The sequence below is a fragment of the Streptomyces sp. 840.1 genome (assembly GCF_003751445.1).
Classification (GTDB): Bacteria; Actinomycetota; Actinomycetes; order Streptomycetales; family Streptomycetaceae; genus Streptomyces.
On sequence record NZ_RJUU01000001.1, the window covers coordinates 1369225 to 1425662 of the forward strand.

General features: G+C 71.0%; 53 protein-coding genes and 1 tRNA gene (2 of these 54 only partly in view). 23 read left to right on the top strand and 31 right to left on the bottom strand.

Annotation, left to right across the window (positions count from 1 at the left end):
- The 3 genes from EDD93_RS06285 to EDD93_RS06295 form a co-directional block, all read right to left on the bottom strand.
- On the bottom strand, positions 1-3 hold the 5' end (the start) of the coding sequence (locus EDD93_RS06285) for a DUF523 domain-containing protein (RefSeq protein ID WP_123524209.1). It extends 456 nt beyond the left edge of the window; only the first 3 of its 459 coding nucleotides appear in the window; it begins with the start codon at positions 1-3; the stop codon falls past the left edge of the window.
- A 140-nt stretch (positions 4-143) separates the two neighbouring features.
- Positions 144-818, bottom strand: coding sequence for a hypothetical protein (locus EDD93_RS06290; RefSeq protein WP_260255636.1), 675 nt, complete (start codon positions 816-818; stop codon positions 144-146).
- Between the two features lie 215 nt (positions 819-1033).
- A tRNA-Tyr gene (locus tag EDD93_RS06295) sits at positions 1034-1115 on the bottom strand.
- 215 nt (positions 1116-1330) lie between these two features.
- Between EDD93_RS06295 and EDD93_RS06300 the strand changes: the two genes are divergently transcribed.
- The 3 genes from EDD93_RS06300 to EDD93_RS06310 all read left to right on the top strand — a co-directional run bounded on the left by EDD93_RS06300 (position 1331) and on the right by EDD93_RS06310 (position 3141).
- Positions 1331-1819, top strand: coding sequence for a YajQ family cyclic di-GMP-binding protein (locus tag EDD93_RS06300; RefSeq protein WP_123524210.1), 489 nt, complete (start codon positions 1331-1333; stop codon positions 1817-1819).
- Between the two features lie 150 nt (positions 1820-1969).
- The gene (locus tag EDD93_RS06305) at positions 1970-2482 is read left to right on the top strand and encodes a methylated-DNA--[protein]-cysteine S-methyltransferase (protein ID WP_123524211.1); all 513 of its coding nucleotides are present in this window, start codon (positions 1970-1972) and stop codon (positions 2480-2482) included.
- Positions 2482-3141, top strand: a complete 660-nt coding sequence (locus EDD93_RS06310) for an alpha-ketoglutarate-dependent dioxygenase AlkB (RefSeq protein WP_123524212.1) — start codon at positions 2482-2484, stop codon at positions 3139-3141. The genes EDD93_RS06305 and EDD93_RS06310 overlap by 1 nt, the downstream gene beginning before the upstream one ends.
- 12 nt (positions 3142-3153) lie before the next feature.
- On the opposite strand, the gene EDD93_RS06315 is transcribed toward EDD93_RS06310, so the two are convergent.
- The 14 genes from EDD93_RS06315 to EDD93_RS06380 all read right to left on the bottom strand — a co-directional run bounded on the left by EDD93_RS06315 (position 3154) and on the right by EDD93_RS06380 (position 15709).
- Positions 3154-3429 (bottom strand): GlsB/YeaQ/YmgE family stress response membrane protein, encoded by a 276-nt coding sequence (locus tag EDD93_RS06315; RefSeq protein WP_123524213.1) that lies wholly within the window; start codon positions 3427-3429, stop codon positions 3154-3156.
- A 137-nt stretch (positions 3430-3566) separates the two neighbouring features.
- On the bottom strand, positions 3567-3959 hold the full coding sequence (locus EDD93_RS06320; RefSeq protein ID WP_123524214.1) for a YccF domain-containing protein: 393 nt from the start codon (positions 3957-3959) through the stop codon (positions 3567-3569).
- Entirely contained in the window at positions 3956-4819 is an 864-nt protein-coding gene (gene htpX / locus EDD93_RS06325) for a zinc metalloprotease HtpX (protein ID WP_123524215.1), read from the bottom strand. Before htpX ends, EDD93_RS06320 begins: the two co-directional genes overlap by 4 nt.
- Positions 4820-5014: 195 nt before the next feature.
- The gene (mscL, locus tag EDD93_RS06330) at positions 5015-5479 is read right to left on the bottom strand and encodes a large conductance mechanosensitive channel protein MscL (RefSeq protein ID WP_123527608.1); all 465 of its coding nucleotides are present in this window, start codon (positions 5477-5479) and stop codon (positions 5015-5017) included.
- 101 nt (positions 5480-5580) lie between these two features.
- Entirely contained in the window at positions 5581-7158 is a 1578-nt protein-coding gene (locus EDD93_RS06335) for an NADH-quinone oxidoreductase subunit N (RefSeq protein WP_123524216.1), read from the bottom strand.
- Positions 7155-8705 carry a NuoM family protein gene (locus EDD93_RS06340; RefSeq protein ID WP_123524217.1) on the bottom strand — a complete coding sequence of 517 codons (1551 nt, stop codon included), beginning with the start codon at positions 8703-8705 and terminating at the stop codon, positions 7155-7157. The genes EDD93_RS06335 and EDD93_RS06340 overlap by 4 nt, the downstream gene beginning before the upstream one ends.
- Before the next feature lie 27 nt (positions 8706-8732).
- On the bottom strand, positions 8733-10733 hold the full coding sequence (locus EDD93_RS06345) for an NADH-quinone oxidoreductase subunit L (RefSeq protein WP_123524218.1): 2001 nt from the start codon (positions 10731-10733) through the stop codon (positions 8733-8735).
- Positions 10730-11140 carry an NADH-quinone oxidoreductase subunit NuoK gene (gene nuoK / locus EDD93_RS06350; protein ID WP_123524219.1) on the bottom strand — a complete coding sequence of 137 codons (411 nt, stop codon included), beginning with the start codon at positions 11138-11140 and terminating at the stop codon, positions 10730-10732. The genes EDD93_RS06345 and nuoK (EDD93_RS06350) overlap by 4 nt, the downstream gene beginning before the upstream one ends.
- A complete protein-coding gene (locus EDD93_RS06355; RefSeq protein ID WP_260255887.1) occupies positions 11140-11838 on the bottom strand; it encodes an NADH-quinone oxidoreductase subunit J in 699 nt (232 codons plus the stop codon). The genes nuoK (EDD93_RS06350) and EDD93_RS06355 overlap by 1 nt, the downstream gene beginning before the upstream one ends.
- A complete protein-coding gene (locus EDD93_RS06360) occupies positions 11838-12455 on the bottom strand; it encodes an NADH-quinone oxidoreductase subunit I (protein ID WP_123524220.1) in 618 nt (205 codons plus the stop codon). Before EDD93_RS06360 ends, EDD93_RS06355 begins: the two co-directional genes overlap by 1 nt.
- The gene (locus EDD93_RS06365) at positions 12455-13423 is read right to left on the bottom strand and encodes a complex I subunit 1 family protein (RefSeq protein ID WP_123524221.1); all 969 of its coding nucleotides are present in this window, start codon (positions 13421-13423) and stop codon (positions 12455-12457) included. Before EDD93_RS06365 ends, EDD93_RS06360 begins: the two co-directional genes overlap by 1 nt.
- A complete protein-coding gene (locus tag EDD93_RS06370; RefSeq protein ID WP_123524222.1) occupies positions 13420-14601 on the bottom strand; it encodes an NADH-quinone oxidoreductase subunit C in 1182 nt (393 codons plus the stop codon). Before EDD93_RS06370 ends, EDD93_RS06365 begins: the two co-directional genes overlap by 4 nt.
- Positions 14598-15308 carry an NADH-quinone oxidoreductase subunit B gene (locus EDD93_RS06375; RefSeq protein WP_311318303.1) on the bottom strand — a complete coding sequence of 237 codons (711 nt, stop codon included), beginning with the start codon at positions 15306-15308 and terminating at the stop codon, positions 14598-14600. The genes EDD93_RS06370 and EDD93_RS06375 overlap by 4 nt, the downstream gene beginning before the upstream one ends.
- Positions 15299-15709: an NADH-quinone oxidoreductase subunit A gene (locus EDD93_RS06380; RefSeq protein WP_123524223.1), complete on the bottom strand. Its 411-nt coding sequence runs from the start codon at positions 15707-15709 to the stop codon at positions 15299-15301. Before EDD93_RS06380 ends, EDD93_RS06375 begins: the two co-directional genes overlap by 10 nt.
- Before the next feature lie 169 nt (positions 15710-15878).
- Between EDD93_RS06380 and EDD93_RS06385 the strand changes: the two genes are divergently transcribed.
- From EDD93_RS06385 to EDD93_RS06410, 6 genes are all read left to right on the top strand, one after another.
- Positions 15879-17090, top strand: coding sequence for a sensor histidine kinase (locus tag EDD93_RS06385; protein WP_123524224.1), 1212 nt, complete (start codon positions 15879-15881; stop codon positions 17088-17090).
- 280 nt (positions 17091-17370) lie between these two features.
- On the top strand, positions 17371-18759 hold the full coding sequence (locus tag EDD93_RS06390) for a sensor histidine kinase (protein WP_123527610.1): 1389 nt from the start codon (positions 17371-17373) through the stop codon (positions 18757-18759).
- 231 nt (positions 18760-18990) lie between these two features.
- Complete coding sequence (locus EDD93_RS06395; protein WP_123527611.1) at positions 18991-19650, top strand: response regulator transcription factor; 660 nt, start codon at positions 18991-18993, stop codon at positions 19648-19650.
- 242 nt (positions 19651-19892) lie between these two features.
- Positions 19893-21845, top strand: coding sequence for a 2-oxoacid:acceptor oxidoreductase subunit alpha (locus EDD93_RS06400; protein WP_123524225.1), 1953 nt, complete (start codon positions 19893-19895; stop codon positions 21843-21845).
- Positions 21838-22950 carry a 2-oxoacid:ferredoxin oxidoreductase subunit beta gene (locus tag EDD93_RS06405; protein WP_398902985.1) on the top strand — a complete coding sequence of 371 codons (1113 nt, stop codon included), beginning with the start codon at positions 21838-21840 and terminating at the stop codon, positions 22948-22950. The genes EDD93_RS06400 and EDD93_RS06405 overlap by 8 nt, the downstream gene beginning before the upstream one ends.
- A 155-nt stretch (positions 22951-23105) precedes the next feature.
- A complete protein-coding gene (locus EDD93_RS06410; RefSeq protein ID WP_123524226.1) occupies positions 23106-25061 on the top strand; it encodes an APC family permease in 1956 nt (651 codons plus the stop codon).
- 16 nt (positions 25062-25077) lie between these two features.
- On the opposite strand, the gene EDD93_RS06415 is transcribed toward EDD93_RS06410, so the two are convergent.
- Positions 25078-25422, bottom strand: a complete 345-nt coding sequence (locus EDD93_RS06415) for a winged helix-turn-helix transcriptional regulator (RefSeq protein ID WP_398904999.1) — start codon at positions 25420-25422, stop codon at positions 25078-25080.
- A gap of 195 nt (positions 25423-25617) precedes the next feature.
- Here EDD93_RS06415 and EDD93_RS06420 point away from each other — a divergent pair, with 195 nt between their 5' ends.
- From EDD93_RS06420 to EDD93_RS06445, 6 genes are all read left to right on the top strand, one after another.
- Positions 25618-26478, top strand: coding sequence for an SDR family oxidoreductase (locus EDD93_RS06420; RefSeq protein WP_123524228.1), 861 nt, complete (start codon positions 25618-25620; stop codon positions 26476-26478).
- 139 nt (positions 26479-26617) lie between these two features.
- The gene (gene rarD, locus EDD93_RS06425) at positions 26618-27604 is read left to right on the top strand and encodes an EamA family transporter RarD (protein ID WP_123524229.1); all 987 of its coding nucleotides are present in this window, start codon (positions 26618-26620) and stop codon (positions 27602-27604) included.
- Between the two features lie 105 nt (positions 27605-27709).
- A complete protein-coding gene (locus EDD93_RS06430) occupies positions 27710-29263 on the top strand; it encodes an FAD-dependent monooxygenase (RefSeq protein WP_123524230.1) in 1554 nt (517 codons plus the stop codon).
- Between the two features lie 58 nt (positions 29264-29321).
- Positions 29322-30782 carry a hypothetical protein gene (locus EDD93_RS06435; RefSeq protein ID WP_123524231.1) on the top strand — a complete coding sequence of 487 codons (1461 nt, stop codon included), beginning with the start codon at positions 29322-29324 and terminating at the stop codon, positions 30780-30782.
- Positions 30779-31438 carry a class F sortase gene (locus tag EDD93_RS06440; protein ID WP_260255637.1) on the top strand — a complete coding sequence of 220 codons (660 nt, stop codon included), beginning with the start codon at positions 30779-30781 and terminating at the stop codon, positions 31436-31438. Before EDD93_RS06435 ends, EDD93_RS06440 begins: the two co-directional genes overlap by 4 nt.
- Positions 31439-31504: 66 nt before the next feature.
- Positions 31505-31954, top strand: a complete 450-nt coding sequence (locus tag EDD93_RS06445) for a VOC family protein (protein WP_123524232.1) — start codon at positions 31505-31507, stop codon at positions 31952-31954.
- Between the two features lie 89 nt (positions 31955-32043).
- On the opposite strand, the gene EDD93_RS06450 is transcribed toward EDD93_RS06445, so the two are convergent.
- A complete protein-coding gene (locus EDD93_RS06450) occupies positions 32044-32640 on the bottom strand; it encodes a TetR/AcrR family transcriptional regulator (RefSeq protein ID WP_123524233.1) in 597 nt (198 codons plus the stop codon).
- A gap of 144 nt (positions 32641-32784) precedes the next feature.
- Between EDD93_RS06450 and EDD93_RS06455 the strand changes: the two genes are divergently transcribed.
- On the top strand, positions 32785-33210 hold the full coding sequence (locus tag EDD93_RS06455) for a RidA family protein (RefSeq protein WP_123524234.1): 426 nt from the start codon (positions 32785-32787) through the stop codon (positions 33208-33210).
- A 166-nt stretch (positions 33211-33376) separates the two neighbouring features.
- Entirely contained in the window at positions 33377-34576 is a 1200-nt protein-coding gene (locus tag EDD93_RS06460; RefSeq protein ID WP_123527614.1) for a serine hydrolase, read from the top strand.
- A gap of 305 nt (positions 34577-34881) precedes the next feature.
- Here the strand turns inward: EDD93_RS06460 and EDD93_RS06465 are convergent, their stop codons facing one another.
- On the bottom strand, positions 34882-35322 hold the full coding sequence (locus EDD93_RS06465; protein WP_123524235.1) for a MarR family winged helix-turn-helix transcriptional regulator: 441 nt from the start codon (positions 35320-35322) through the stop codon (positions 34882-34884).
- Between the two features lie 98 nt (positions 35323-35420).
- On the opposite strand from EDD93_RS06465, the gene EDD93_RS06470 reads away from it, so the two are divergent.
- Positions 35421-36347, top strand: coding sequence for a zinc-binding dehydrogenase (locus EDD93_RS06470; protein ID WP_123524236.1), 927 nt, complete (start codon positions 35421-35423; stop codon positions 36345-36347).
- A gap of 85 nt (positions 36348-36432) precedes the next feature.
- Positions 36433-37239, top strand: coding sequence for an HAD family hydrolase (locus EDD93_RS06475; protein ID WP_123524237.1), 807 nt, complete (start codon positions 36433-36435; stop codon positions 37237-37239).
- Positions 37240-37245: 6 nt separating this feature from the next.
- Here EDD93_RS06475 and EDD93_RS06480 read toward each other — a convergent pair whose 3' ends face one another.
- The 5 genes from EDD93_RS06480 to EDD93_RS06500 form a co-directional block, all read right to left on the bottom strand.
- Complete coding sequence (locus tag EDD93_RS06480; protein WP_123524238.1) at positions 37246-37836, bottom strand: TetR/AcrR family transcriptional regulator; 591 nt, start codon at positions 37834-37836, stop codon at positions 37246-37248.
- 197 nt (positions 37837-38033) lie between these two features.
- Positions 38034-38924, bottom strand: a complete 891-nt coding sequence (locus tag EDD93_RS06485; RefSeq protein WP_123524239.1) for an ABC transporter permease — start codon at positions 38922-38924, stop codon at positions 38034-38036.
- A complete protein-coding gene (locus tag EDD93_RS06490; protein ID WP_123524240.1) occupies positions 38911-39876 on the bottom strand; it encodes an ABC transporter ATP-binding protein in 966 nt (321 codons plus the stop codon). The genes EDD93_RS06485 and EDD93_RS06490 overlap by 14 nt, the downstream gene beginning before the upstream one ends.
- Before the next feature lie 184 nt (positions 39877-40060).
- Positions 40061-41314: an outer membrane lipoprotein carrier protein LolA gene (locus EDD93_RS06495; RefSeq protein WP_123524241.1), complete on the bottom strand. Its 1254-nt coding sequence runs from the start codon at positions 41312-41314 to the stop codon at positions 40061-40063.
- A gap of 218 nt (positions 41315-41532) precedes the next feature.
- A complete protein-coding gene (locus tag EDD93_RS06500; RefSeq protein WP_123524242.1) occupies positions 41533-42543 on the bottom strand; it encodes a polyprenyl synthetase family protein in 1011 nt (336 codons plus the stop codon).
- Between the two features lie 156 nt (positions 42544-42699).
- Here EDD93_RS06500 and EDD93_RS06505 point away from each other — a divergent pair, with 156 nt between their 5' ends.
- The 4 genes from EDD93_RS06505 (at position 42700) to EDD93_RS06520 (ending at position 48253) form a co-directional block, all read left to right on the top strand.
- Positions 42700-44199 carry a peptide MFS transporter gene (locus EDD93_RS06505; RefSeq protein ID WP_123524243.1) on the top strand — a complete coding sequence of 500 codons (1500 nt, stop codon included), beginning with the start codon at positions 42700-42702 and terminating at the stop codon, positions 44197-44199.
- A 9-nt stretch (positions 44200-44208) separates the two neighbouring features.
- A complete protein-coding gene (locus tag EDD93_RS06510) occupies positions 44209-46203 on the top strand; it encodes a CocE/NonD family hydrolase (RefSeq protein WP_123524244.1) in 1995 nt (664 codons plus the stop codon).
- 161 nt (positions 46204-46364) lie between these two features.
- Positions 46365-47594, top strand: coding sequence for a fumarylacetoacetase (fahA, locus tag EDD93_RS06515; RefSeq protein WP_123524245.1), 1230 nt, complete (start codon positions 46365-46367; stop codon positions 47592-47594).
- Positions 47591-48253 (top strand): GPP34 family phosphoprotein, encoded by a 663-nt coding sequence (locus tag EDD93_RS06520; RefSeq protein ID WP_123524246.1) that lies wholly within the window; start codon positions 47591-47593, stop codon positions 48251-48253. The genes fahA and EDD93_RS06520 overlap by 4 nt, the downstream gene beginning before the upstream one ends.
- A 132-nt stretch (positions 48254-48385) precedes the next feature.
- On the opposite strand, the gene recQ is transcribed toward EDD93_RS06520, so the two are convergent.
- The 6 genes from recQ to EDD93_RS06550 form a co-directional block, all read right to left on the bottom strand.
- Positions 48386-50464, bottom strand: coding sequence for a DNA helicase RecQ (recQ, locus tag EDD93_RS06525; RefSeq protein WP_398902993.1), 2079 nt, complete (start codon positions 50462-50464; stop codon positions 48386-48388).
- A 117-nt stretch (positions 50465-50581) separates the two neighbouring features.
- A complete protein-coding gene (gene nuoN, locus EDD93_RS06530; protein WP_185092226.1) occupies positions 50582-52246 on the bottom strand; it encodes an NADH-quinone oxidoreductase subunit NuoN in 1665 nt (554 codons plus the stop codon).
- Positions 52243-53814, bottom strand: coding sequence for an NADH-quinone oxidoreductase subunit M (locus EDD93_RS06535; protein WP_123524247.1), 1572 nt, complete (start codon positions 53812-53814; stop codon positions 52243-52245). Before EDD93_RS06535 ends, nuoN begins: the two co-directional genes overlap by 4 nt.
- A gap of 4 nt (positions 53815-53818) precedes the next feature.
- Positions 53819-55714 (bottom strand): NADH-quinone oxidoreductase subunit L, encoded by a 1896-nt coding sequence (gene nuoL / locus EDD93_RS06540; protein WP_123524248.1) that lies wholly within the window; start codon positions 55712-55714, stop codon positions 53819-53821.
- A 15-nt stretch (positions 55715-55729) separates the two neighbouring features.
- The gene (gene nuoK, locus EDD93_RS06545; RefSeq protein WP_024493678.1) at positions 55730-56029 is read right to left on the bottom strand and encodes an NADH-quinone oxidoreductase subunit NuoK; all 300 of its coding nucleotides are present in this window, start codon (positions 56027-56029) and stop codon (positions 55730-55732) included.
- Positions 56026-56438, bottom strand: the 3' portion of a protein-coding gene (locus tag EDD93_RS06550; protein WP_123524249.1) for an NADH-quinone oxidoreductase subunit J. 418 nt of this gene lie beyond the right edge of the window; the window shows 413 of its 831 coding nt (coding positions 419-831); its start codon lies off the right edge, out of view; its stop codon occupies positions 56026-56028. Before EDD93_RS06550 ends, nuoK (EDD93_RS06545) begins: the two co-directional genes overlap by 4 nt.

The window sequence follows — 56438 nt, forward strand, 5'->3', positions numbered from 1 at the left end:
CATGGGTTCCACAGGTTCCACGGTTACGCCCTTCGCGACGAGATGACGGGACGACGAGAACACCCCTCCCGGGACGAGGGGCCTGTTGTGCGGCGGCACCAGGGCCGGGCCTGGCAGCCTGCGCCGGAGCCCGGCCGTGCACCTCAGCCGACGGCCGGCTCATGCAGTGCAGCAGGGAACACCACTCGGCCGACCCCGGTGTCGACGACTGCCGAGTGCTCCGGTTTTCCCCTCTCCGAAAGGTCTTCCCAAGCTGCGAGGACCAGCCGGCTCAGACCCGGCAGGGACTGCGCATGAACCGCACCGCGCGAACGGCTGCGCGCGAGGTCCCGTGGCCGCCAGTCGCCGTCAGTACGCCGTCGGCTGTTGAGCGGCGGGGCGGTCCTGACCTGCAGCATGTGTTCCAAGGCGAGCCCACAGACACCGAGCCCCAGCTCAGCGGCTACAGCCTGTTCGTCCTCGGGAGCCTCGGAGAGCAACAGAGGCCAGCGGATCACCACCACCCTCTCCCAGAGCTCGGGCGGCACGGTGTTGGCCAGGTGATGGCTCTCCCCCACTGGCAGATCTCTGAGGCGGCGTTCAGCAGCCTGCGTCTGCCCCACGTAGCAGAGCCCCGCACCGGAGGCGAAGACTCCATAGAGCACCGGCCCGGTCGTGGCGGGCTCATCATCGTTCGTCCCAGTCAGAAGAGCTCCGAGCCGGTGCGCGAACCGGTACCGCCGCTCCTGCCAACGGGCAAGCAGCGAGGCGTCGGCGAGCAGGGTTGTCAGCGACGTTGTCCAACTGCGGTATGCGTCTTCGTACGACTGGTCGTCCACGGACACCAGTCTGAGGCAGTCGCTACCGGCCGTTCGACCACCAGCGTGGAGCCGACACCGAGCGCCGCCCCGCTCAAGGCCCCCACCAGGGTCAGCCACTCCATGCGGTCAACCTACGGATCTGTGCCCCATGGCAACAGGCCGCATCGAGCCGATCACGAGAAAACCCCTCCCGACCAGCTGAAACAGCAGGTCGGAAGGGGTTTCACTTCCAGTGGCGGCGCCAGGGTTCGAACCTGGGTAGGCTGAGCCGGCAGATTTACAGTCTGCTCCCTTTGGCCACTCGGGCACACCGCCAAGGGATGCTGCCGTGGGGCCCGCCTCTCGGCGGCGCTCTGTGGCAACGACGTAAACGATACCTGATGCCCAGGGGTGCTACGCCACTGGATTGATCAGCAGCCCGCGCGGGCCCGGGTGGCTAGGCTTTGGTGGGCGGCGTGGTGCCAGTGGGCCCCGCTGCCGCCCCGTAGACATTCCGTTTCCAGCACCCCAGATACAAGGAGCCACACGTCATGGCCGACTCCAGTTTCGACATCGTCTCGAAGGTCGAGCGGCAGGAGGTCGACAACGCCCTCAACCAGGCCGCCAAGGAAATCTCGCAGCGTTACGACTTCAAGGGCACCGGCGCCTCGATCTCCTGGTCGGGCGAGAAGATCCTTATGGAGGCGAGCGGCGAGGAGCGGGTCAAGGCGATCCTCGACATCTTCCAGTCCAAGCTGATCAAGCGCGGCATCTCGCTGAAGTCGCTGGACGTGGGCGAGCCGCAGCTGTCCGGCAAGGAGTACAAGCTCTTCGCCACCATCGAGGAGGGCATCTCCCAGGAGAACGCCAAGAAGGTCGCGAAGGTCATCCGCGACGAGGGCCCCAAGGGCGTCAAGGCGCAGGTCCAGGGTGACGAGCTGCGGGTCAGCTCGAAGAGCCGGGACGACCTGCAGGCCGTCCAGGCGCTGATCAAGGGCCAGGACTTCGACTTCGATGTGCAGTTCGCCAACTACCGGTAGTACGCGGCGGTCCGGGCGTGGGGCGGAGTGTGTGGTTCCGCGCCCGGACGTCATGTCCGAATACCGCCGGTAGCGGCGGTTGGGGCGACGCAGACTGGTCCGTGGCAGCCGATGATCCCGCTGCCCGACGGACGAGACGAGGGACGAGTCATGACCATGTACGCGACGGTCGACAGCCCGCTGGGCGAACTGCTGCTGGTCGGCGAGAAGGCCGCGGGGCCGGCCGGCGACGAGGTCGCGCTCGTCTCGCTCTCCCTGCCGGGACAGAAGGGCGCGGCGGTCGTCCAGGACGGCTGGATCCGTGAGCCCGGGGCGTTCGAGGGGGTCGCCGGGCAGCTGCGGGAGTACTTCGAGGGGCGGCGGACCCGCTTCGGCGTCGCTCTCGCCGGCGGCCGGGGCACCGAGTTCCAGCGCCGGGTGTGGGCCGCGCTCGACGAGGTCCCCTACGGGGAGACCGTGTCGTACGGGCAGATCGCCGAGCGGGTCGGCGCGTCCGGGGCGGGGGTGCGTGCCGTGGGCACGGCGATCGGGCGCAATCCCCTGCTGGTCGTACGGCCGTGTCACCGGGTGATCGGTGCCGACGGGGCGCTGCGCGGCTACGCGGGCGGCCTGGAGTGCAAGGAGCGACTTCTGGGGCTTGAGGGCGCCCTGGCGGTGCGCTGATGGCCGGGCTCTTCCCCCGGCCGCCGCTGGAGATCGCGCCGGGCGCGGTGCACGTACCCGACTGGCTCTCCGAGGAGCGGCAGCGGGAGCTGGTGGCGGCCTGCCGGGAGTGGGCGCGCGGGCCGGTGCCGTTGCGGCACACGGCGCTGCCGGGCGGCGGGGTGATGTCCGTACGGACCGTGTGCCTGGGATGGCACTGGCAGCCGTACCGGTACACGCGTACGGCGGACGACGTGAACGGCGCACCCGTCGCCCCGTTTCCCGGCTGGCTCGGGGAGTTGGGGCGGGCCGCACTGGTGGCGGCGTACGGGCCGCAGAGCCCGGTGAAGGCGTACGCGCCGGACACCGCCCTGATCAACTTCTATGACGACGCGGCACGGATGGGCATGCACCAGGACAAGGAGGAGCGCTCCGGTGCCCCTGTGGTGTCGCTGAGCATCGGTGACAGCTGCGTCTTCCGCTTCGGGAACACCGAGAGCCGGGGAAGGCCCTACACCGACGTGGAGTTGGCCTCGGGCGATCTGTTCGTCTTCGGCGGCCCCTCGCGGTTCGCGTTCCACGGAGTGCCGAGGATCCGTCCGGGGACAGCCGGTCCCGCGACAGGCATGAGCGGTGGGCGGCTCAATCTGACCCTTCGCGAGACCGGGTTGGGCATCTGAGGGCGGACGGGTTCAGCGGCGTTCGCGGGAGTTCCCGAACAGCAGCCGGTAGACGATCAGCAGGACCAGTGAGCCGCCGATGGCCGAGATCCAGGTCGCCGCGTCGAAGAAGTCGTCCTTGGAGATCGGCCGGTCCAGGAAGCGCGCGGATATCCAGCCGCCCACGAAGGCACCGACGATCCCTATGAGCGTGGTGCCCACGAGGCCGCCGGGGTCGCGTCCCGGCAAAAGGATCTTGGCGATGACGCCTGCGACAAGTCCAAGAATGATCCAGCCAACAATCGTCATGCGTGCGAACCTACCCCTCACTCGGTCTTGGAATCCAAGACGTCCATGAGGGGCGGGTGGTTGCGGGATATGGGCTGTGAGCTGGCTGTACGTCTCGCGGCGCCGCCCGTCGGCAGACGCTCGTCAGCAGTGGACGGTCACCAGCCGGCGAACTGTTCGTCGGTGCTGACGATCTCCTTGCCGAAGGGCATCAGGGACACCGGGATCAGCTTGAAGTTGGCGATGCCCAGGGGGATGCCGATGATCGTGAGGCACAGGGCGATACCGGTGGTGATGTGGCCGAGCGCCAGCCACCAGCCGGCGAGGACCAGCCACAGCACGTTGCCGACGCAGGAGGGCCCGCCCGCGTCCCGGCGGTCGACGACGCGGTGGCCGAAGGGCCACAGGGCGTAGACGCCGATACGGAAGGCCGCGAGGCCGAACGGGATACCGATGATCGTGATGCACAGCAGGAGTCCCGCGAGCAGGTAGCCCAGGAACATCCAGAAGCCGCACAGGACCAGCCAAATGACGTTCAGAATTGTCTTCACGGGCGATGACCTGCCATCTGCTCGAGTCGGGCGATGCGCTCCGCCATCGGCGGGTGGGTCGAGAACATCCTGGACATGCCCCGGCCGGGGCGGAACGGGTTGGCGATCATCATGTGGCTCGCTGTCTCGATCCGCGGTTCGGGGGGCAGCGGAAGCTGCTTGGTTCCGGCATCAAGCTTACGCAGGGCGTCGGCGAGGGCCAACGGATCACCGGTCAGCTGGGCTCCCGAGGCGTCCGCCTCGTACTCACGGGAGCGGCTGACGGCCAGTTGGATGACGGAGGCGGCGAGCGGCCCCAGGATCATGATCAGCAGCATGCCGAGGATGCCGGGGCCCTCGTCGTCGTTGGAGCGGCCGACCGGGATCAGCCAGGCGAAGTTGACCAGGAACATGACGACGGAGGCGAGGGCCCCGGCGACGGACGAGATCAGGATGTCCCGGTTGTAGACATGGCTGAGCTCATGGCCGAGGACGCCGCGCAGCTCCCGCTCGTCCAGGATCTGGAGGATGCCCTCGGTGCAGCAGACCGCGGCGCTGCGCGGGTTGCGGCCGGTCGCGAAGGCGTTGGGGGCCTGCGTCGGGGAGATGTAGAGCCGCGGCATGGGCTGCCGGGCGGCCGTGGAGAGCTCGCGGACCATGCGGTACAGCTGGGGCGCCTCGAACTCGCTCACCGGGCGGGCGCGCATGGCGCGCAGCGCCAGCTTGTCGCTGTTCCAGTACGCGTAGGCGTTGGTGCCGACGGCTACCAGGAGCGCGACGATCAGGCCCGTACGTCCGAAGAAGCTGCCGATGAGAATGATGAGTGCGGACAGGCCCCCGAGGAGTACGGCGGTTCTCAGCCCGTTGTGCCGGCGGTGCACGGTACGCCCTCCAAATGGTGCAGCAGGGGAACCCTTGCTTGGTGGTGCTCCACTCCCCAGTGGAGCCTCCCGTACTGGTCAACGCCAGGCGAGGAGAGCTAGTTCCCTTGTGCTCACTGCCGCGGGGCCCGGCTCGCTCCGGGTGTCCGCTCCGGAGCGAGCCGTAGGCCGTACGGGTGGAGAGGTGCCGCGGGGTCAGCGCTGGACGGGGAGTTTGACGAGCGCCAGGGCCTCGGGGTCGGGCTCGACCTCGCTGGTGCAGTAAGCGCAGCGGGAGGCGACGGCGGGGATCGCCGTGTAGCAGCGGGGGCAGTCGCGCAGGGCGGCCTTGATGTCGACCTCCTCCTGGTCCTTCTTGGCGGTGAAGCGGTCCTGGACCTTGGCCATGGGCACGACGACGCAGAAGTAGAGGACCGCGGCGGTGATGAGGAAGGCGATCGCGGCGGCGACGAAGAGGCCGTAGGGGAACGTCACGCCGTCGAACTTGAACTCGGCCTTGCTGAAGTCACCGGTGCCTCGGGTGATGAGGCCGATCAGCGGCACGATGAACGCGTTGCTGAACCCGGTGACGACCGCGGTGAACGCGGCTCCGACGGCGAGACCGATCGCCATGGAGATGACGTTTCCGCGCAGGATGAATTCCTTGAACCCGTTCAGCACTGCCTGTGGCTCCTCGGTTGTGATGTGCAGTTCGTATGCGCCGTGCGCGGGCATGACCTTGCCCTGCGGGGGCCGCTCCGGGCAAACCGATCTTGCCGGGGTCAGAACAGGTTGACGTCGGCGAACCTGAGGACCGCCTGGGGTGCGCCGGAGAGGGCGATGCCGGCGACGGCGGTGATGACGATCGCGGCGGTGAGCGGTGCCGGGGCGCGGTGGTGGGTGGCGGGGCGCTGCTCCGTACCGTCCTGCGCGCCGTCCCGGGCTTCGTCCTCGGCGGGGCCGCGGAACAGGGCGGCGGTCCACTGGAGGTAGTAGTACAGCGCGATCACGACGTTGACGGCCATGACGACGGCGAGCCAGCCGAGTCCGGCGTCGACGGCCGCGGAGAAGACGGTGACCTTGGCGAAGAGGCCGATGATGCCCGGCGGCAGTCCGGCCAGGCAGAGCAGGAAGAAGCCCAGGGTGAGGGCCGCCAGGGGGCGGGTGGCGTAGAGGTTGCGGTAGTCGGCCAGCCGGTTGCCGGGGCTGGTGCGGGCGACCAGGGCGGCGACCGCGAAGGCGCCGAGATTCACGACGGCGTACATCAGCGCGTACGCGACGGTGGAGCCGATCTGCCGGTCGCCGGCGTACGCGGCGGCGGCGATCGGCACCAGGAGGTAGCCGGCCTGGGCGACGGACGACCAGGCCAGGAGGCGTACGGCGCTGCGCGCGCGGGTTGCGCTCTGGCGCAGGGCCGCGACGTTGCCGACGGTCATGGTGATCGCGGCGAGGACGGCGAGGGCGGGGCCCCAGACGTCCGCGTAGGAGGGGAACGCGACCACGGTGACGAGGATGAGGCCGGAGAAGCCGACCGCCTTGCCGACGACCGAGAGGTAGGCGGCGATCGGCAGCGGGGCGCCGACATAGGTGTCGGGGACCCAGAAGTGGAAGGGGGCGGCGGCCGTCTTGAAGGCGAAGCCGACGAGGGTGAGGGCGACGCCCGCCTCGGCGAGGGTGGAGAGCTGCCCGGGTACGTCGTCGAGGCGGGCGGCGATCTCCGTGAGGTGCAGGGTGCCGGTCGCCGCGTAGACGAAGCTCACGCCGAGCAGCATCACGGCGGTCGCGACGACGGAGGACAGGAAGAACTTCAGCGCGGCCTCGGAGGATCGCCGGTCTCCGCGCTTGATGCCGACGAGGGCGAACGCGGGCAGCGAGGCGACTTCGAGGGCGACGACGAGGGTGGCGAGGTCGCGGGCGGCGGGCAGCAGCGCGGCACCGGCGGCGGAGGACAGCAGCAGGAACCAGAACTCGCCGGCCGGCAGTTTGCGGGTGTCCCCGATCGACAGCAGCGCGGTCAGCAGGGCGCCGCCGAGCACCAGGAGCTGGATGACCAGGGTGAAGTGATCGGCGGTGTAGCTGCAGGCGTGGGTGCCGGCGCTGAGGCAGAAGGTGGAGCGGTCGCCGTCGCGCAGCGGGAGGAGGAACAGGAGGGCGGCCACGAGGCCGGCGACGGCGCCGTAGCCGAGGAGCGGCTTGCGTTCCCTGGGTACGAAGAGGTCGGCGACCAGGACGACGAGGGCGACGGCGGCGACGGTGACCGGGGGCGCGATGGCGAGCCAGTCGACGGACTGGACGAGGCTGGTGGTGCTCTCGGCCGCGGTGTGGACGAGGTCGGTGGTGCTCTCGGCCGCTGTGGTCACGACTTGCCTCCTGCGAGGAGCTTCTGCACGGCCGGGTCGGTGAGGCCGAGGAGGACGGCGGGCCACAGCCCGGCCAGGACGGTGAGGGCGGCGAGGGGGGTCCAGGCGGCGAACTCGTGGTGCTGGATGTCGGGGATCCGGTGCGGTTCCTCGCGCTTGGCGCCCATGCAGACGCGGCGCACCAGGATGAGCATGTACGCGGCGGTGAGCAGGGTGCCGAACGCGGCGACCGACATGAAGGTCAGGAAGGCGGGGCGGCTCAGGCCGTCGGCCGGGTCGAAGGCGCCGAACAGCGTGAGCATCTCGCCCCAGAACCCGGCGAGGCCGGGCAGGCCCAGGGAGGCGATCGCGGTGAACGCGAGGAGGCCGCCGAGGCGGGGCGCGCTGCCGTAGAGCGCGGCGCCGGTGGCGCCGGAGAGGGTGTCGAGGTCGGCGGTGCCGTAGCGGTCCTTGACCGCGCCGACCAGGAAGAACAGCAGGCCGGTGATGAGCCCGTGGGCGATGTTGGCGAAGAGCGCGCCGTTGACGCCGGTGGGAGTCATGCTCGCGATGCCGAGGAGTACGAAGCCCATGTGGCCGACGGAGGAGTACGCGATCAGGCGCTTCAGGTCGCCCTTGGCGCCGGGCCGGACGAGGGCCAGGCAGGCGAGCGATCCGTAGATGATGCCGGCGACCGCGAAGGCGGCGAGGTAGGGCGCGAAGGTGTGCATGCCGTCGGGGGCGATCGGGAGCAGGATCCGGACGAATCCGTACGTGCCCATCTTCAGCAGGACGCCCGCGAGGAGGACCGAGCCGACGGTCGGGGCGGCGGTGTGGGCGTCCGGGAGCCAGCTGTGCAGCGGCCACATCGGGGTCTTGACGGCGAGTCCGACGCCGATCGCGAGAACGGCGATGACCTGCACGGACGAGGTGAGGCCTCGGCCGTTGTCAGTGGCGAGTGCCACCATGTCGAAGGTGCCGCTCTTCAGTCCGATGAGGAGCAGCCCGAGCAGCATGACGACCGAGCCGAGCAGTGTGTAGAGGATGAACTTCCAGGCGGCCGCCTGCCTCTGCGCACCGCCCCAGCGGGCGATGAGGAAGTACATCGGGATGAGCACCATCTCGAACGCCAGGAAGAACAGCAGCAGATCGAGGACGGCGAAGGTCGCGAGGGTGCCGGACTCCAGGACCAGGATCAGGGCGACGAAGGCCTTCGGGGAGGGGCCCGCAGGCAGCTTGAAGTAGCTGTGGAGCGCGCAGAGGAAGGTCAGCAGCGCGGTCAGTACGAGAAGGGGGAGCGAGATGCCGTCGATGCCGAGATGGATGCGGACGTCGAGCGCCGGGATCCAGCTGATGTCGGTGGTGGCCTGCATCTTCGACGGGTGGTCGTGGTCGAAGCCCAGGGCGAGCACGATCGCGGCGATGAGGATCACGCCGGTCACGGTCACGCCGTGGCGGAGCACCGCCTGGTCGGGGTTGCGGCCCTTGAGTCCGGGCGGGGCCGGGAGCAGGGCCGCGACGGCTCCGAGGAGCGGGGCGACGACGATGAACGCCAGAAGGAACTGCATCACGGATGCGCTGATATCGATCACGGCTCACGACCCGGCGTTGACGTTGGCGAAGACGACGGCGGCGACCGCCAGGACCAGGGAACCGGCGAGCAGCGCGCTGAGGTAGGTCTGCACGTTGCCGGTCTGGGCACGGCGGACGGCGGTGCCGAGCCAGCGTGCGCCGGTGGCGGAGCCGCGTACGTAGGTGTCGACGACCTCGCGGTCCAGGAAGCGGACGAGGCTCGCCGCCGCCTGGACGGGGCGGACGAACAGTGCCGCGTAGAGGGCGTCCAGGTGGAAGCCGGCGGCCGCGTGGCGGTGGAGCGGGCCGAGCAGCAGCCGGCCGGGGTCGGCCGGGTCGGGGGCGTCGCCGGTGTCCCCGTAGGCGGCGGTGCGGCTCTCCATGGCCTCGATCTCGATGAGGGCGGGTTCGGCGTCGGGGTGGGCGACGACGGAGCCCATGGGGGTGCGGGCGGCGAGCGCCGTGGTGTGGCGCCAGGCCCCGTAGGTGACGAGTCCGCCGACGAGGCCGACGCCGGTGGACAGGACGGCGGTCGTCAGCGACGGGGTGAGGCTGTGGCCGTCGAACCAGTCGGTGATCACGCCGACGGTCAGTCCGAACGCCATGGTGGGGACGGCCAGGACCCACAGGACCGAGGTCATGGCGACGGGCTGCCTGCCGTGGTCGGGGGCCTCGGCGCCCCGGCCGCGGAAGGCGAGGAGCCAGAGGCGGGTGGCGTACGCGGCGGTGAGCACGGCGGCCAGCAGCCCGGCGACCAGGACGGTCCAGCCGGCGGCGGCCGGGGCGACGTGGCGGTCGCCGAGGGCGGTGTGTTCGGCGGCGACGAGGACGGCTTCCTTGGAGAAGAAGCCGGCGAACGGCGGGACGGCGGCCAGCGCGAGGAGCGCGACGCTCATCGTCCAGTACGCGTCCGGGATGCGCTTGGCCAGGCCGCCCATGCGGGACATGGCGGCCAGTGAGTTGGTGCCCGCAGCGTGGATGACGACGCCCGCGGCGAGGAAGAGGACGGCCTTGAACGCGCCGTGCGAGAGGAGGTGGAAGACGGCGGCGCCCCGGTCGCCGACGGCCAGGGCGCCGGACATGTAGCCGAGTTGCCCGATCGTGGAGTAGGCGAGGACGCGTTTGATGTCGTCCTGGGCGAGTGCGGCGAGTCCGGAGCCGATCATCGTGACGGCGGCCATCACGGCGAGGACGACGAGCGCCGCGCCCGAGGCGGCGAAGACGGGGAGCAGCCGGGCCACGAAGTAGATGCCGGCGGCGACCATCGTCGCGGCGTGGATCAGCGCGGAGACGGGGGTGGGACCGGCCATGGCGTCGGGCAGCCAGGTGTGCAGCGGGAACTGCGCGGACTTGCCCGCGACACCGGCCAGGAGCAGCAGGGCGATCACGGTGGGGTGGTCGAGGCCGCCGTGGGCGACGGATCCCAGGATGCCGGTGATGCGGAAGGTGCCCGTGTCGGCGGCGAGGGCGAACAGGCCGATGAGGAAGGGGACGTCACCGAGCTTGGTGACCAGGAACGCCTTGAGGGAGGCGGCGCGGGCCTCGGGCGTCTCCCAGTAGTGGCCGACCAGGAAGTACGAGCAGATGCCCATGACCTCCCAGCCGACCAGGAGCACCATCAGGTCGCCGGAGTAGACGACGAGCAGCATCGCGGAGGTGAAGAGGGAGACGAGGGCCGCGTACGAGGAGTAGCGGGGGTCGTCGCGCAGGTACGCGGTCGAGTAGATCTGCACGCAGCTCGCGACGAGGGCGACCAGCACGGCGACGAGGACCGCGAAGCCGTCGAGGTGCAGCGCCAGGTCGATCGGGACCGAGCCGGTGGGCGTGAGCTGGGTCGCGGCGTCGATGGCCCGGCCGCCGCCCTGGCGGGCCGCGACGACGGCGGCGATGACGAGGGTGGCGAGGGAGGGCAGTACGGCGAGGGGGCGGACGTAGCCGGGGGCCGTGCGCCCGAGGAGCAGGCCGGCCGCGGCTCCCAGGAACGGGAGGAGGGGGACGAGAACGGCGAGGGTCGTGGTGGTCACGGGGTGGCCTCTGCCTTCTTTGCCTTCCCTGCCGGAGCAGTGGCCTGGTCTTCGGGGACTTCGGTGTCCCTGGCGTCGTCCGGGAGTTCCTCGGCCTCGTCGGTCTCGGCGGTGTCGCGGAGGCGGTCGATGTCGGAGCTGCCCCGGTTGCGGTACACGGCGAGGACGATGGCCAGGCCGATGCCGATCTCCGCCGCCGCGATGGCGATGGTGAACAGGGTGAGGGCCTGGCCGGAGTGCAGGGCGTCGCGCAGCCATACGTCGAACGCGACCAGGTTGAGGTTGACCGCGTTGAGCATCAGCTCGACGGACATCAGGACCAGGATCGCGTTGCGGCGCGCGAGGACCCCGTAGAGGCCGGTACAGAAGAGGAGGACGGCGAGCACGGCGGGATAGGCGAGGTGCATCAGCTGTTGTCCTCTCGGCTCTCGGCGGCCTGGCTCTTGGCTGCCTGGGACTTGGCTGCCTGGCTCTTGGCTCCCTGGGGCTTCGGGCCCTTGACCGCTTGCCCCTTGGCTGCCTGGGCCTTGGCTTCCTGGGCCTTGCGGGACAGGACGACCGCGCCGACGAGCGCTGCGAGCAGGAGGACGGAGAGCGCTTCGAAGGGCAGTACCCAGTGGCGGAAGAGGAAGGCGCCGGTGGCCTCGGTGGAGCCCTGGGCCGGTCCGTCCAGTTCGATCCAGGTGGTGCGGAAGGCGTCGACGACGACCCATACGAGGGTGCCGGCGGCGGCGACCGCCACCGCGAGGGCGGCCCAGCGGTTCTCCGAATCGGCGTCCGGGGAGCGGCCGATGGGGGCCCTGGTGAGCATCAGGCCGAACAGCAGGAGGACGACGACGGAACCGACGTAGATCAGTACCTGCACCCAGGCGATGAACTCGGCCGTGAGCAGCAGGTATTCGACGGCGAGCCCGCCGAGCGCGACGATCAGCCAGAGGGCCGCGTGCACCAGTTGTCTGGTCGTGACGGTGACGAGGGCCGCGCCGAGGGTGGCGATCCCGACCAGCACGAAAGCGATCTCGATGCCTGCCGGGGAGAGGAAGCCCGGGTGGCTCCCGGCGGCGAGGACGTGGGCGGGGCCGTCGGCGAGGACGTGGACGGCGATCACGCCTGGCCCTCCTGGTCCGTCGGGGCGGGATCCGTCGGGGCGGGATCCGTCGGAGTGGGCGGGGCGGCCTCGGCGGCGGCCTCCTGCTCACGCTTGGTCCGGAGCTTGTCCGCCGTCTTGCGTGCGGCGGCGATCTCCTTCGGCTCCTCGGCCCCCGGATCGAGCGCCGGCGGCTCCGGCACCGTCCACATCCACTCGCGGAGCTTGTCGCGCTCGTGGGTGAGTTCGAGGATGTCCGTCTCCGCGTACTCGAACTCCGGCGACCAGAACAGCGCGTCGAACGGGCACACCTCGATGCAGATACCGCAGTACATGCAGAGCGAGAAGTCGATGGCGAAGCGGTCCAGGACGTTACGGCTGCGCTCGCGCCCGCCCGGGGCGGCGGCGGGCACCGTCTCCTTGTGGGAGTCGATGTAGATGCACCAGTCCGGGCACTCACGGGCGCAGAGCATGCAGACCGTGCAGTTCTCCTCGAAGAGGGCGATGACGCCTCGGGAGCGGGGCGGCAGTTCGGGCTGCGCGTCCGGGTACTGGGCGGTGACGGTCTTCTTCGTCATCGTCCGCAGGGTGACGGCGAGACCCTTGGCCAGGCCTGCGCCGGGGATCGGGGGCACTAGTTGATCGCCACCTTCACGATGCCGGTGAGCGCGATCTGCGCGAGAGCGAGCGGGATGAGCGTGGTCCAGGCGAGCTTCTGCAGCTGGTCCTCGCGGAGACGGGGATAGCTCACGCGCAGCCAGATGACGACGAAGGCGAGGACGGCGACCTTCAGGAGGGTCCAGACCCAGCCCAGTCCGTCGGCGCCCAGCGGACCGTGCCAGCCGCCCAGGAAGAGGACGGTGGTCAGCGCGCACAAGACGACGATGCCCGCATACTCGGCGAGCAGGAACAGGGCGAACCGTAGGCCGGTGTACTCGGTGTACGCGCCGAAGATGATCTCCGAGTCCGCGATCGGCATGTCGAACGGCGGGCGCTGGAGTTCGGCGAGCCCTGCCACGAAGAAGACCAGGGCCCCGACGATCTGCCACGGCAGCCACCACCACTCGAAGGCGTCGAGGATGCCGGGGAGCGAGACCGTGCCGGCCGCCATCGCCACCGAGGCGGCGGCGAGCAGCATCGGCAGCTCGTACGCGAGCAGCTGGGCGGCGGTGCGGATCCCGCCGAGCAGCGAGAACTTGTTGGCCGATGCCCAGCCCGCCATGAGCGAGCCGAGCACGCCGATGCCCATCACCGCGAGCACGAAGAAGATGCCCGCGTCGACCACCTGGCCGACCGCGCCCTCGCCGGGGCCGATCGGGATGGCCACGAGTACGAGCAGGTACGGGAGCAGCGCGACGGCGGGGGCCAGCTGGAAGACGCGGCGGTCGGCCTCGGCCGGGACGATGTCTTCCTTCTGTACGAACTTCACGCCGTCCGCGACGAGCTGGGCCCAGCCGTGGAAACCGCCGGCGTACATGGGTCCCAGGCGGCCCTGCATGTGGGCCATCACCTTGTGTTCGGCCTGGCCGACGACGAGGGGGACGACCATGAACACCGCGAACACGATGACGAGGCGGAGGGCGACGTCCAGTACGTCGTTCACTCGGTATCGCCTCCGGCGGGGGTGTTGGGTGTGTCGGGGGCTTCAGGTGTGTCGGGTGTCTTGGGTGTGTCTGCGGCGTCGGCTGTGTCTGTCGTGTTGGCCGCGTCTGCCGCGTTGGGGGGTTGCTCGGTGGGGGTGCCGCTGCGCGGGGGCTCTCCCCTGCCCGCCCCTTCCCGAACCGGGGGCTCCGCCCCCGGGCCCCCGCTCCTCAAACGCCGGAGGGGCTGGGGCGGTGCCGAATCAGCGGCATCGGCAGCGGCATCGGCGTCAGCCGGAGCCCCGGCATCCCGGTCCGCTGCGTCGTCGAAGGCCGGGCGGGCGTTGTGCCAGGGTGCGTCCGTCGCCGGAGCGGGCGCAGGGGCCGGTGCGTCCGTGTTCGGAGCAGTCGCATCCGTACCCGGGGCCGGGCCCGAAGCCCGTGTGGCCCGGGGCGCCGTCCCCGGGGCCGGGCTCGGCGCGGTGTCGGGGGCTACGGCCGGCCGCTGGCCCGCCGAGCCGTCGCTCGCGCTGCGGGTGCGGCGGGCCGGGCGGTCGCCCGCCGGCCTCGCCGCGCGGGCGGGGCGGGCGGGGGCAGGCGGGAGCTGGCCCTTCAGCGGGCCCCATTCGTTCGGGTCGGGGACGCCGGGCGGCAGCATCGTGCGGCGCTTCGGGCCGCCGTGCTCCGACTCGCCCGGCTCCTTGGCGCCCGGCCAGGCCTTCGCCACGCGGGCCGCCAGGACGAAGTCCTTGCGCAGCGGGTGGCCCTCGAAGCCCTCGGGCAGCAGCAGGGGAACCAGGTGCGGGTGGCCGTCGAAGCCGATGCCGAACATCTCGTGGGTCTCGCGCTCGTGCCAGGCGGCGCCCGCGTAGACGCCGATCGCGCTGGGCAGCACCGCGGCCTCGTGCGGAACGGTCGTGCGGACCAGCAGCCGGCGGACCGCAGGGCCGGGGCCGGCACGGTCGGGCAGCGCGACGAGATGGGCGCAGACCCGGAAGCCCGTGCCCGGTTCGTCGACGGCGCTCAGCCAGTCGAAGTAGGTGCAGCCGAGGCGGTCGCGGGCCGTTTCGAGCGCGGCGATCCAGGACGCGGGTGGCACGTCGACGGTCAGCAGTTCGTACGACTGCTCCGCCGTGGCGTCCTCGCCGAAGATCTCGGCGACGGCGTCCGGCAGCCGGTCGTAGCTCTCGGCGGCGATCACTTCCCCTCCTCCTTCGGGGAGTCGGGGGCGGAACCGGTCACGGACGGCGCGGCGACCAGTCCGCTGCGCAGCGCGGCGGTGGACGGACGGGCCGCGCCGCCCGTCCCGTAGCGCTCGCTGAGCGACTCGCGGGCGATCTTCTCCTGGAGTTTGAGGATCCCCTGGAGCAGGGCCTCCGGCCGGGGCGGGCAGCCGGGGACGTAGACGTCGACCGGGATGATCTGGTCGACCCCCTTCGTCACCGAGTACGAATCCCAGTACGGGCCGCCGCAGTTGGAGCAGGCGCCGAAGGAGATGACGTACTTGGGCTCGGGCATCTGCTCGTACAGGCGCTTCACCGCCGGGGCCATCTTGTCCGTCACCGTGCCGGAGACGATCATGAGGTCGGCCTGGCGGGGGCCCGGCGCGAACGGGATCACGCCGAGCCGGATGAAGTCGTGGCGCGCCATGGAAGCGGCGATGAACTCGATCGCGCAGCAGGCGAGTCCGAAGTTGAAGACCCAGAGGCTGTAGCGGCGTCCCCAGTTGAGGACCACCTTCATCGGCTCGGGCGCGAGCCGGGACAGCACTCCGAGCCGCTTCGGCTCGGGAAGGAACGTGGGCACGGGTTCGGGCCCGGGTACGGGTACGGGTGCGGGACCCGATTCCGGTCCCGACTGCGGCTGGGGCTGCGGCTGACCGGCTGACGACGGGCTCGTCACGTCCATTCGAGGACGCCCTTCTTCCATGCGTAGAGCAGTCCCACGGCCAGGAAACCGAGGAAGATGAACATTTCCACCAGCGTCGTCGCGCCGTATCCGGGCGCGGCGAAGACGGTCGCCCAGGGGAACAGGAAGATCGAGTCGACGGCGAAGATCACGTACAGGAAGGCGTACACGTAATAACGGACCTGGGTGTGGGCCCAGCCCTCCCCCACGGGGTCCACGCCGCACTCGTACGTGAGGAGTTTCTCCGGCGTCGGGACCACCGGGCGCATCAGCCGGCCGGCTCCGAAGGCGACGGCGACGAACAGCACCCCGACCACGGCGAGCAGTCCGACGACCGAGTAGCTGTGGAAGTACTCCGACGCGAGAACGGCCGGTCCCGACAGGTCCGCAACGTCCGTCACGTCCGCCCCCTCGCTCCCTCAAACCTGTTCGACGATCTGTACGCACGGGAGTCTAGGCCCTGTAAAGGAACAGTAAGCAGTCGCGTCGTGCAACGGGTGGGGTTATCCCCACTTCACGTCACCCACGAGCCCCATGGCGTCCGGATGCCCCACCCGGCAGGCTGGGTATATGACCATGAGCCCGCAGGTACCCGGCAACGACCGGCCGCCGCCCGTCCGCATCGCCTTCGACACGTACACGTGGAAGGAGATCGCGCATCTCCTCGCCAACCTCCCGATGGCGATCCTCGGGTTCATCTACTCGGTGCTCATGATCGGCATCGGCGTCGGGCTCGCGGTCACGGTGATCGGGCTGCCCCTGCTGGCCGCCGGTCTCCAGGGTTCGCGGCTGATCGGCCGGATGGAGCGCGGCCGGGCCCGGGGGCTGCTCGGGGTACGGATCGACGAGCCGAGCCCGATGGCCCGGGTCCGCCGCGAGGAGGGGTTCTTCGCCTGGCTGTGGTCGAGCCTCAAGGACCCGGTGGGCTGGCGCGCGGTGCTGTACTCCTTCATCCGGCTGCCGTGGGGCGTGCTCACCTTCGCGGTGACGCTCGTGAGCCTCTTCGTCCTGTGGCCGGTACTCCCCTATACGGCGCGGTTCATGGCCAACGCCGACCGGGGCATGGTGCGCGGGCTGCTGTCGCCCTCCGACGAGCTGGAACGCCGCATCGCGGAGCTGGAGTCGGACCGGGGCGTGGTCGTCGACACCGCCGCCGCCGACCTGCGCCGCATCGAACGCGACCTCCACGACGGCGCCCAGGCCCGCCTCGTCGCCCTCGCGATGGGGCTCGGTCTCGCAAAGGAGAAGCTGACCGACGATCCGGAGGCCGCGGCCAGGATGGTCGACGAGGCGCACGGCGAGGTCAAGGTCGCCCTCCAGGAACTCCGTGATCTCGCCCGGGGCATCCACCCCGCCGTCCTCACCGACCGCGGCCTGGACGCCGCACTCTCCGCCATCGCCTCCCGCTGCACCGTGCCCGTCACGGTGGGGGTGGATCTGCCGGGCCGGCCCGCGCAGGCCATCGAGGGCATCGCGTACTTCACCGTCTCCGAGCTGCTCCAGAACGTCAGCAAGCACAGCGGGGCGCGCACGGCCTCCGTCGACGTGTGGCGGACGGCGGACCGGCTGCTGATCCAGGTCACCGACGACGGACGCGGCGGCGCCTCGATGGACGGCGGTACGGGGATGTCGGGGCTGGCCGAGCGGCTGGGCGCCGTCGACGGGCTGTTCGTCCTCGACTCGCCGCCCGGCGGCCCGACCACCGTGACGGCGGAGCTGCCCTGGCGCGACCGGGAGAACGAGCATGCCGCCGCCACCCGCGGCCGCCTGGAGAAGGCGTAAGCCATAGGGCCGCAGCACCGCAGCACCCGGGGTGGCGGAGCCGCGCCACCGCACGACCGGCCCGGACGCCTCCCATGGTGGGGAAAACCCCCGGCCGAAGAGGGAGACCGGCCTCATGGTGCGCCGCCGCCCGGCACAGCACCCTTGAAGCAGTACGGCACGCGTGACCCACCGCCTCCGCCACCACCGCCTCCGCACCTGCGGAGACGCGTACGGAACGCGTGGCAGCGGCACCCCGGCACAATCAGAAGAGCAGACGCGGAAGAAACGGATGGACGCCATGGCCATGGCATACGGACCGGACACACGGGACCAGCAGCGCTCCGGCACCGGCTTCGACACCGGCTTCGGCACCGGTCCGGGAGCCGGGAACGACCGTCCCGAGCCCAGGCACGTGGTCCCCGCCGTACTGCGCGCCCCCTTCGAGGGCCGGACCTGGCGCGAGACCACGTATCTGCTGCTCAGCATGCCCCTCAGCATCGTGTTCTTCTGCTTCGCGATCACCATGACGACGCTGGGTGCCGGCCTGCTCATCACCTTCCTGGGGGTTCCGGTGCTGGCCGCCGCACTGGCGATGTGCCGCGGGTTCGGCGCGCTGGAGCGGGCCAGGGCCCGGGGGCTGCTGCGGCTCGACGTGGCGTCGCCCGCACCGGTGCGGGGGCGGACCGGCGGGCTGATGTCGTGGGTCGGGGCGGTCCTGAAGAGCGGGGTGTCCTGGCGGCACCTGCTCTACTCCCTGCTGCACCTGCCGTGGGCGGTCTTCGGCTTCGTCGTCACGACGGCCCTGTGGTCCTGGGGCCTGGCGGCCTTCACCTACCCGGCGTGGCACTGGATCTTCCCGGCGTACACGGGCGTCGAGGGGGTCCAGCTGTACGGGGACGACGGCCACCAGATCTATCTGGACTCCCCCGCCGAGCTGGCCCTGACCAGCGCGGTCGGGCTGCTGTTCGTGCTGCTCACCCCGTGGATCGTGCGCGCTCTGACCTCGGTGGACCGGCTGATGGTGACCGGGCTGCTCAGCCCGTCCCGGCTGGCGACGCGGGTCACCGAGCTGGAGTCGGACCGGGGCGTGGTCGTCGACACCGCCGCCGCCGACCTGCGCCGCATCGAACGCGACCTCCACGACGGCGCCCAGGCCCGCCTCGTCGCCCTCGCCATGGATCTGGGGCTGGCCAAGGAGAAGCTGACGGCCGACCCGGAGGCCGCGGCCAAGATGGTCGACGAGGCGCACGGCGAGGTCAAGGTCGCCCTCCAGGAACTCCGCGACCTGGCCCGGGGCATCCACCCGGCAGTCCTCACCGACCGCGGCCTGGACGCCGCGCTCTCCGCCATCGCCTCCCGCTGCACCGTCCCCGTCACGGTCGAGGTCGACCTGACGTCCCGGCCCGCGCAGGCCATCGAGGGCATCGCGTACTTCACCGTCTCGGAACTGCTCCAGAACGTCAGCAAGCACGCCCACGCCACCCGCGCCTCCGTCGACGTATGGCGGACGGCGGACCGCCTGATGCTCCAGGTCACCGACGACGGACGCGGCGGCGCCGGCCTGACGTCGGGCAGCGGCCTGGCCGGTCTGACGGAGCGGCTGGACGCGGTGGACGGCATCCTGGTCGTCGAGTCCCCGGTGGGCGGCCCGACCAAGATCACGGCCGAACTCCCCTGGCGCGGCTGACCACCACCCCCACCGAGCCCCCTCCACCCCGGCGAGCCCGGCTTCCCCGGCTTCCCCGGCTTCCCCGGCTTCCCCGGCTTCCCCGGCTTCCCCGGCTTCCCCGGCTTCCCCGGCGGCGCAACCCTTCGAACGCTCGCGGCGTCACCGCCGATACTGGGATGCTGGATGCTGATCGGCATACGGGCGGGAACAGCTAGCGGTGGGGGAACAGACGTCGTGGTGGAGGACAGGGTGCGCGTAGTCATCGCCGAGGATTCGGTACTGCTCCGGGAGGGACTCACCCGGCTGCTGACCGATCTCGGTCATGACGTCGTGGCAGGGGTCGGGGACGCAGAGGCGCTGATCAAGACAGTGAGCGACCTCGCCGCCCAGGACGCGCTGCCCGACGTGGTGGTCGCGGACGTGCGGATGCCGCCGACCCACACGGACGAGGGCGTGCGGGCCGCGGTGCGGCTCCGAAAGGAGTACCCGGGCATCGGGGTACTGGTCCTTTCGCAGTACGTCGAGGAGCAGTACGCCACCGAGTTGCTGGCCGGATCCAGCCGCGGCGTGGGGTACCTGCTGAAGGACCGGGTCGCCGAGGTCCGGGAGTTCGTGGACGCGGTGGTCCGGGTGGCGCAGGGCGGTACGGCGCTGGACCCCGAGGTGGTGGCGCAGCTGCTGGGCCGGAGCCGTAAGCAGGACGTACTGGCCGGGCTGACGCCCCGTGAGCGCGAGGTCCTGGGCCTGATGGCGGAGGGGCGGACCAACTCCGCGGTGGCAAAACAGCTGGTGGTGAGCGATGGCGCGGTGGAGAAGCACGTCAGCAACATCTTCCAGAAACTGGGGCTGTCCCCCAGTGACGGCGACCACCGGCGGGTGCTGGCCGTGCTGACCTACCTGAACTCCTGACGCCCCGGGACGGCTGTCGGACGGGGCTTCCGCGACTCGCTCCACCCCCTCTTCCAGTGAGGGTCCAACGAGGATCAGGGTGGCTGATGAATCATGGCGGGACGGCGTCCGACAGGCGTCTCAAAATGCCGTCCAACTTATGATCGGCCAGAGGAAGGCGACCCTTACAGACGTAGGGTGGGGCCTGGGACCGCCGGCGGGCCGGAAGGTTCCGAGCCACCGCGCCGAGGGAGGTCCAGTAAGTGACCAGCCAGGTCAGTAGCCCAGCCGAGCAGGCCGATGAGGCCAGTGACGCGCTCGTAGGGGGACAGCGTGCCCCCCAGTCCGCACCGGACAACGGTGACAAGGAGATCCGCCGTCTGGATCGGGTGATCATCCGTTTCGCGGGTGACTCCGGTGACGGTATGCAGCTCACGGGTGACCGGTTCACCTCGGAGACCGCTTCCTTCGGGAACGACCTCTCCACCCTGCCGAACTTCCCCGCCGAGATCCGCGCCCCCGCAGGCACCCTGCCCGGCGTCTCCTCGTTCCAGCTCCACTTCGCCGACCACGACATCCTCACCCCCGGCGACGCACCCAACGTCCTCGTCGCGATGAACCCGGCCGCACTCAAAGCCAACATCGCCGACGTCCCACGCGGCGCCGAAATCATCGTCAACACCGACGAGTTCACCAAACGCCCGATGGCCAAGGTCGGATACCAGACAAATCCCTTGGAAGACGGCTCACTGGAGGCGTACAACGTCCACCCGGTGCCCCTGACCACCCTCACCATCGAGGCGCTGAAGGACTTCGGGCTCCCCCGCAAGGAAGCCGAGCGCTCGAAGAACATGTTCGCGCTCGGGCTGCTCTCGTGGATGTACCACCGCCCGACCGAGGGAACCGAGACCTTCCTGCGGACCAAATTCGCGAAGAAACCACAGATCGCCGAAGCGAACGTCGCCGCGTTCCGGGCGGGCTGGAACTTCGGCGAGACCACCGAGGACTTCGCGGTCAGCTACGAGGTCGCCCCCGCCACCCAGGCCTTCCCCACCGGCACCTACCGCAACATCTCCGGGAACCTCGCCCTGTCCTACGGCCTCATCGCCGCAGGCCGCCAGGCCGATCTGCCCATCTACCTGGGCTCCTACCCCATCACCCCGGCCTCCGACATCCTGCACGAACTCTCCAAGCACAAGAACTTCGGCGTACGCACCTTCCAGGCCGAGGACGAGATCGCCGGCATCGGCGCCGCACTCGGCGCCGCCTTCGGCGGAGCACTCGGAGTCACCACGACATCGGGTCCGGGCGTGGCGCTGAAGTCGGAGACCATCGGGCTCGCGGTCTCCCTCGAACTGCCCCTGCTGATCATTGATATCCAGCGGGGTGGTCCCTCGACCGGGCTGCCCACCAAGACCGAGCAGGCCGACCTGCTCCAGGCCATGTACGGGCGCAACGGCGAGGCCCCCGTACCGATCGTCGCCCCGAAGACCCCGGCGGACTGCTTCGACGCCGCACTCGACGCCGCCCGGATCGCCCTGACCTACCGCACCCCGGTCTTCCTGCTCTCCGACGGCTACCTCGCCAACGGCTCCGAGCCCTGGCGCATCCCCGAAACGGACAGCCTCCCCGACCTGCGCGTCCAGTTCGCCCACGCACCCAACCACGAACTGGCCGACGGCACCGAAGTGTTCTGGCCCTACAAACGCGACCCGCAGACCCTGGCCCGCCCCTGGGCCGTCCCCGGCACCCCCGGCCTCGAACACCGCATCGGCGGCATCGAGAAACAGGACGGCACCGGCAACATCTCCTACGACCCCGCCAACCACGACTTCATGGTCCGCACCCGCCAAGCCAAGATCGACGGCATCGAGGTCCCGGACGTGGAGGTCGACGACCCCGCCGAGGCCCGGACGCTGGTCCTGGGCTGGGGCTCCACCTACGGGCCCATCACCGCCGCCGTCCGCCGGCTGCGCGCCGCCGGGCAGCCCATCGCCCAGGCACACCTGCGCCACATCAACCCGTTCCCGCGGAATCTCGGCGAGGTGCTGAAGCGTTACGACAAGGTGGTCGTCCCGGAGATGAACCTGGGGCAGCTGGCCACTCTCATCCGGGCCAAGTACCTGGTGGACGCGCACAGTTACAACCAGGTCAACGGCATGCCGTTCAAGGCCGAGCAGCTCGCGACGGCCCTCAAGGAGGCCATCGATGCCTGAGACCAACGAGCTCCTGCAGCCCAGGACCGCGACCGGCACCGGCACCGGGGGTGAGGCCAACGAACTCCTCCAGCTGGTGCCGAAGTCCGAGGCCAAGCAGTCGATGAAGGACTTCAAGTCGGACCAGGAAGTGCGCTGGTGCCCCGGCTGCGGCGACTACGCCGTCCTCGCCGCCGTACAGGGCTTCATGCCCGAACTCGGACTCGCCAAAGAGAACATCGTCTTCGTCTCCGGCATCGGCTGCTCCTCCCGCTTCCCGTACTACATGAACACCTACGGGATGCACTCCATCCACGGCCGCGCACCCTCCATCGCCACCGGACTCGCCACCTCCCGACGCGACCTCAGCGTCTGGGTCGTCACCGGCGACGGCGACGCACTCTCCATCGGCGGCAACCACCTCATCCACGCCCTCCGCCGCAACGTCAACCTCAAAATCCTCCTCTTCAACAACCGCATCTACGGCCTCACCAAAGGCCAGTACTCCCCCACCTCCGAAATCGGCAAAATCACCAAGTCCACCCCCATGGGCTCACTCGACGCCCCCTTCAACCCGCTGTCGCTCGCCATCGGCGCCGAGGCATCCTTCGTCGCCCGCACCGTCGACTCCGACCGCAAACACCTCACCAGCGTCCTGCGCGCCGCCGCCGACCACCCCGGCACCGCACTCGTCGAGATCTACCAGAACTGCAACATCTTCAACGACGGCGCCTTCGAAGTCCTCAAGGACCGGGAACAAGCCCAGGAAGCCGTCATCCGCCTCGAACACGGACAACCGATCCTCTTCGGCAGCGACAACACCAAGGGCGTCGTACGCGACACACTCACCGGCGACCTGACCGTGGTCACCGTCACCGAGGACAACAAGTCACAGATCCTCGTCCACGACGCACACGCCACCAGCCCCACCACCGCCTTCGCACTCACCCGACTCGCAGACGCCGACACCCTCCACCACACCCCCATCGGAGTACTCCGCAGCGTCGAACGACCGGTCTACGACACGCTGATGTCGGAGCAGCTGGACACCGCCGTGGAGCGGAACGGCAAGGGCGACCTGGGCGCGCTGCTCGCGGGGACCGACAACTGGACCGTGATCGGCTAGCAGTCACCGCCGGCCGCACGGCCGGCAGTACAGCGCGGCTCCCGGAGGAACGGCTCATCCTCCGGGAGCCGTGTCGCGTCGCCGAACGGGCTGACTTTCCGGGTGTCCGGCGATTGCGGACCGGGCCCCGGCCGGTGCCCGCGCACCATGTGGCCATGACCCTGGACCGTCCGGCGTACCGCATCAAACGGCGACTGCTCGGCAGGCCGCTGACCACGGAACACATCAGCGAGGAGAAGCTGAACAACCGGACGGCGCTCGGGGTGCTCGCCTCCGACTGCATCAGCTCGTCCGCGTACGGCTCCGAGGAGATGCTCCGGGTCCTGGTGCCGGTCGTCGGCGCCGCCGCGTTCACGCTGCTCATGCCGGTGACGTTCGCGATCCTGCTGGTCCTGCTGCTGCTGACGCTCTGTTACAGCGATGTGGTGACGATCTACACCCGGGCGGGTGGCTCGTACGTCGTCGCCCGGGAGAACTTCGGGCCGAACGTCGCGCAGGTCGCCGCCGTGGCGCTGCTCGTCGACTACATCGTCACCGTCGCCGTACAGGTCTCGGCCGGCACCAACGCCCTGATCTCACTCGCGCATCTGGCCGGCAACGAGTTCACCGGCCTGGACCACCTCCAGCTGCCGGTCTCCGTCGGCGTGATCGTGCTCCTCGCATACGGGAACCTGCGCGGGGTCCGGGAGGCGGGCCGGCTCTTCGCGCTGCCCGCGTACCTGTTCATGGCCGCCGTCGGGCTGGTCCTGGCCGTCTCCGCAGTGCGCGGGCTGACCGGCGGGCTGCCGCACGCCGATCTGCACGCCGCCGGGGTCGTGCCGCTCGGCACCCCGGGCGACGGCTGGCTCTACGGGGCCTCGCTCTTCATCGTGCTGCGCGCGTTCGCCAACGGCGGCTCGTCCCTCACCGGGCTCGAAGCGATCTCCAACGGGATCTCCGCGTTCCGTGAGCCCCAGGGCCGCAACGCGCGCCGCACCCTCATCACCATGAGCGTGATCCTCGGCGTCCTCGTGCTCGGTGTCTCCACGCTGGCGCACTTCACCCACGCCGTCCCGTACACGGACGGCACGCCGACCGTCATCGCGCAGGAGGCCCATCTCGCCTTCGGCGGCGGGATCGTGGGCACGGTCGGGCTGGTCTTCGTGCAGCTGGCGACCGCGCTGGTCCTCTACACGGGTGCCAACACCCCGTTCACCGGATTCCCCTATCTGGCCAGCTTCGTCGCCGAGGACCGGTTCCTGCCCCGGGTGCTGACCCGGCGCGGGCACCGCCTCGCGTTCTCCAACGGCATCATCGCGCTGACCGTCGTCTCGCTGGCGCTGCTGCTGGTGACCGGTGCCAGTGTCGACAAGCTGGTGGCGCTCTACGCGATCGGCGTGTTCACCGCGTTCACCATGGCGGGGGCCGGGCTCACCGTCTACCACCTGCGGCGCCGGGACCGGTACCGCAGGGCGAAGATCACGCTCAACGCGCTCGCGGCGGTCACCTCGGCCGCCGTCGTGCTGATCTTCGCGGTCACCAAGTTCACCGAGGGCGCCTGGCTGGTCGTGGTGATCTTCCCGCTCGGGGTGTGGACGCTGACCCGGATCAACCGCGAGTACCGGCGTGAGGCCGCCGCGCTCCAGGGCATCCAGGCCCCCGGCGCGGACCGGGCGGTGTACCGGCGCCATCTGGTCCTGGTGCTGGTCGAGACGCTGGACCTGGCGACGCTGATGGCCCTGCGGTACGCGCATGAGCTGCGGCCCGACGAGATCCGGGCGGTGCACTTCTCGATCGACGAGGCGTACGCCGGGCGGCTGGCCGCCCGCTGGGAGGCGACGTCCGCAACCGCCGTACCGCTGGAGCTGGTGGCCTGCCCGGACCGGCGGCTGCGTCACGCGATGAGGGAGCTCGCGTACCGCAGCACCGAGGACGGCGAGACCTGGCTGACGGTCCTGGTGCCCCGGCGGATGTACGGCAACGCGCTCGGGAAGCTGCTGCACCGGGGCACGGGCGAGAAGATGGGGAAGACGCTGACGCAGCTGCCCCACGTGGTGGTGACGATCCTGCCGTTCGACGTCTCACGGGAGCTGCGGGCGAGGGACGAGCGGCACCGGCCGCGTGCGGGCTGACCGCCCGGCGCACGGTTCAGCCGGAGCCCCGCTCGCTCGCGTCGTACGCGGCGCGCGCCGCGTCCACGGCGTCGAGCTGCCGCTCCGACCAGCGGGCCAGGCCCCACACCTGCTCGGCGGCCTCCCGGCCCATCGCGGTGAGCGTGTAGTCCACCCGGGGCGGGATGACGGGCTTGGCGTCCCGGTCCACGAAGCCGTCGCGCTCCAGCGTCCGGAGCGTCTGCGACAGCATCTTCTCGCTGACCCCGCCGACCTCGCGGCGCAGCTCGCTGAAGCGGTACGAGCGCTCCAGCAGGGCGGCGAGCACCAGGACACCCCAGCGGCTGGTGACGTGTTCGAGCACCACCCGGGAGGGGCACATCGGCTCCCGCACATCCCGCCGCCCCACGTCCGGCCGCCGCGCCGCGCCGGCCCCCTCACTCACGCTGCTCACGGTACTTACGCTCATACCAGTACCTTACTTCAAAGTGCGTACTTTCTTTTAGTTAGCGCTGTACCTAAGGTGAGTAACAGAACGAACGAACGGAACATGAGCACCTAAAGAGGAGCAAATCCCATGAGCATCGTCGTCACCGGAGCCACCGGAGAGCTCGGCCGACTCGTCATCGACCAGCTGCTGGCCACCACGCCCGCCGCCGGGATCGCCGCCGTGGTCCGGAACAAGGAGAAGGCCGCCGGCCTCGCCGCCCGTGGCGTCGAGCTCCGGATAGCCGACTACGACCGGCCGGAGACCCTGGCCGGCGCCTTCCGGGCCGGTGACCGGGTCCTGCTGATCTCCGGCAGCGAGGTCGGCAGCCGGGTCGCGCAGCACGCCTCGGTGATCGACGCGGCCAAGGCGGCAGGTGTCGCGCAGCTCGCGTACACCGGCATCCTGGGCGGCCCCGACGCGGACTTCCTGCTGGCCGACGAGCACAAGGCGACCGAGCAGCTGATCCTCGACTCCGGCCTGCCGTACACCTTCCTGCGCAACGGCTGGTACACCGAGAACCACACGGCGAACCTGGCCCCCGTCCTGGCCCACGGCGCCGTCGTGGCCAACGCGGGCGACGGCAGGATCGCCTCCGCCACCCGTGCGGACTACGCCGCCGCGGCCGTCGCCGTGCTGACCGGCGAGGGCCACCTGGGCCGGGCCTACGAGCTGAGCGGCGATGTCGCCTGGTCGTTCGACGAGTACGCCGCCGAGGTGGCGCGGGCGTCCGGCAAGGAGATCGTCCACAACGACGTACCGGCCGCCGTGCACCAGGAGATCCTGGTCGGCGCCGGCCTGCCGGCCGACTTCGCCGCGATCCTGGTGGACGTGGACGAGGCGGCGCGGCGCGGGCGCCTCGCCGGTACCAGCGGGGACCTGGCCCGGCTGATCGGCCGCCCGACGACCCCGCTCGCGGACACCGTCGCGGCAGCGGTCGCCGCCCAGTAGAGGCCCCGGCGGGGGCGGGCGACAGCGCCCCCGGGCCCGGTGTCATGACCGTCTGGCGATACGGCAATGACACCGGGCCCGGTCGGCGCTACCTTCGTCTGGCTGACGAAGCGTCGACGCACATCTGCCGGGAGGGCCCGTGAAGGGGACAAACGAACAGCGGGCCGGACTGCTGGCCGGATTCGCCGCCTACGGGCTGTGGGGCATCGTCCCGCTGTTCTGGCCGCTGCTGAAGCCGTCCGGTGCGGTCGAGATCCTCGCCCACCGGATGGTCTGGTCCCTCGGCGTCGTCGGCATCGCACTCCTCGTGCTGCGCCGCTGGGCCTGGATCGGGGAGCTGCTGCGGCAGCCCCGGAAGCTGGCGCTGATAACGGTCGCCGCGGTCGTGATCAGCATCAACTGGGGCCTGTACATCTGGTCCGTGAACCACGGGCACGTCGTCGAGGCCTCGCTCGGCTACTTCATCAACCCGCTGGTCACCATTGCGATGGGCGTGCTGCTCCTGGGCGAGCGGCTGCGCCCCGTGCAGTGGGTGGCGGTCGGCACGGGCGTGGCGTCGGTGCTCGTCCTGGCGATCGGCTACGGGCAGCCGCCGTGGATCTCACTGGTGCTGGCGTTCTCCTTCGCGACGTACGGCCTGATGAAGAAGAAGGTGAACATGGGCGGCCTGGAGTCGCTCGCGGCCGAGACCGCGGTGGTGTTCGTGCCCGCGCTCGGCTATCTGCTGTGGCTGGGCGCGCGGGGCGAGTCGACGTTCACCTCCGGGGGCGCCGGTCACGCCGCGCTGCTCGCCTCGACGGGGGTAGTGACCGCGGTGCCGCTGATCCTGTTCGGGGCGGCGGCGATCCGCGTGCCCCTCTCGACGCTCGGCCTGCTGCAGTATCTGGCGCCGGTCTTCCAGTTCATCCTGGGCATCGTGTACTTCCACGAGGCGATGCCGCCCGAGCGATGGGCCGGTTTCGGCCTGGTCTGGCTGGCGCTCACACTGCTGACCTGGGACGCGTTGCGGACGTCGCGGCGCACGCGGATGCAGGCGCTGGCCGCGCGGCAGGCGGCCGCGAAACACGCCGAGCCCACCGCAGACGGTTCCGCCTCCTCCTCCGCGATGACGACCCCGACCCCCTGAGCCGCACCACACACCACGCGTCACACATAAACAATGACTCGGTTGCTTTTTTAACTCGGTTACGTTTCTATGGATCCCGACGGACCCGGCAACCGAGGAGCAGGCATGCCCGAGACCCAGACCACCACCGTGCTGATCGTGGGAGCCGGGCCGACCGGTCTGACCCTGGCCGTCGACCTGGCCCGGCGGGGCATCGGGGTGCGGATCATCGACAAGTCCCCTCATTTTCCGCGCAGTTCCCGGGCCAAGGGCCCCAACCCGCGTTCACTGGAGGTCCTGGAGGACCTCGGCGTCGTCGAGCGGGTGCTGTCCGCCGGGTCGGCGCCACTGCCCATGCGCAAGTACCGCTCCGGAGAGGTGATCGCGCAGACCGATCCGTTCGCGGCGGCGCGCCCGGCACCGGACGCCCCCTACGACCGGCCCTGGCTGATCGCCCAGTGGCGGCTGGAGGAGATCCTGCGCGCCCGGCTCGCGGAGTACGGCGTACGGGTCGAGCTCGGCGCCGAACTCGTGGGGCTGGCCCAGGACGACGACTGTGTGACGGCCTCCCTGGCGGGCGGCGGGGAGATCGGGGCCCGGTACGCGGTCGGCTGCGACGGCGGCCACAGCGCGGTGCGCAAGCTGCTCGGCGTCCCGTTCGAGGGCAGCACGGACGAGTCGCAGGCGATGGTCTGCGGCGACGTCGAGGCGGAGGGGCCCGAGCGCGGCGTCTGGCACCAGTGGTTCGACGAGGACGGCGGTGTGATGCTCTGCCCGATCCCCGGCACCCGGTCGGGCTGGTGGTTCCAGGCCGCCCCCGAGACGGACGTCGAGGGCCGCCACGTGCCCCCGTCGCTGGAGAGCTTCCAGCGGCTCTTCGCCAAGCACACCCGGCTGCCCGGCGACCGGCTCTCCCGGGCCACCCTGCTCTCCGCCTACCGGGTCAACGAGCGCCTGGCGGACCGCTACCGGGTGGGCCGGGTGTTCCTGGCCGGAGACGCCGCGCACGTGCACGCCATCGCGGGCGGCCTGGGCATGAACACCGGCATCCAGGACGCGTACAACCTGGGCTGGAAGCTCGCCAGGACCGCCACCGGGCGGGCGGCGCCGGAGCTGCTCGACACGTACCAGGAGGAGCGGCTGCCGATCGCGGCCCGGACCCTGGACATCACGTCGGAGCGGCTGCGGGCCACGCTGGAGGCGATCAAGGAGCCGGGCGGCGGCCTGGACTCGGCGGTCACCCCGCAGACCTACGGCCTGGGTGACGGCTACCGCTGGAGCTCCCTGGCGCCCGCCGGCGCCACCGCCCGGCTGCGCGCGGGCGACCGCGCACCGGACGCACCCTGCGCCGACGCGGCCACCGGGGCGCCCCGCCGGCTGTTCGAGGCCTTCGCCGGACCGCACTTCACCCTGCTCGGCTTCGGTACGGGAACGGCCCCGGCCCTGCGCGGGGCGGCCGCCGCGCACGCCGGTGAACTGCGGGCCCACGGAGTGGACGCGGGCGACGCCGGGGGGCTGGCCGACCACCGGGGCCACGCCCGCTCGGCGTACGGCATCGGGCCGGACGAGGACGTCCTCGTACTGATCCGCCCGGACAACCACGTGGGGCTCATCGCGCCGGGCGGGGGCCACCGGGCCGTGGCCGCGTACCTGAAGGGTGCGGCATTGGAGCGAGCTTGAGCGAGTCACAGGGGCTCGTCCCCCTGCCGACCCGCTGCTTATATTTTCCTCACATCTTATGACCCGACCCCTGCGCCCGTCCGGGACCTCCCGCACGCTCCTGCGCACCGCGACCGCCACCGCCGCCCTGTCCGCCGTGTCCGTCCTCGCCTGCGGAATCGCTCCCACCGCAGTCGCGGACGACACCGTGCGGACCGTCCACCAGGACGGGCTCGGCCCCGGCGGCCCCTGGCTCCGCCTCCAGGAAACGACCCCCGACCGGGACCCTGGGGTCCACCAGGTCTCCCCCAAGCCCGACCCGGTCCATCTGAACGGCAGCCTGCGCCTCGCCATCGCGGCCGGGCAACAGGCCCAGGTCGCGCACTACTTCAACACGACGTGGACGCCGGAACCGATGCGGCCGCTGCTGGACGCGGGCCTGTCGTACTGGGCGTACACGGCGTCCGAGGGCTCCAGCGTCACCGACATCGGCGCCAACCTCCAGCTCCCGGCGTCCTGCGGGGGCTTCACCACCCTGTCGTTCGAACCCGGCGCCAACACGGACGTGCAGGGCGCCGCCCTGAAGCCGGACGCCTGGCAGAAGTACCGGCTCACCGGCGACTCCGTGATGCGGACCTCGCGGGCCGTCGCGGGCATCCCGGCGGGCGGGGACGCCCCGCTGTCGCACTTCGTCACCGCGTGCGAGGGGGCGTACGGGGTGATCGCCAACATCGGCCGGCTCGGGGACGCGAACGGCACGCTGAACACCTACGTCGACAACATCACGGCCAAGGGCACCACCTGGGACTTCGCCGTCACCGGCCGGGCGTCGGCGGCGCTCACCGTCCCGGAGCGGATCAAGGCGGGCGACGGCCCCCGCCCGGCCGACGCCTCCTACACCGACCCGGCGGACGGCCCCGAATACCAGGGCATCGGCACGCGCCTGACGCTCAAGGGCCCGGCCGGGCTGACGCCTGAGCAGCTGACCGTCGTGTCCGAGGGCTCGGCGGTCCCGCTGACCCGGGAACCGGACGGCTCGCTCACCGGCGAACTGCGCACCAACCTGCGGGCCGGCGCCACGCTGGAGCCGGGCGGGAGGGCCGGAGCCGCCTTCACACTGGCAGCCGCCGAGGACGCGCCGGCCGGGCGGCTCGACGTGACGACCGAACTGACGGTCACCGTCGACGGCACCGACGGGCCGGTGCGCACGGGCGTGACGGCCACGGACCACAGCCGGATCACCTCCGCCGGCACACGGCCCAGCCCCTCGCCGTCCCCCACCCGCCCCCACCACCCCAAGCCCCATCCGCCCGGCGGCGGCCACGGCAACGGTCACGGAAACGGCCACTGGGGCGGCGGCCACGGCGGCGCACCCCTGCCCAGCGGCCCGGTCGACGCGGGTGACGGGTCCACCGCCCTGACCGGCTCCGGCGCCGACGGCCTCTCCGGTCCCGGTATGGCGATCGGCGCGGCCGGGCTGCTGGCAGCGGTCGCCGCCTCGGCCGGCGCGCTCCGCGCGGCACGGCGCCGACGCGGTTGAGCTCCCGCACCGTGCGGGAACGGCTGCCCCGAGCACCGTTCCCGCGCCACACCCTGGCGGCCGGGCTGATCCCGGCCGCCGCGGCGGCGTTCGTCCTGCTGCTGGGCTCCCCCCTCGCGGAGCCCGGCGGCGGGACCGCGTCCCGCTCCGGCCCCCCGGCCACGGCGGCGGCGCCCCTGCCGGCCGCGCTCCCCGCCGCCCGCCCCGTCCGCATCGACATCCCCGGACTCCGGGTCAGCGCGCCCCTGGTGGACCTGGCCCTGGACAGCCGGGGCAAGCTCGGCGTGCCCGACCCGGCGGACCGCAATCTGGCCGGCTGGTACCGGGACGGGGTGACACCGGGCTCCCCGGGCAACGCGATCGTGGTGGCCCACGTCGACACCGCGACCGGGCCGGCCGCCTTCGCCGGGCTCGACGCGCTGCTGCCCGGCGCCACCGTGGAGGTCCGCCGCGCGGACCGGCGGATCGCGACCTTCCGGATCTACGCGGTCCGGGAGTTCGAGAAGCGCGACTTCCCCAGCGACCGTGTCTACGGTCCGACGAAGGACGCCCAACTCCGCCTGCTCACCTGCGGCGGAGCCTACGACCGCGACGAGGGGGGCTATCAGTCCAACGTGGTGGCCTTCGCCCGGCTGACGTCGGTCCGGCCCGCCTGACGAATCCGCCACGCCCGACCCCGGTTCAACCGCCGGAGCGGGGTCCGTCCGGACCAGAATGCAGCCATGCCCCTTGACTGGAAGATCGTCATCGACTCCGCAGACCCGCACGCCCAGGCCGCTTTCTGGGCCGCCGCCCTCGGCTACGAGATCGAGGACAACAGCCCCCTGGTGGAACGCCTCCTGGGCCTCGGAGCCGTCCCGGAGGCGGTCACGACGACCGCGCACGGCCGGAAGGCCTGGCTCGACCTGGCGGCGGCCCGGCACCCGGACGACCCGCACGAGCCGGAGAGCGGTACCGGCCTCGGGCGCCGCCTGCTGTTCCAGCGCGTCCCCGAGCCCAAGTCGGTGAAGAACCGCCTCCACCTGGACGTGCACGCCGGACCGGACCGCCGCGACGCCGAGGCGGCCCGGCTGGAGGGGCTGGGCGCGAAGGTGCTGCGCGAGGTCGCGGAGCCGGGCGGGACGTGGACCGTAATGGCCGACCCGGAGGAGAACGAGTTCTGCCTGCAGTAGACGGGCCCGGGGCAGCGGGGCGCGGCTCGGGGCAGCGGCAGCCGCCCCCGGGCAACGGTTTCCTCAACGAACGTCCGGGCAGCGGCCGTTCACTCCGCGTCCGGCCGGGGACGCAGGCCGAGCAGGACGTCCTGGACGAGATCGGCGCTGTGCCTGACCGCTTCGTCGCCGAAGCCCAGGAAGTGCCGGTAGTGGATCGGCGCGTAGAAGAGGTCGACCATCACGTCGGTGGGCACGTCGGAGCGGAGCTGCCCGGCGGCGACGGCGGAGTCCAGCCGGGCCCGGCACTCCGCGATGCTGGGCTCCAGGACCGTCTCGCGGAACGCCTTCATCAGCTCGGGGTCGTTCTGGGCCTCACCCAGAACACCTCTGAAGGACTCACTGATCCTGCCGGTGATCAGCCGCCGGCTCACCGCGGTGATCTGGGCCCCGAGGTCGGCGGCGATGTCGCCGGTATCGGGGAACGCGAAGTCGTCGCCGAGCTCCTCGTTCATGGCCTCCAGCACCACCGCGCCCTTGGAGCGCCACCACCGGTAGATCGTCGGCTTGCCCACCCCGGCCTGGGCCGCGATGGCCTCGATGGTCACCTTCGCGAAGCCCTTGCGGCTCACCAGGTCGAACGCCGCGTCGAGGATCGCCCGCCGGGCTCGCTCGCTGCGCCGTTCGCGGTTCGGGTCGGGGGTCATGCGCCTCACCCTACCGCTCACGTGACGTTACGTTTCGTTTCGAAAAGACCTCCGGGATGACCTGGCTTCCCGTAACGTTACGGAACGTTTCGTCACGCGGCTGTTCCGGGTCCGGTACCCGGACCGCCGAGACAGGGGAGAGAGATGTCCAGCAACGAGAACGCGGCCGGCGCGGCGCGCATCCAGAAGATCGCCACCACCCCCGACTGGTACGAGCCGTACCGGATATCGCAGGCCGTCCGGGCCGGCAACTTCGTGTACGTGTCCGGGCAGGCGGGTTTCGAGGAGGACGGGACGACCGTCGAGGGCGGGTTCCTGGCGCAGGGACGGCAGGCGTTCGGGAACGTCGCACGGGTACTGGAGGCGGCCGGGCTGACCTTCGCGGACGTGGTCAAGGTCGGCATCTTCGTCCGGGACATGGCGGCGAACCTCCCCCACGTGATCACGCTGCGCGGCGAGTTCCTGGCCGAGCCCTACCCGGCCGACACGCTCATCGAGGTCGTCTCGCTGGCCCAACCGGACTGGCAGATCGAGGTCGAGGTGATCGCACTGGACCGCGACGCCGCATGAGCACGGGGACGTGACGGCGCGAAACGGGACGCGACAGCGTAGGACGGACCGTTCGGGCGCCAAATGAGTGGACTCCTCGGCGCCCGGACGGGAAAGGACGCCTGAGGCGCGGGCCCGGGTGGTGATGTTCATGCCGTCCACCCCCCTCACGAAGAGGTGCCCCCGCATGCGTCGTACCCCCTCCCGCCGTCTGCTCGCCGCAGCGCTGCTCGTGGCGTCCGCGCTGGCCTCGACGGCGGCGTTCCCCGCGCCCGCCGTCCAGGCCGCGGGCACCGCCGCGCACCACAGGGCCGACTGGCCGCCGCACGGCCTCGGATCCGCGCTCACCGCACGGCTGGACAGCACCATCGCGGACGTCCGCGAGCAGGCGGGCATCCCCGGCGTGGTCGTCGGGCTGTGGATGCCGGGCAGGGGCAGCTACGTCCGCGCGACCGGCGTGGCCGACACCGCCACCGGCCGGCCGATGGCCGCCGACTCCTTCGTCCGGATCGGCAGCGAGACCAAGACCTTCACCGTCACCGCCCTGCTCAAGCTCGTCGACGAGCACCGGATCGGGCTGGACGACCCCATCTCCCGCTACGTCCGCGGCGTGCCTAACGGCCGCCGGATCACCCTGCGCCACCTCGCGGAGATGCGCAGCGGCCTGTTCCCGTACACGTCCGACCCCGGCTTCATCCAGGCCCTGCTGAGCGACCCGCAGCGCTACTTCAGCCCGCGCCAGTCACTCGCGTACGGCTTCAGGCACGCGAACACCTCCGCGCCGGGCAAGCAGTTCCAGTACTCCAACACCAACCTCGTCCTGCTCGGCCTGGTGATCGAGAGGGTCAGCGGTCACAAGCTCGCCGACTTCATCCACCAGCGGGTGCTGCGCCCGGCCCACCTGCACCGCACGCTGTTCCCGAGGGGGGCCGAGTTCCCCGAGCCGCACCCGCACGGCTACACCGACCAGACGCTCAGCGGCGACACCGCGGACGCCACGGACTGGAATCCCAGCTGGGCCTGGGCGGCCGGGGCGATGATCTCGGACCTGCACGACCTGCGCCGCTGGGCGAAGACCGTCGCCACCGGCACCCTGCTCAGCCCCGGCACCCAGGCACAGCGGCTCAGGACGCTGCCGACGGGCTTTCCCGGTACGCGTTACGGCCTCGGGATCTTCGAGACCAACGGATGGATCGGGCACAACGGATCGATCCCGGGGTACGAGACCGTGACCGTCTACCTGCCCTCGCAGAAGGCCACCCTGGTCATCATGATCAACACGGACAGCCAGCGGAACGGCCAGGAGCCGTCCACCGTCCTGGCCCGCGCGATCACCGGGATCGTCACGCCGGACAACGTCTACGACGGCTCGGTCGTCACGCGCTAAAGGTTGTTGCACAAGGCCCGAACGATCTCCAGGGCCAGCATGCGGTCGCCGCCCAGGCCGGTGGAAAACGGTGCACAAACGGGCAGTTGATCATGCCCGAGATGGCCGAATCCGGGCGTGATCGCCGTTGTGCAACAACCTTTAGGGCCTGTCTTCAAACTGCCGTATCGACCCGCAGCCGGCGGAGTGCGGCGACGGGGCGGGCACCGGCTGCCGGTGCCCGCCCCGTCGCCGTCTCGGACGCGGTGAAGCCGAGCATGTCGCGCAGGATCAGCGCACCGTGCGGGTTCGCGGCCGACGGGGGATCACCCCACCCCGCTGACCCTGCGGAGCATGTCGAGGAACTGGTCCCGCTCGGCCGCCGAGAGCGGGGCCAGCAGCTCGTCGTTGGCCCGCTCCCCCGCCTTCGAGCACTCCTCCAGTCGCCGCGCCCCGTCGGCGGTGAGGCTCACCGCGTTCTTGCGGCGGTCGGCGGGGTCGGGGGCGCGGACGACGAGGCCCGCCGCCTGGAGGTCGTTGAGGATGACGACCACATCCTTCGGGTCGAGCGAGACCGTCCGGCCGAGCTCGGCCTGGGCCACCGGTGCGAGGTCCGCGACAGCAGCGAGGACCACGTGATGCCACATCCGCATGTCGTGCCGCGCGAGCGCCTCCGCGACCAGCCCGCGCCCCCGGGCCGCCGCCCGGCCCAGGAGCCAGCTCGGGAGGGTGCGGATGCGGCTGGGCGCCGGCGGGTTGTCTGCCATGCGGATCAGCCTATCGAAATACCGTTGGACTTCCCAACGATCTACTCGATACCGTTGGGACTACCAATGGATTCGCGGGCGTCAGGAGGACATCGCTCATGCGACGCGTCCGGTACGAACACAGCGGCGGACCCGAGGTGCTGTTCCACGAGGAGGTCCCCGTACCTGAGCCCGGCGAGGGTAAACTGCTGGTCAGGGCCGAGGCGGTGGGCATCACGCTGCCCGTCGTGCGCAAGGTGCGCGAGAGCGGGCGGCCCGTTCCGCTCGGCGGCGAGGTGGCCGGCGAGGTGGTCCGGGCCGGCAAGGGGGTGCACGGGTACGCGCCGGGCGACCGGGTCACCGGGCTGTGCTTCGGTCACGGGTACGCGCAGTACGCGCTACTGCGGGCCGCGATGGCCTCGCGGATCCCGGCGGACGCCACCGCCAGGGACGCCGTGGCGCTGGTCCGCAGCGGCGTCGTGGCGCTGGGCGCCCTGGAGGCCGCACGGCCGGAACGGGGCGAGTCGGTCCTGGTCACCGCCGCGGCCAGCGGGGTCGGCCATCTCGCCCTGCAGCTGGCCCGGTTGCGGGGCGCGTCCCGTGTCGTCGCCGCGGTGGGCGATCCGGCCAAGGCCGGCTTCGTGCGCTCGCTGGGCGCCGATGCCGTGGTGACGTACGGGCAGGAAAGCTGGGGAGAGCCCGTCGACATCGTGCTGGACGCGGTCGGCGGCGCGCTGCTCACACCCGCGGTCAAGGCGCTCGCCCCGGGCGGCCGGCTGGTCGCGTACAGCTCGGGCGGCGGCACCATCGAGGCGTACGACCTCCTCGTGGGAGGCAGATCGGCCATCGGGTTCCAGGTGGCGATGGTCGCCAGGAACCGGCCGAGGCGGTACGCGGCCTGGATCGAGGACCTGTGGAGGCTCTTCGGCGAGGGCGCCCTGCGGCCCGCCGTGCACGCGGAGTTCGCGCTGGAGGACGCGGCACGCGCACACGCGACGATCGAGGACCGGGCCAACCGGGGAAAGGTGGTCCTGATGGTTCGATGAACCCTCGGCACCCTTCCCCGGGGCAGCACTGCCGGACGCCGGCCAGCGCGCCGGACCCCGGACGCGGACCGCATACGCTCGCCCCATGCCTCTCCCGCCCGCATACGCCCTCGTCGCCACGGACCTGGACGGCACCCTGCTGCGCCACGACGACACCGTGAGCCCCCGCACCCGCGCCGCGCTCGGCCTCGCCGCCGCAGCCGGGGCCCGCCACCTCGTGGCCACCGGCCGACCGGTGCCCGCCGTAAGGGAGTTGTTCGCCGCGCTGGGGTACCGGGGGCTCGCCGTCTGCGGGCAGGGCACTCAGGTGTACGACGCCGGGGCCGGGCGCATGATCCGCGCGGTCGTCCTGGACCGGGAGGCGGCCGCCGCCGCGCTCGGCAAGATAGAGGCCCAGGTGGGGCAGGTGTTCGCCGCGGTGGACCAGGACGGCGCCGACGGCCGGACCCTGATCGAGCCGGGCTACCTCATGCCGCACCCGGCGCTGGCCTCCCAGCGCGCCTCCCACCGCGACGAGTTGTGGGCCGCCCCCGTCATCAAGGTGCTGATCCGCCACCCGGAGCTCGACGACGACGAACTGGCGGCCGCCGCGCACGCCGCCGTCGGAGATCTGGCGACCGTCACCCTGTCCGGGCCGGGCACGGTCGAGCTCCAGCCGTACGGCATCGACAAGGGCGCCGGAATCGCGCTCGCCGCCGAACACCTCGGACTGGACCCGGCCACCGCGATCGCCTTCGGCGACATGCCGAACGACCTGCCGATGTTCCGCAGTTGCGGATACGGGGTGGCGATGGCCAACGCCCACCCGCTCCTGCGGGCCGAGGCGGACGAGGTGACCCTGTCCCATCAGGACGACGGGGTCGCGGTGGTCCTGGAGCGGGTCTTCGGCTGACCCGCCTCAGCCCACCCCCGCCCCCAGCGACCGCAGTACGTGGTCGACCAGGGACGCCACCGCATCCGGGTCCTGCATCGGCTTGCGCAGTACGTGGCGGTAGTAGACCGGGCCGTACAGCATCTCCACCGCCAGCCGCAGATCGGCGCCCGGCGGGATCTGGCCCTGCGCCTGCGCGGCGCGCAGCCGGTTGACCACCTCTTCGAAACGGGGTTCGATCAGCTGGGTGCGTACGATTTCGGCCAATTCGTCGTCGTGGTGGACCTCGGAGAGTATGCCGGCGTACGCGGGGCCGAAGGGCGGGACGGAGAGCACGGCGACCGCGCCGTTCACATGGGTGCGCAGGTCTGCGGCGATGTCATCGGTCTCGACGGGCGGGTTGGACTGGACCAGGGCCTCCGTGAACGCCTCCAGAAGCACCGCGCTCTTCGATGGCCACCAGCGGTAGATCGTCTTCTTGCTGACACCCGCCCGTGCAGCGATGGCCTCGACGGTGACGCGGCCGTAGCCCTTCTCCGTACACAGGTCGAGGGCTGCTTCCAGGGTCGCCCTGCGTGAGCTCTCGCTGCGGCGCAGTGACCTCGGCGATGTGATCATTCGGTGAGCATAGGGCTGTTTGAGCCAATCCTTGTTGACAGTCCGTCGTCAGAAGTCGAACAATACTCAAGCGGAAACGGAACGTACCGTGTCGGCTCGTTCCAGTCCTTCGCACCGTTCGTGCCGTTCGTGCCGCGACGAGCCGATCGGGGGACGGCTCGCCCGGCCGACGGTACGGGTGAGGGTCCCGGCCGAGGTCAGGCGGTGATGTCCTTCGCCGTGAAACGCGCCCAGGCCGCCGAGCCGAACACCGCCGCGTACAGCGCCTGCAGCTCCAAGTTCTTCACCAGGTCGTCCCAGTACACCGGGGCGCGCAGCAGGTCCGCGAAGGACAGCCAGTAGTGCGGGAAGAGGTACGGGTGGATCCCGTGCAGCTGCGGAATGGTGTCCAGGATCTGCACCGTGATGAGGATCCCGACCGTCGCCGCCATGGCCGCGATGCCGCTGTTGGTGAGGGTCGAGACGAACAGTCCGAGCACCGCGAAGCCGATCAGTGATGCCGCGACCGCCACCGCGATGACCGCCGCTCTCAACAGGCCCTCGCCGAAACCGATCCGGGTGCCGGAGATCGTCGTGACGTCCCCGACGGGGAACAGCAGCGCGCCCACGGCCAGCGCGGACGCCGCCACCACCAGGGTGGCGAGCAGGCAGAAGGCCAGCGTGGTGGCGTATTTGGCGAGCAGCAGCCTGGTCCGGCCGGCCGGTGCGACCAGCAGGTAGCGCAGCGTTCCCGCGTTGGCCTCGCCCGCGACGGAGTCGCCCGCGATGACGCCGACCGCCATCGGGAGGAAGACCGGGAGCGTGGCGGCGAGGGAGGCGAAGACCAGGAAGAGGCCGTTGTTGGTCACCTGGGAGAGGAACGCGGGCCCTGCCCCGCTCTCGCCGGGACCGGCCGGTGAGCCGTTCGACGTCTCGATCCGCACCGCGATCCCGATCAGTACGGGTACGGCGGCCAGCACCCCGAGCAGGGCCAGGGTGCGCCAGCGGCGCAGCGTGGTGGTGAGTTCGGAGCGCAGGATGCCGAGCGTCCACAGCGGGTTGCGCGGGAGTGGGGCGGCCTCCTCGCGTGCCTGTTCAGCCTGCGACATCGAATCCCTCTCCGGTGAGCGCGACGAAGGCGTCCTCCAGGGAGGCCCGTTCGACGCCGAAGGACCGCACCCGGACGCCGGAGCGCACCAGGGCGGCGTTCAGGTCGGACAGTTCGACGGAGCCCGGCGGCGCGTCGCCGCGTACCCGGTCGCCGTCGAGGACCAGACCGGTGACCCCGTGTTCCTCCAGTACGCGGGCGGCGTCGGCCGGGTCCGGGGTGGTGACGGCGAGCCGGCCCCGGGTGCCCGCCGCGAGGTCGGTGACCGGGCCCTGGGTGAGCAGCCGGCCGCGTGCCATGACCGCCGCGTGGGTGCAGACCTGCTCGATCTCGTCCAGCAGGTGGGAGGAGAGGAAGACCGTGGTGCCCTCGGCGGCCAGTTCCCGGACCAGGGTGCGGATCTCCCGCATGCCCTGCGGGTCCAGGCCGTTGGTCGGCTCGTCCAGCACGAGCAGCCGCCGGGGCCGGAGCAGGGCGGCGGCCAGGCCGAGGCGCTGCTTCATGCCCAGCGAGTACGCCCGCGCCTTCTTGCCGCCCGCCGCGGCCAGCCCGACCCGCTCCAGCGCGTCGCCGACGCGGGCACCGCGGGTGCGGGGGTCGGCGGTCGGGTCGGCGCGGTCGTAGCGCACCAGATTGTCCCGGCCGCTCAGGAAGCCGTACAGGGCGGGCCCCTCGATCAGCGCCCCGACGTGCGGGAGCACCGTGCGGGCGGCAGCCGGCATGGGGCGGCCCAGGACGCTCGCGGTGCCGGAGGTCGGGTCGATCAGCCCCATCAGCATCCGGATGGTGGTGGTCTTCCCGGAGCCGTTGGGGCCGAGGAAGCCGAAGACACTGCCGCCGGGGACGGTGAGGTCGAGCCCGTCGACGGCGAGCTGGCCGCCCCGGTACCGCTTGGTCAGGCCCCGGGTCTCGATCACGGGCATGGGCCCGGGTGTCACCGCGGCCCCTGTCATGTCTGCTTCCCCGGTGTCATCCCTGCCCCCAGGTGTCATCCCTGCTCCCCAGGTGTCATGCCTGCTCCCCACGGTTCGCGATGCGGACAGCGGTCGCGGATCGCGTCCGCCCCGCCGTACGGAGCGTACGGCGGGGCGGATGCGTCGTGCGTCATGCGTTCTGCGGGAGGCGGGCCGCCGGATGTCAGCCGGCGTTGTCCGCCGCCTTCACCAGCGCGTCCTTCGTGACCGCGCCGACGTACACCCGGCCGTCATCGGTCATCAGCGCGTTGACCAGGCGGGTCTTGAAGACCGTGCCCGAGCCGAACGTGCCGGTGACCTTGTCGCCCACCGAGTCGAGCAGCTGCTGCGCCTCGGCCGGTACGTCGCCCGATGCCTTCGAGGGCTTGCCGGCCGCGCCGGGGGTCTTGATCTCGGCGATCGCGCTCCAGCCCTTGCCGGTGACCGTCACGCCCTCACCCTTGGCGTTCAGGCCCTTGAGCGCCCCCAGGCCGCCATCGGCCTGGTGAGCCTGTGCCGCCTTCTCGCGGCTGCCGGCGCTGTCCGCCTCGGTGACCTCGGCGCCCTTGGGCGGGGTGAAGGAGAACGAGGACGCGGCGGGCTTGCCGAAGTCGACGGAGGTGAACCCCGCGTCGATCGCCGCCTTGCCGCCGCTGCTGGGCTGGAGGGTGAACTTGAGCGGTACCCCGGTCTTCGCGTCCACCGCGACGGTGATCGAACCGATCGTGGAGCCGCTCTGCTCGGGCTTGAGGACCAGCCGGTAGGCGTCACGGCCCGCGACCTGCGCGGTGCCCCCGACCGTCACGGACGTGGTGCCGTCGGCCGCCTTGAGCGCCTGTTCGGCGAAGGCCTTCGGCGTGGTCGGTACGCCGTCGGGCGCCGGGTGCTCGCCGCGCCCGGTGTGCTTCCCGGCCTTCTCCTTCGCGTGGTAGACGGCGTTCGACTTGCTGTCGTACGCCCAGACCTGGTCGCCGTTGTGGATGATGCTGTACTCGGACGCGTTGTCCAGGACGGACACCCGCTGCTTGTCGGGGCCGTCGGCGGCCACCCGGAGGGTGTGCGTACCGGACGCCAGCTCGGTCAGCTTCGCCTGCGGGTCGGCGCTCGCGCCGCCCTTGTCCCCCGCGCCGTCCGGCACGAAGGAGCCGGCCAGGCCGCCCAGGGACGGGATGCCGAGGTCGGTGCTGATCTTCACCGTGCCGGACAGCTGCTCCGTGTCCGAGGCGGCGATCTTCTCGATGAGTTCCTGTGCGGTGATCTCCGGCAGATCGGGGTCGCCGGAGCTCGCGAGCGCCGGGACCAGCCCGATCGTCGCGGCCGCCACGCCCGCCACCGCTACCGGGACGATGTAGCGCACCGCCTTCCGACGGCCCGCGACGCCTCGCGCGGTGCCGTGCGGGGCCGTGCCGTTGGTGTCTGCGCTGTCGTTCGGTGCCATGTGTGCCCTACCTCCGTGGTCGGCGGCTTCCGTCGGGATGCACTCGTCCACTCCGTGCCGCCATTCTCACCCGTTTTGGTCAGGAGTGGTTGTTCTCCATCTGACCAAATCGGCGAGCCCGAAGCGTCAGCCCGGGGGAGCAACTCCCCATACCTCTGCGGTATGACACCGGGCGCCGTAGCTCCGCCTACCCGTAGGGGGTGGCGAGCAGACCGGGCTCAGCCCGCGCGGTGCACCACGGCGTCGCACATCTCTTCCAGGGCGGACTTGGCGTAACAGCCGGGCAGCGGAGCGAGCGTGGCCCGCGCCTCCTCGGCGTACCGGACGGTGTCGCGGCGGGCCTGTTCGAGCGCCGGGTGGGCGCGCAGCCGGCGCAGCGCCTCGGCCAGCCGGCCGTCCTCGGTCAGGTCGCCGTCCAGCAGCGCGACGAGCTCCAGGTCGTCCGGCTTCCCGTCGGCCTCGGCCTGCGCCCTCAGACGGAGTACGGGCAGCGTCGGGATGCCTTCGAGGAGGTCGGTGCCGGGGGTCTTGCCGGACTCGTGGGAGTCGGAGGCGATGTCCAGGACGTCGTCGGCGAGCTGGAAGGCGACGCCGAGCCGTTCGCCGTACTGGGTGAGCGTGTCGGTCGTCGCGTCGTCGGCACCGGCCATCATCGCGCCGAAGCGGCAGGCCACGGCGATCAGCGAACCGGTCTTGCCGCGCATCACGTCGAGGTAGTGCTCGATCGGGTCACGCCCGTCGCGCGGACCTGCGGTCTCCAGGATCTGGCCGGTGACCAGGCGCTCGAACGCCTCCGCCTGGATGCGCACGGCCTCCGGGCCCAGGTCGGCCAGGATGTGCGACGCGCGCGCGAAGAGGAAGTCGCCGGTCAGCACGGCCACCGAGTTGCCCCAGCGGGAATTGGCGCTGTCCACGCCCCGGCGCACGTCGGCCTCGTCCATCACGTCGTCGTGGTACAGCGTCGCGAGGTGCGTCAGCTCGACGACCACGGCGGCGGGCACCACGCCCGGGGCGTCCGCGTCACCGAACTGGGCCGACAGCATCGCGAGCAGCGGCCGGAACCGCTTGCCACCCGCGTGCACCAGGTGCTGCGCGGCCTCTGTGATGAAGGGCACCTCGCTCTTGGTCGCATCGAGGAGTCCCGACTCGACAGCAGCCAAACCGGCCTGGACACCGGCCTCAAGAGCCTGGTCCCGCACGCTCAGTCCGAACGGCCCGACGACGGTCACGAGGGGATCTCCTGTCTGCTGACGATCACACGGAATGTCGATGTGTCGCTGCCATCACTCAAGTCAGCGTATCCGGTCCCCTTTGGATCACCGTGGGCGCCTTCCCGCCACCGCCGGTATGTTCGGGATCAGCTCATACGATCAGGAGTAGTCCCTTTGTCCCACACCGCTCACGACACCGATCCGACCCAGCCACCGCCGGGCGACGACCACGCCTTCTTCGGCCAGCCACGGGGTCTGATGACCCTGTCCGGCCTGGAGGTCTGGGAGCGGTTCTCGTTCCTCGGCATGCAGGCCATCCTCGTCCTGTACTTCGCCGACACGGTCGCCAACGGCGGCCTGGGCATGGAGCCCGGCACCGCCGCCTCCGTCTCGGCCGCGTACGGGACCCTGGTCTACCTGGTCTCCGTCGCGGGCGGCTGGCTGGCCGACCGCATCCTCGGCTCCTACCGGGCCGTCCTGTACGGCGGCATCCTCATCGCCTGCGGCCACTACGCCATGGCGGTGCCGACCGCGACCATGACCTGGGTCGGGCTCGGCCTGATCAGCGCCGGTACCGGGCTGCTCAAGCCCAACGTGGCCACCATGGTCGGCAAGCTCTACCGGACCGACGACGAGCGCCGCGACGCCGGCTTCGCCCTCTACTACATGGGCATCAACATCGGCGCGTTCCTCGGCCCGCTGATCACCGGCTGGCTGGGTGACCACGCGAGCTGGCACTGGGGCTTCTCGGCCGCCGCCTTCGGTATGACGCTCGGCCTGATCCAGTACGTACTGGGCCGGCGTCACCTGGCCGGGCGTAAGCACTCCGCCGAGTTCCCGCTGGCTCCGGAGGCCAAGCGCGCCGTCGTGTGGCGGATCGTCCTCGGCGTCGTCGTGGTCGCGGCGCTCGCCACCGTGCTGGCCCTGGTGGGCTGGCTGACCATGGACCGCTTCGTCGACGTACTGACGGTCATCTCGGTGATCGCACCGGTCGTCTACTTCGTGGTGATGTTCCGCAGCCCGCAGGTCACCCCGGAGGAGCGCGGCAGGCTGCGCCCGTACGTGGTGCTGTTCCTGGCCTCCGTCGTCTTCAACTTCATCCTCTTCCAGGCGTACTCGACGATGATGCTGCTGGCGTCGACCAACGCCCGCACGGAGATCTTCGGCTTCCACTTCCCGGCCAGCTGGTACGCCTCGGCGCTCGGCGCGTTCGAGGTCGCGCTCGCCCCGGTGGTCGCGGCCGTCTGGGCGAAGATGGGGCCGCGCCAGCCGCACGCGTCCAACAAGATCGCGATGGGCGTGATCCTCGGCGGTCTCTCGTTCCTGCTGATGGTCCTGCCGACCTCCGGGCACGCCGACGACAGCTACAAGATGGCCGCCTGGTGGATCGTCGGCTCGTACCTGCTGCTCGGACTCGGCGACATCCTGCTGGAGACCTCCGGCATGTCCGCCACCACCAAGCTCGCCCCCAAGGCGTTCGCCAGCCAGACCATGGCGCTCTGGTTCCTCTCGCTGGCCCTCGCCAACGGAATCCAGGCACAGATCGTGAAGCTGTACGGCGAGGTCTCCAACCCCGCCTACTTCGGTGTCAATGGCGCTATCGCGGTGGTGGCCGGTGTGGCCGTCGTCGCCGCCGCCCCCTGGCTCAAGCGCACCATGCACCCCGTCCACTGAGGTACCCCCATGCACATCCGCACCGAATTCCCGTACGAGACGACCCACGAGGACATCCGTATCCCGCTGCCGGACGGCACCCGGCTGTACGCCCGGATCTGGCGGCCGGTCACCGACGAACCGGTGCCCGCCCTCCTCGAGTACCTGCCCTACCGGCTGAGCGACTGGACCGCGCCGCGCGACGCGCAGCGCCACCCCTGGTACGCGGGCCACGGCTACGCCTCGGTGCGCGTCGACGTACGCGGCCATGGCAACAGCGAAGGGCTGCCGGGCGACGAGTACGACGCGACCGAGCTCGCGGACGGCGTCGCCGTCATCCACTGGCTCGCCCAGCAGGAGTGGTGCTCGGGGCGAGTCGGCATGTTCGGCATCTCCTGGGGCGGCTTCAACTCCCTCCAGATCGCCGCGCTCGCCCCCGAGCCGCTCAAGGCGATCGTCACCGTGTGCTCGGCGGACGACCGCTACGACAACGACGTCCACTACATGGGCGGCTCGGTCCTCGCCGTGGACATGCACGCCTGGGCCGCGACGATGCTCGCCTTCGTCTGCCGGCCGCCCGACCCGGCCCAGGTCGGCGACGCGTGGAAGGACATGTGGCTGGAGCGGCTCGAAGCCGTCGACCCCTTCATCCACACCTGGCTGGACCACCAGACGCGCGACGACTACTGGAAGCACGGCAGCGTCTGCGAGGACTACTCCGCCATCCAGGCGAACGTCCTGGCGGTCGGCGGCTGGCACGACCCGTACCGCGACACCGTGCTCCGGCTCGTCGAGCACCTGGACCCGGGACGGGTCCGCGGCCTGATCGGGCCGTGGTCGCACCAGTACCCCGACCGGGGTCTGCCGCCGGGGCCCGGCATCGGCTTCCTCCAGGAGACGCTGCGCTGGTGGGACCAGCACCTCAAGGACAAGGACACCGGCGTCATGTCGGAGCCGCTGCTGAGGTCCTGGATCAGCGAGTCGCACCGGCCCGCCACGGTGTACGAGACCCTGCCCGGCCGCTGGGTCGGGGACACCAGCTGGCCCTCGGAGAACGTCTCGCCGGTCGCGTACGCCCTCAAGGGCGGCCCGCAGACCGTCGACTCACCGCAGCAGACCGGGGTGGACGCGGGCCGGTTCTTCCCGTTCGGCAACGACGCCGACCTGCCGCCCGACCAGCGCGACGAGGACGCCAAATCGGTGTCCTTCGAGTTCCCGGTCGAGGACGCACCCATCGAGATCCTGGGCCGCCCCCGGGTGCGGCTGCGCATCCGGATGGACGTACCGCGCGGCCAGGCCATCGCCCGGCTCTGCGACGTCGCCCCCGACGGCTCCTCCACGCTCGTCACCCGCGGCGTCCTCAACCTCGCCGCCCGGCACGGCCGGGACCGCGCGGACGACTGGCCCGCCGGGGCCACCGAGGACGTGACGTTCGAACTGAACGGCATCGGCCACACCTTCCCGCCCGGCCACCGCATCCGGATCGCGATCTCCTCCTCGTACTGGCCCTGGATCTGGCCCCAGGCCGGTTCGGCGGGCTTCACGCTCGACGCCGGGGGCAGCATCGTCGAACTGCCGGTGCGCCGGCACACCGAGGACCCCGCGATCCACTTCGAGGAGCCCGAGCAGTCGGAGCCGCTCGGCGTCGTCTACCCGGCCACCCTCGACGAGCAGCGCCCCGAGCGCCTCGTGATCCGCGACGTCGCCAAGGGCGAGTGGCGGATGGAGGTGGACCCGCGCTACGGCGGCACCCGGGTCTACCCCGACGGCCTCGAATTCACCGAGGACGCGGTCGAGACGTACACGATCCAGGAGCGCGACCCGCTCTCCGCGCACACCCGCTCCGACTGGACGGTCCGGCTGCACCGGCCGGAGACGGCCTGGGACGCCCAGATCGACACGCGCTCCGAGATCAGCGCCGACGCGACCCACTTCATCACCTCCAACGAAGTGGTCTGCAAGGACGGCGGCGAGGTCGTCTTCCACCGGACCTGGGAGAAGCGCATCCCGCGTACCGCCGGCTGACAGCCTGCGAGCCGTGCCGCTGTATCCCCGTGCGTTCCCCCGGACGCGCCGGGATACAGCGGCATTTTCCGGGCATTGGGGGATCGTTGGGACTCTGCCGCCGGGTGGCGCCGCCGACGTAACGTGTCCCCCAAGCGACCTGGAAAGCGAGGCAGCAACAGATGCCCGAGCAGAGCAGCCCGCTCGAACTGGCCGAGGGCGATCCCTTCGGTCCGCACAACCTTCCGTACGGAGTGTTCTCCGCCCCCGACCGGCCCGGTGAGCGACGGGTCGGCGTGCGCATCGGCGGCCATGTGCTGGACGCCGGCGCGGCCGCCCTGGCCCTCGGCTCGCCCTACGCGCAACTGCTGGCCCAGCCCGACCTGATGCCGCTGCTCGCGGCCGGCCGGACCGCCTGGAGCGATGTGCGCCGTGCGCTGACCGCCTGGGTGACGGTCCCGGCCCACCGCCCGGACATAGAGCCGCTGCTGCACCCGGTGGACTCCGTGACGCTCCACCTGCCCTACCGGGTGGCGGACTACGTCGACTTCTACGCCAGCGAGCACCACGCCACCAACGTCGGCCGGATCTTCCGCCCGGACGGCGACGCGCTCACCCCCAACTGGAAGCACCTGCCCATCGGTTACCACGGCAGGGCGGGCACGGTCGTGGTCTCCGGGACGGATGTGGCGCGCCCCTCGGGCCAGCGCAAGGCCCCCGCCGACCCGGCGCCGGTCTTCGGCCCGTCCGTGAAGCTGGACATCGAGGCCGAGGTCGGCTTCGTCGTCGGCACCTCATCGGAGCAGGGCCGCTCCGTCGCGCTCGCCGACTTCCGCGAGCACGTCTTCGGCCTGTCGCTGCTCAACGACTGGTCGGCGCGCGACATCCAGGCCTGGGAGTACGTGCCGCTCGGCCCCTTCCTCGGCAAGTCGTTCGCCACCTCGGTATCGGCCTGGGTGACCCCGCTGGAGGCCCTGGACGCCGCCCGCATCGCCCCGCCCGAGCGCGACTTCCCCCTGCTGCCCTACCTCGACGACGCGGACGAGGAGGAGCCCGGCGGCTTCGACCTCCGGCTCTCCGTCGCCATCAACGGCCAGGTCGTCGCGGAGCCGCCGTTCGCCACGATGTACTGGACGGCGGCCCAGCAGCTGGCCCAGATGACGGTGAACGGCGCCTCGCTGCGCACCGGTGACCTGTACGGCTCCGGCACCATCAGCGGCGCCGAGCCCGCCCAGCGCGGCTCCCTGCTCGAACTCACCTGGAACGGCCGCGATCCGCTCGAACTCCCCGAGGGCAAGCGGACGTTCCTGGAGGACGGGGACACCGTGACGCTGACCGCGTGGGCCCCGGGCCCCGACGGCACCCGGGTCGGTCTCGGGGACGTCACCGGACGGATCGTCTCCGCGCCATGACCCCCACGCCCGAACCGGCGCCGCCCGGACCGACGCTGCCCGAGGAACTGCTGCTGCTCGCGCTGGACCCCCGGCGCGGCAGACCGTACTGCCGCAACCGCTTCCTGGAGTACGCGATGGCCGGGGCGGCCCTGGCGGAGCTGGAGCTCCAGGGCCGGATCACCGGGGAGCGCGGACAGGCCCGCGTGGTCAACCCGCTGGAGCCGCCGGACCCGCTGCTGGCCGCGCTGATGCGGGGTCTGCCGGCCCCCGGCAAGGGCAGGAACGGTGCGGGCGTATCGGCCAGGGCCTGGGTGCGGCGTGCGGGCCGGCAGACCGAGGGGATGTATCTGGACGCCCTGGTGGAGCGCGGCGTCCTGCGCCGCGAGAGCCACCGGTTCCTCGGCCTGCTGCCGTACCACCGCCACCCGGTGGTCGCCAAGGACCTGGCCGCCCAGGCCCGCCAGCGCTTCGAGACTGCCGGGCGGGCGGGCTTCCCCGACCACCGCAGCCGGGCACTGGCCGCCCTCGTCTCGGCGGCGGGCCTGTCCCGCTTCGTCGGCACCGACCGGTCCGGCCGCGGCGCGATGCGGCACCTGATCCGTGAGCAGTGGCCGGCCCACGCGGTCCACCGCAACGTCCGCCGCGACAAGGCGAACCAGTCGGGGGGCGGGGGGTAGGGCCCTCGCCCCGGTGCGCGGCCCGCCGGAGAGCACGGGCCCGGCCCGGCGCGGGCAGCCGTCACCGGCCGCCGGGCACCGGTCACCGGTCACCGCCGCGAGGTGGCGTTCACACGCTCGGGGAAGCCTCACTCAGTCGAATTCCGGCGGCTCCTCGCCCCAGCCGAACTCCGGGTCGGGGTCCTGAGCCACGGGCCGGGCCGCGGCGGGGGCGGGTGCGGGGGCAGGGGCAGGGGCAGGGGCAGGGGCAGGTACGGGCGCCGGGGGCGCGGCCGGGGCCGGCAGCGGAGCCGCTTCCGGGGCCGGGGCGTCCGTGGGCGCGGCGTCGAACGAGGCGAGGACCTCCAGCACCCCGTCCCCGTACGTCGCCAGCTTCTTCTCGCCCAGGCCGCTGATGCCGCCCAGCTCGGCGGTGGAGGACGGGCGCAGCGTCGCGATCTCACGGAGCGTCGCGTCGTGGAAGATCACGTAGGCCGGGAGGCCCAGCTCCTTCGCCTGGGCGCCGCGCCAGGCGCGCAGGGCCTCGAAGACCGGCACGGCCTGCTCCGGCAGCTCGGCGGCCGCCGCCGAGGACTTCGCCTTCCGGTCGCCCTTCGAGGAGCGCGACGCGGGCTTCGGGGCCTCCTTGCGCAGCAGGACCTCGCGCTCCCGGCCGAGGACCGAGGCGCTGTCCTCCGTCAGCACCAGCGTGCCGTACTCGCCCTCGACGGCGAGCAGGCCCTGGGCCAGCAGCTGTCGGACCACACCGCGCCACTCCGCCTCGGCCAGCTCCTCGCCGATGCCGAACACCGAGAGCTGGTCGTGGTCGAACTGGATGATCTTCGCCGTCTTGCGGCCCAGCAGGATGTCGATGATCTGGCCCGCGCCGAACTTCTGGCCGCGCTCCCGCTTCAGCCGTACCACCGTGGACAGCAGCTTCTGGGAGACCACCGTGCCGTCCCAGGTCTCGGGCGGGGCGAGGCAGGTGTCGCAGTTGCCGCAGGAGGCGGTGGCGGGCTCCTGGCCGAAGTACTTCAGCAGCTGGGCCCGGCGGCACCGTACGGTCTCGCACAGGGCCAGCATGGAGTCCAGGTGCGAGGCGGCCCGGCGGCGGAAGGCCTCGTCGCCCTCGCCGCCCTGGATGAGCTTGCGCTGCTGGACGACGTCCTGGAGCCCGTAGGCCATCCAGGCCGTGGACGGGGCGCCGTCACGGCCGGCGCGGCCGGTCTCCTGGTAGTAGCCCTCGACGGACTTCGGCAGGTCGAGGTGGGCGACGAAGCGCACGTCCGGCTTGTCGATGCCCATGCCGAAAGCGATCGTCGCGACGACGACGAGGCCCTCCTCGCGCAGGAAGCGGGACTGGTGGAGCGCGCGGATGCCGGCGTCCAGACCCGCGTGGTACGGGACGGCCTCGATGCCGTTGCGGCAGAGGTACTCGGCGGTCTTCTCGGTGGAGTTGCGCGAGAGGCAGTAGACGATGCCCGCGTCCCCGGCGTGCTCCTCCTTGAGGAAGGACAGCAGCTGCTTCTTCGGGTCGGCCTTGGGCACGATGCGGTACTGGATGTTGGGCCGGTCGAAGCCCGCCACGAAGTGCTTGGCGTCGGGCATGCCCAGGCGCCGGGTGATCTCCTCGTGCGTGGCCGCGGTCGCCGTCGCCGTCAGCGCGATCCGGGGTACGTCGGGCCAGCGCTCGCCCAGCACGGACAGGGCCAGGTAGTCGGGCCGGAAGTCGTGGCCCCACTGGGCGACGCAGTGCGCCTCGTCGATGGCGAAGACGGAGATCTCGCCCCGGGAGAGCAGGCCGAGCGTGGAGTCCAGCCGGAGCCGCTCCGGGGCCAGGTACAGCAGGTCGAGCTCGCCCGCGACGTACTGGGCCTCCATCGAGCGGCGCTCGTCGAGGTCCTGCGTGGAGTTGATGAACCCGGCCCGCACGCCCAGTGCGCGCAGCGCGTCCACCTGGTCCTGCATCAGGGCGATCAGGGGTGAGATGACGATGCCCGTACCGGGCCTGACCAGGGACGGGATCTGGTAGCAGAGCGACTTGCCGCCACCGGTCGGCATGAGCACCACGGCGTCCCCGCCGGCCACCACATGGTCGACGACCGCTTCCTGCTCACCCCGGAACGCCTCGTACCCGAAAACCCGGTGGAGCGTCTGCCGTGCGTCGCTCTCGGTCACACCCATGGTCACGCCTGTCACGCCCGTCCCGCTCATCGCTCTGTCCCCCGGCATCCGGCCCGTTCCTGTCTCCGCGCTCTCCTGCCACGATAGGCGCCGCGTACGACAACGCCGGACGGGCTTGACTTCCAAGCACGTCCGGCGCTGTTCCAGCGGTGGTACGGGTGACCCCTACCGCACGAAGACTCCCGCCTGGCTCGCCAGGTCCAGGAAGTACTGCGGGGCCAGGCCCAGCACCAGCGTGACCGCGACACCGACCGCGATCGTGGTCATCGTCAGCGGGGACGGGACGGCGACCGTGGGGCCGTCCGCCTTCGGCTCGCTGAAGAACATCAGCACGATGACCCGGATGTAGAAGAACGCGGCGATCGCGGACGAGATCACACCGACGACGACCAGGCCGCCGGCGCCACCGTCGGCCGCGGCCTTGAACACCGCGAACTTCCCGGAGAAGCCCGAGGTCAGCGGGATACCGGCGAAGGCCAGCAAGAACACCGCGAAGACCGCGGCGACCAGCGGGGAGCGGCGGCCGAGACCGGCCCACTTCGACAGGTGCGTCGCCTCGCCGCCCGCGTCGCGCACCAGGGTGACGACGGCGAAGGCGCCGACCGTCACGAAGGAGTACGTGGCCAGGTAGAAGAGGACCGAGGAGATGCCCTCCGGGGTGGCCGCGATGACACCGGCGAGGATGAAGCCGGCGTGCGCGATCGAGGAGTAGGCGAGCAGCCGCTTGATGTCGGTCTGGGTGATGGCGACGACCGCACCGCCCAGCATCGTGACGATCGCGACGCCCCACATGACCGGGCGCAGGTCCCAGGTGAGGCCCGGCAGCACCACGTACAGCAGGCGCAGCAGCGCGCCGAACGCGGCGACCTTGGTGGCCGCGGCCATGAAGCCGGTGACCGGGGTCGGGGCGCCCTGGTAGACGTCCGGGGTCCACATGTGGAACGGGACGGCGCCGACCTTGAAGAGCAGACCGGTCAGGATCATCGCGCCGCCGATGAGCAGCAGCGCGTCGTTGCCCATGGTGTCCGCGAGCGCCGGGTCGATCTTCTGGACGGAACCGTCCACGACGGCGGCGATCCTGGCGTACGAGACGGAGCCCGCGTAGCCGTAGAGCAGGGCGATCCCGAAGAGCAGGAACGCCGAGGAGAAGGCGCCGAGCAGGAAGTACTTCACCGCGGCCTCCTGCGACATCAGCCGCTTGCGGCGGGCGACGGCGCACAGGAGGTAGAGCGGGAGCGAGAAGACTTCCAGGGCCACGAAGAGCGTCAGCAGGTCGTTGGCCGCCGGGAAGACCAGCATGCCCGCGACCGAGAAGAGGATCAGCGGGAAGACCTCGGTGGTGGTGAACCCGGCCTTGACCGCGGCCTTCTCGCTGTCGCTGCCGGGCACGGACGCGGCCTGTGCGGCGAAGGAGTCGACCCTGTTGCCGTGCGAGGCGGGGTCGAGCCGCCGCTCCGCGAAGGTGAAGACGGCGACCAGCGACGTCAGCAGGATGGTGCCCTGGAGGAACAGGGCCGGCCCGTCGATCGCGACGGCCCCCATCGCGGCGATGTGCGCCTTCGTCGTACCGTATCCGTCGGCCGCGAGGCCGATCACCGCGGCGAACGCGGCGACGAGGGCGACGACGGTCAGGAAGATCTGCGTGTGGTAGCGGGCCCGGCGCGGCACGAAGGCCTCGACGAGGACGCCCAGTACGGCGACTCCGATCACGATCAGGACCGGGGTCAGCTGGGTGTACTCGATGACCGGTGCCTTGAACTTCTCGTCAGGCGCGGCCGATGTCACCCCGCCCGCCATCGTCCACAGGCTGTGGACAGCTGTTGCGCTCACTTGACGGCCTCCACCTGGGGCTGCGGGTCCTTCTTCTGTACGTCCGACATGGTGTGCTGCACCGCCGGGTTGACGATCTCCGTCAGCGGCTTCGGGTAGACGCCCAGGAAGATCAGCAGGGCGATCAGCGGGACGACCACCACCAGTTCACGGACCTTGAGGTCCGTCATGCCCTGGACCTCGGCCTTGACCGGTCCCGTCATCGTCCGCTGGTAGAGCACCAGGACGTAGATCGCGGCGAGCACGATCCCGGTGGTGGCGATGATGCCGACCACCGGATAGGCGGAGAACACGCCGACCAGGACCAGGAACTCACTGACGAACGGGGCGAGCCCCGGCAGCGACAGGGTGGCCAGACCGCCGATCAGGAAGGTGCCGGCCAGGATCGGGGCCACCTTCTGGACTCCGCCGTAGTCGGCGATGAGCCGTGAGCCGCGCCGGGTGATCAGGAAGCCCGCCACCAGCATCAGCGCGGCCGTCGAGATGCCGTGGTTGATCATGTAGAGCGTCGCGCCCGACTGCCCCTGGCTCGTCATCGCGAAGATGCCCAGGATGATGAAGCCGAAGTGCGAGATCGACGCGTAGGCGATCAGCCGCTTGATGTCGCGCTGGCCGACGGCGAGCAGCGCCCCGTAGACGATGCTGATCAGCGCCAGGACCAGGACCACCGGGGTGGCCCACTTGCTGGCCTCCGGGAAGAGCTGGAGGCAGAAGCGCAGCATCGCGAAGGTGCCGACCTTGTCGACGACGGCGGTGATCAGCACGGCGACCGGGGTGGTCGCCTCCCCCATCGCGTTGGGCAGCCAGGTGTGCAGGGGCCACAGCGGGGCCTTCACCGCGAAGGCGAAGAAGAACCCGAGGAAGAGCCAGCGCTCGGTGCTGGTCGCCATGGAGAACGTGCCGTTGGCGCGGGCCTCGGCGATCTCGGAGAGCGAGAACGTCCCCGCGACCGTGTAGAGCCCGATCACCGCGGCCAGCATGATGAGGCCGCCGACCAGGTTGTAGAGGAGGAACTTCACCGCCGCGTACGAGCGTTGCGCCGCGGCGTTCTCGTCGCTGCCGGTGTGGGCCCGGTCCCCGAAGCCGCCGATGAGGAAGTACATCGGGATGAGCATGGCTTCGAAGAGGATGTAGAAGAGGAAGACGTCGGTGGCGACGAAGGAGAGGACCACCATCGCTTCGACCATCAGGATCAAGGCGAAGAAGCCCTGAGTGGGGCGCCAGCGCGAGGAGTTCGTCTCCAGGGGGTCGGCGTCGTGCCAGCCGGCCAGGATGACGAAGGGGATCAGCAGAGCGGTGAGCGCCATGAGCGCCAGCCCGATGCCGTCCACGCCCAGTTCGTACCGGACGCCGAAGTCCTTGATCCAGGCGTGCGATTCGGTGAGCTGGAAGCGGCTGCCGCCGGGTTCGAAGCGGGCGAGCGCGATGCCCGCCAGCACCAGGGTGCCCAGCGAGAAGGCCAGGGCCAGCCATTTGGCGGCGGTGCGCCGTGCGGCCGGGACGGCGGCGGTGGCGATCGCGCCGATCGCCGGGAGCGCCGCCGTCGCTGTCAGGAGGGGAAAGGACATGTGATCAGACCGCCCTCATCAGCAGGGTCGCGGCGATGAGAACCGCCGTACCGCCGAACATCGAGACCGCGTAGGAGCGGGCGTAGCCGTTCTGCAGTTTTCGCAGCCGGCCGGAGAGCCCGCCCATGGAGGCGGCCGTGCCGTTGACGACCCCGTCGACCAGGGTGTGGTCCATGTAGACCAGGGAGCGGGTGAGGTGCTCGCCGCCGCGGACCAGGACCACGTGGTTGAAGTCGTCCTGGAGCAGATCGCGGCGGGCGGCCCGGGTGAGCAGCGAGCCGCGCGGGGCGACCGCCGGCACGGGCTTGCGCCCGTACATCAGCCAGGCGATGCCGACCCCGATGACCAGCACCACCATGGTGGCGGCGGTCACGGTGGTCGCGCTGACCGGGGCGTCGCCGTGGTCGTGGCCGGTGACGGGCTCCAGCCAGTGCAGGAAGCGGTCACCGATGGAGAAGAAGCCACCGGCGAAGACCGAACCGAAGGCCAGCACGATCATGGGGATCGTCATGGACTTCGGGGACTCGTGCGGGTGCGGCTCGTGGCCCTCCGCGTCGGGGACCCAGCGCTTCTCGCCGAAGAACGTCAGCAGCATCACGCGCGTCATGTAGAACGCGGTGATCCCGGCGCCGACCAGGGTCACGGCTCCCAGGATCCAGCCCTCGGCGCCGCCCTTGGCGAAGGCCGCCTCGATGATCTTGTCCTTGGAGAAGAAGCCGGACAGTCCGGGGAAGCCGATGATCGCGAGGTAGCCGAGGCCGAAGGTGACGAAGGTGACCGGCATGTACTTCCGCAGGCCGCCGAACTTCCTCATGTCGACCTCGTCGTTCATGCCGTGCATGACCGAACCGGCGCCGAGGAAGAGCCCGGCCTTGAAGAAGCCGTGCGTCACCAGGTGCATGATCGCGAAGACGTAGCCGATCGGGCCGAGCCCGGCGGCCAGGATCATGTAGCCGATCTGCGACATCGTCGAGCCTGCGAGGGCCTTCTTGATGTCGTCCTTCGCGCAACCGACGATCGCACCGAAGATCAGCGTGACCGCGCCGACCACCACGACGACCGTCTGGGCGTCCGGGGCGGCGTTGAAGATCGCGCCGGAGCGGACGATGAGGTAGACGCCCGCGGTCACCATGGTGGCGGCGTGGATCAGGGCCGAGACCGGGGTCGGGCCCTCCATCGCGTCACCGAGCCAGGACTGCAGCGGCACCTGGGCGGACTTGCCGCAGGCGGCGAGCAGCAGCATCAGGCCGATCGCCGTCAGCTTGCCCTCGCTCGCCCCGCCGGTCGCCTCCAGGACGGGGCCGAAGGCGAAGGTGCCGAAGGTGGTGAACATCAGCATGATCGCGATCGACAGGCCCATGTCACCGACGCGGTTGACCAGGAAGGCCTTCTTCGCGGCGGTGGCCGCACTGGGCTTGTGCTGCCAGAAGCCGATGAGCAGGTACGACGCCAGACCGACGCCCTCCCACCCGACGTACAGCAGCAGGTAGTTGTCGGCGATGACCAGGATCAGCATCGCCGCGAGGAAGAGGTTCAGATAGCCGAAGAAGCGGCGCCGGCGCTCGTCGTGCGCCATGTAGCCGATCGAGTAGATGTGGATCAGCGTGCCCACACCGGTGATCAGCAGGACGAACGTCATCGACAGCTGGTCGAGCTGGAAGGCCACATCGGCCTGGAAGCCCTCGACCGGGATCCAGCTGAACAGCTTCTGGTGCAGCGCCCGGTCCTCCGCGCCCTTCCCCAGCATGTCGAGGAAGAGCACGACGCCGATGACGAAGGAGGCGCCGGCGAGCAGGGTGCCGAGATAGTGGCCCACACGGTCAAGACGTCGGCCGCCGCAGAGCAGTACCGCCGCTCCGAGCAGGGGCGCCGCGACAAGCAGCGCAATCAGGTTCTCCACAGTTCCTAGCTCCCCTTACAGCTTCATCAGGCTGGCGTCGTCGACCGAGGCCGAGTGGCGGGAACGGAACAGCGACACGATGATCGCGAGCCCGACCACGACCTCCGCGGCGGCGACGACCATCGTGAAGAAGGCGATGATCTGGCCGTCGAGATTGCCGTGCATGCGGGAGAAGGTGACGAACGCGAGGTTGCAGGCGTTGAGCATCAGCTCCACGCACATGAACACCACGATCGCGTTCCGCCTGATCAGCACTCCGGACGCGCCGATGGTGAACAGCAGTGCGGCGAGATAGAGGTAGTTGACCGGATTCACTTGGCGACCTCCTCTTCGTCGGCGGTGTCCCGGCCGAGCCGTTCGCCGGAGCGCTGCTCCAGCGCCTTGAGCTCGGCCAGCGACTCGTTGGACACATCGCGCATCTGGCCGCGTTTGCGCAGCGTCTGCATCACGGTGAGTTCGGACGGGGTGCCGTCGGGGAGCAGACCGGCGATGTCCACGGCGTTGTGCCGGGCGTAGACACCGGGGGCGGGCAGCGGCGGCAGGTGGCTGCTGCGGACGCGCTCCTCGGACATCTCCCGCTGGGTCTTCGCCCGTTCGGTGCGCTCGCGGTGCGTGAGCACCATCGCGCCGACGGTCGCGGTGATCAGCAGGGCGCCGGTGATCTCGAAGGCGAAGACGTACTTGGTGAAGATGAGGCTGGCGAGCCCCTCGACGTTTCCGCCGT

What these genes read in the sequence shown, in the direction of transcription:
- EDD93_RS06300 (WP_123524210.1), top strand. Translation starts at nt 1,331, where the DNA reads ATGGCCGACTCCAGTTTCGACATCGTCTCGAAGGTCGAGCGGCAGGAG.
- EDD93_RS06305 (WP_123524211.1), top strand. Translation starts at nt 1,970, where the DNA reads ATGACCATGTACGCGACGGTCGACAGCCCGCTGGGCGAACTGCTGCTG.
- EDD93_RS06310 (WP_123524212.1), top strand. Translation starts at nt 2,482, where the DNA reads ATGGCCGGGCTCTTCCCCCGGCCGCCGCTGGAGATCGCGCCGGGCGCG.
- EDD93_RS06315 (WP_123524213.1), bottom strand. Translation starts at nt 3,429, where the DNA reads ATGACGATTGTTGGCTGGATCATTCTTGGACTTGTCGCAGGCGTCATC.
- EDD93_RS06340 (WP_123524217.1), bottom strand. Translation starts at nt 8,705, where the DNA reads ATGCAGTTCCTTCTGGCGTTCATCGTCGTCGCCCCGCTCCTCGGAGCC.
- nuoK (WP_123524219.1), bottom strand. Translation starts at nt 11,140, where the DNA reads ATGCACCTCGCCTATCCCGCCGTGCTCGCCGTCCTCCTCTTCTGTACC.
- EDD93_RS06375 (WP_311318303.1), bottom strand. Translation starts at nt 15,308, where the DNA reads ATGGACGTGACGAGCCCGTCGTCAGCCGGTCAGCCGCAGCCCCAGCCG.
- EDD93_RS06385 (WP_123524224.1), top strand. Translation starts at nt 15,879, where the DNA reads ATGACCATGAGCCCGCAGGTACCCGGCAACGACCGGCCGCCGCCCGTC.
- EDD93_RS06390 (WP_123527610.1), top strand. Translation starts at nt 17,371, where the DNA reads ATGGCCATGGCATACGGACCGGACACACGGGACCAGCAGCGCTCCGGC.
- EDD93_RS06405 (WP_398902985.1), top strand. Translation starts at nt 21,838, where the DNA reads ATGCCTGAGACCAACGAGCTCCTGCAGCCCAGGACCGCGACCGGCACC.
- EDD93_RS06410 (WP_123524226.1), top strand. Translation starts at nt 23,106, where the DNA reads ATGACCCTGGACCGTCCGGCGTACCGCATCAAACGGCGACTGCTCGGC.
- EDD93_RS06415 (WP_398904999.1), bottom strand. Translation starts at nt 25,422, where the DNA reads ATGTGCCCCTCCCGGGTGGTGCTCGAACACGTCACCAGCCGCTGGGGT.
- EDD93_RS06420 (WP_123524228.1), top strand. Translation starts at nt 25,618, where the DNA reads ATGAGCATCGTCGTCACCGGAGCCACCGGAGAGCTCGGCCGACTCGTC.
- EDD93_RS06430 (WP_123524230.1), top strand. Translation starts at nt 27,710, where the DNA reads ATGCCCGAGACCCAGACCACCACCGTGCTGATCGTGGGAGCCGGGCCG.
- EDD93_RS06435 (WP_123524231.1), top strand. Translation starts at nt 29,322, where the DNA reads ATGACCCGACCCCTGCGCCCGTCCGGGACCTCCCGCACGCTCCTGCGC.
- EDD93_RS06445 (WP_123524232.1), top strand. Translation starts at nt 31,505, where the DNA reads ATGCCCCTTGACTGGAAGATCGTCATCGACTCCGCAGACCCGCACGCC.
- EDD93_RS06450 (WP_123524233.1), bottom strand. Translation starts at nt 32,640, where the DNA reads ATGACCCCCGACCCGAACCGCGAACGGCGCAGCGAGCGAGCCCGGCGG.
- EDD93_RS06455 (WP_123524234.1), top strand. Translation starts at nt 32,785, where the DNA reads ATGTCCAGCAACGAGAACGCGGCCGGCGCGGCGCGCATCCAGAAGATC.
- EDD93_RS06460 (WP_123527614.1), top strand. Translation starts at nt 33,377, where the DNA reads ATGCGTCGTACCCCCTCCCGCCGTCTGCTCGCCGCAGCGCTGCTCGTG.
- EDD93_RS06465 (WP_123524235.1), bottom strand. Translation starts at nt 35,322, where the DNA reads ATGGCAGACAACCCGCCGGCGCCCAGCCGCATCCGCACCCTCCCGAGC.
- EDD93_RS06470 (WP_123524236.1), top strand. Translation starts at nt 35,421, where the DNA reads ATGCGACGCGTCCGGTACGAACACAGCGGCGGACCCGAGGTGCTGTTC.
- EDD93_RS06475 (WP_123524237.1), top strand. Translation starts at nt 36,433, where the DNA reads ATGCCTCTCCCGCCCGCATACGCCCTCGTCGCCACGGACCTGGACGGC.
- EDD93_RS06480 (WP_123524238.1), bottom strand. Translation starts at nt 37,836, where the DNA reads ATGATCACATCGCCGAGGTCACTGCGCCGCAGCGAGAGCTCACGCAGG.
- EDD93_RS06485 (WP_123524239.1), bottom strand. Translation starts at nt 38,924, where the DNA reads ATGTCGCAGGCTGAACAGGCACGCGAGGAGGCCGCCCCACTCCCGCGC.
- EDD93_RS06490 (WP_123524240.1), bottom strand. Translation starts at nt 39,876, where the DNA reads ATGACAGGGGCCGCGGTGACACCCGGGCCCATGCCCGTGATCGAGACC.
- EDD93_RS06495 (WP_123524241.1), bottom strand. Translation starts at nt 41,314, where the DNA reads ATGGCACCGAACGACAGCGCAGACACCAACGGCACGGCCCCGCACGGC.
- EDD93_RS06510 (WP_123524244.1), top strand. Translation starts at nt 44,209, where the DNA reads ATGCACATCCGCACCGAATTCCCGTACGAGACGACCCACGAGGACATC.
- fahA (WP_123524245.1), top strand. Translation starts at nt 46,365, where the DNA reads ATGCCCGAGCAGAGCAGCCCGCTCGAACTGGCCGAGGGCGATCCCTTC.
- EDD93_RS06520 (WP_123524246.1), top strand. Translation starts at nt 47,591, where the DNA reads ATGACCCCCACGCCCGAACCGGCGCCGCCCGGACCGACGCTGCCCGAG.
- recQ (WP_398902993.1), bottom strand. Translation starts at nt 50,464, where the DNA reads ATGCCGGGGGACAGAGCGATGAGCGGGACGGGCGTGACAGGCGTGACC.
- EDD93_RS06535 (WP_123524247.1), bottom strand. Translation starts at nt 53,814, where the DNA reads ATGTCCTTTCCCCTCCTGACAGCGACGGCGGCGCTCCCGGCGATCGGC.